This is a genomic window from Klebsiella sp. GB_Kp056 (assembly GCF_040064755.1).
Taxonomy (GTDB): domain Bacteria; phylum Pseudomonadota; class Gammaproteobacteria; order Enterobacterales; family Enterobacteriaceae; genus Klebsiella; species Klebsiella quasipneumoniae.
The window spans coordinates 1-56958 of record NZ_JBEAJA010000052.1 but is presented as its reverse complement, the minus strand read 5'-3'; the positions used below and the strand labels follow the sequence as shown (position 1 = coordinate 56958).

At 59.8% G+C, this 56958-nt stretch carries 53 protein-coding genes and 2 pseudogenes (1 of these 55 only partly in view); 26 read left to right on the top strand and 29 right to left on the bottom strand.

Annotation, left to right across the window (positions count from 1 at the left end; translation table 11 throughout):
- The 4 genes in view from ABLV52_RS13500 to ABLV52_RS13485 are tightly spaced (at most 26 nt apart) and all read left to right on the top strand, a layout consistent with a single transcriptional unit that may run on beyond the window.
- Positions 1-641 carry the 3' end of an amino acid ABC transporter permease/ATP-binding protein gene (locus ABLV52_RS13500; RefSeq protein WP_348890501.1) on the top strand. The gene continues 880 nt to the left of window position 1, outside the view, so the window shows 641 of its 1521 coding nt (coding positions 881-1521); the start codon falls outside the window, past its left edge; it ends in the stop codon at positions 639-641.
- A 26-nt stretch (positions 642-667) separates the two neighbouring features.
- The gene (locus ABLV52_RS13495) at positions 668-1540 is read left to right on the top strand and encodes a phytanoyl-CoA dioxygenase family protein (RefSeq protein WP_044522589.1); all 873 of its coding nucleotides are present in this window, start codon (positions 668-670) and stop codon (positions 1538-1540) included.
- A gap of 23 nt (positions 1541-1563) precedes the next feature.
- Positions 1564-2394: an ABC transporter substrate-binding protein gene (locus tag ABLV52_RS13490; protein WP_023289439.1), complete on the top strand. Its 831-nt coding sequence runs from the start codon at positions 1564-1566 to the stop codon at positions 2392-2394.
- A gap of 5 nt (positions 2395-2399) precedes the next feature.
- Positions 2400-3131, top strand: a complete 732-nt coding sequence (locus tag ABLV52_RS13485) for a class II aldolase and adducin N-terminal domain-containing protein (protein WP_032452631.1) — start codon at positions 2400-2402, stop codon at positions 3129-3131.
- A 17-nt stretch (positions 3132-3148) separates the two neighbouring features.
- Here the strand turns inward: ABLV52_RS13485 and ABLV52_RS13480 are convergent, their stop codons facing one another.
- Complete coding sequence (locus ABLV52_RS13480) at positions 3149-4039, bottom strand: oxidoreductase (protein WP_348890500.1); 891 nt, start codon at positions 4037-4039, stop codon at positions 3149-3151.
- A 124-nt stretch (positions 4040-4163) separates the two neighbouring features.
- Positions 4164-5663, bottom strand: a complete 1500-nt coding sequence (locus tag ABLV52_RS13475; protein WP_023289436.1) for an aldehyde dehydrogenase family protein — start codon at positions 5661-5663, stop codon at positions 4164-4166.
- Between the two features lie 235 nt (positions 5664-5898).
- Here ABLV52_RS13475 and feaR point away from each other — a divergent pair, with 235 nt between their 5' ends.
- The gene (gene feaR, locus ABLV52_RS13470) at positions 5899-6801 is read left to right on the top strand and encodes a transcriptional regulator FeaR (RefSeq protein ID WP_048334936.1); all 903 of its coding nucleotides are present in this window, start codon (positions 5899-5901) and stop codon (positions 6799-6801) included.
- On the opposite strand, the gene ABLV52_RS13465 is transcribed toward feaR, so the two are convergent.
- The 3 genes from ABLV52_RS13465 to ABLV52_RS13455 are packed head-to-tail and all read right to left on the bottom strand — an operon-like array spanning position 6802 to position 9954.
- Complete coding sequence (locus tag ABLV52_RS13465) at positions 6802-7125, bottom strand: YdbL family protein (RefSeq protein WP_023289434.1); 324 nt, start codon at positions 7123-7125, stop codon at positions 6802-6804. It abuts the gene before it with no gap.
- Positions 7126-7132: 7 nt separating this feature from the next.
- Complete coding sequence (locus ABLV52_RS13460; RefSeq protein ID WP_131096303.1) at positions 7133-7318, bottom strand: YnbE family lipoprotein; 186 nt, start codon at positions 7316-7318, stop codon at positions 7133-7135.
- Positions 7315-9954: a YdbH family protein gene (locus ABLV52_RS13455; RefSeq protein ID WP_348890499.1), complete on the bottom strand. Its 2640-nt coding sequence runs from the start codon at positions 9952-9954 to the stop codon at positions 7315-7317. Before ABLV52_RS13455 ends, ABLV52_RS13460 begins: the two co-directional genes overlap by 4 nt.
- Before the next feature lie 206 nt (positions 9955-10160).
- Here ABLV52_RS13455 and ABLV52_RS13450 point away from each other — a divergent pair, with 206 nt between their 5' ends.
- From ABLV52_RS13450 to hslJ, 3 genes are all read left to right on the top strand, one after another.
- A complete protein-coding gene (locus tag ABLV52_RS13450) occupies positions 10161-10661 on the top strand; it encodes a DedA family protein (protein WP_023289432.1) in 501 nt (166 codons plus the stop codon).
- A gap of 147 nt (positions 10662-10808) precedes the next feature.
- Positions 10809-11798 (top strand): 2-hydroxyacid dehydrogenase, encoded by a 990-nt coding sequence (locus tag ABLV52_RS13445; RefSeq protein WP_032452619.1) that lies wholly within the window; start codon positions 10809-10811, stop codon positions 11796-11798.
- A 122-nt stretch (positions 11799-11920) separates the two neighbouring features.
- The gene (hslJ, locus tag ABLV52_RS13440; protein WP_023289430.1) at positions 11921-12361 is read left to right on the top strand and encodes a heat shock protein HslJ; all 441 of its coding nucleotides are present in this window, start codon (positions 11921-11923) and stop codon (positions 12359-12361) included.
- A 31-nt stretch (positions 12362-12392) separates the two neighbouring features.
- On the opposite strand, the gene ABLV52_RS13435 is transcribed toward hslJ, so the two are convergent.
- Complete coding sequence (locus ABLV52_RS13435) at positions 12393-12656, bottom strand: DUF333 domain-containing protein (RefSeq protein WP_008805145.1); 264 nt, start codon at positions 12654-12656, stop codon at positions 12393-12395.
- 361 nt (positions 12657-13017) lie between these two features.
- On the opposite strand from ABLV52_RS13435, the gene nifJ reads away from it, so the two are divergent.
- The 5 genes and pseudogenes from nifJ to ABLV52_RS13410 all read left to right on the top strand — a co-directional run.
- Positions 13018-16545: a pyruvate:ferredoxin (flavodoxin) oxidoreductase gene (gene nifJ, locus ABLV52_RS13430; protein ID WP_348890498.1), complete on the top strand. Its 3528-nt coding sequence runs from the start codon at positions 13018-13020 to the stop codon at positions 16543-16545.
- Between the two features lie 357 nt (positions 16546-16902).
- Entirely contained in the window at positions 16903-18027 is a 1125-nt protein-coding gene (gene ompK37 / locus ABLV52_RS13425) for a porin OmpK37 (protein WP_348890497.1), read from the top strand.
- Positions 18028-18171: 144 nt separating this feature from the next.
- On the top strand, positions 18172-18384 hold the full coding sequence (locus tag ABLV52_RS13420; protein WP_023289427.1) for a KTSC domain-containing protein: 213 nt from the start codon (positions 18172-18174) through the stop codon (positions 18382-18384).
- Positions 18385-18465: 81 nt separating this feature from the next.
- Complete coding sequence (uspF, locus tag ABLV52_RS13415; RefSeq protein WP_023289426.1) at positions 18466-18900, top strand: universal stress protein UspF; 435 nt, start codon at positions 18466-18468, stop codon at positions 18898-18900.
- A 327-nt stretch (positions 18901-19227) separates the two neighbouring features.
- Positions 19228-19395 (top strand): annotated as a pseudogene (locus ABLV52_RS13410) (SOS response-associated peptidase); the annotation flags it as partial.
- Between the two features lie 291 nt (positions 19396-19686).
- Here ABLV52_RS13410 and ABLV52_RS13405 read toward each other — a convergent pair.
- Entirely contained in the window at positions 19687-19944 is a 258-nt protein-coding gene (locus ABLV52_RS13405) for a bacteriocin immunity protein (protein ID WP_025999099.1), read from the bottom strand.
- A 497-nt stretch (positions 19945-20441) separates the two neighbouring features.
- Positions 20442-20762, bottom strand: coding sequence for a TonB family protein (locus tag ABLV52_RS13400; RefSeq protein ID WP_348890496.1), 321 nt, complete (start codon positions 20760-20762; stop codon positions 20442-20444).
- A gap of 446 nt (positions 20763-21208) precedes the next feature.
- Here ABLV52_RS13400 and ABLV52_RS13395 point away from each other — a divergent pair.
- Both ABLV52_RS13395 and ttcA read left to right on the top strand, forming a co-directional pair.
- Positions 21209-21643 (top strand): annotated as a pseudogene (locus ABLV52_RS13395) (tyrosine-type recombinase/integrase); the annotation flags it as partial.
- Between the two features lie 48 nt (positions 21644-21691).
- On the top strand, positions 21692-22627 hold the full coding sequence (gene ttcA / locus ABLV52_RS13390) for a tRNA 2-thiocytidine(32) synthetase TtcA (protein WP_023289425.1): 936 nt from the start codon (positions 21692-21694) through the stop codon (positions 22625-22627).
- A 45-nt stretch (positions 22628-22672) separates the two neighbouring features.
- Here ttcA and dbpA read toward each other — a convergent pair whose 3' ends face one another.
- The 3 genes from dbpA to zntB form a co-directional block, all read right to left on the bottom strand.
- Positions 22673-24046: an ATP-dependent RNA helicase DbpA gene (gene dbpA, locus ABLV52_RS13385; protein WP_044522571.1), complete on the bottom strand. Its 1374-nt coding sequence runs from the start codon at positions 24044-24046 to the stop codon at positions 22673-22675.
- Positions 24047-24060: 14 nt separating this feature from the next.
- Positions 24061-24255 (bottom strand): hypothetical protein, encoded by a 195-nt coding sequence (locus ABLV52_RS13380; protein WP_071592553.1) that lies wholly within the window; start codon positions 24253-24255, stop codon positions 24061-24063.
- A gap of 316 nt (positions 24256-24571) precedes the next feature.
- A complete protein-coding gene (gene zntB / locus ABLV52_RS13375) occupies positions 24572-25555 on the bottom strand; it encodes a zinc transporter ZntB (RefSeq protein ID WP_032436262.1) in 984 nt (327 codons plus the stop codon).
- A 278-nt stretch (positions 25556-25833) separates the two neighbouring features.
- Between zntB and ABLV52_RS13370 the strand changes: the two genes are divergently transcribed.
- The 3 genes from ABLV52_RS13370 to ABLV52_RS13360 all read left to right on the top strand — a co-directional run bounded on the left by ABLV52_RS13370 (position 25834) and on the right by ABLV52_RS13360 (position 28089).
- Complete coding sequence (locus ABLV52_RS13370; RefSeq protein WP_023289422.1) at positions 25834-26577, top strand: DeoR/GlpR family DNA-binding transcription regulator; 744 nt, start codon at positions 25834-25836, stop codon at positions 26575-26577.
- On the top strand, positions 26540-27658 hold the full coding sequence (locus tag ABLV52_RS13365) for an oxidoreductase (RefSeq protein WP_348890495.1): 1119 nt from the start codon (positions 26540-26542) through the stop codon (positions 27656-27658). Before ABLV52_RS13370 ends, ABLV52_RS13365 begins: the two co-directional genes overlap by 38 nt.
- A gap of 236 nt (positions 27659-27894) precedes the next feature.
- Positions 27895-28089: a hypothetical protein gene (locus tag ABLV52_RS13360; protein WP_004203980.1), complete on the top strand. Its 195-nt coding sequence runs from the start codon at positions 27895-27897 to the stop codon at positions 28087-28089.
- A 274-nt stretch (positions 28090-28363) separates the two neighbouring features.
- On the opposite strand, the gene ABLV52_RS13355 is transcribed toward ABLV52_RS13360, so the two are convergent.
- On the bottom strand, positions 28364-29743 hold the full coding sequence (locus ABLV52_RS13355) for an amino acid permease (RefSeq protein ID WP_032452612.1): 1380 nt from the start codon (positions 29741-29743) through the stop codon (positions 28364-28366).
- A gap of 334 nt (positions 29744-30077) precedes the next feature.
- On the opposite strand from ABLV52_RS13355, the gene ABLV52_RS13350 reads away from it, so the two are divergent.
- From ABLV52_RS13350 to ABLV52_RS13340, 3 genes are all read left to right on the top strand, one after another.
- Positions 30078-30557 carry an Lrp/AsnC family transcriptional regulator gene (locus tag ABLV52_RS13350; protein WP_023289419.1) on the top strand — a complete coding sequence of 160 codons (480 nt, stop codon included), beginning with the start codon at positions 30078-30080 and terminating at the stop codon, positions 30555-30557.
- 251 nt (positions 30558-30808) lie between these two features.
- The gene (locus ABLV52_RS13345) at positions 30809-31423 is read left to right on the top strand and encodes a YitT family protein (protein WP_004176405.1); all 615 of its coding nucleotides are present in this window, start codon (positions 30809-30811) and stop codon (positions 31421-31423) included.
- 38 nt (positions 31424-31461) lie between these two features.
- Positions 31462-32661: an amino acid aminotransferase gene (locus tag ABLV52_RS13340; RefSeq protein ID WP_023289418.1), complete on the top strand. Its 1200-nt coding sequence runs from the start codon at positions 31462-31464 to the stop codon at positions 32659-32661.
- Positions 32662-32705: 44 nt separating this feature from the next.
- Here the strand turns inward: ABLV52_RS13340 and ABLV52_RS13335 are convergent, their stop codons facing one another.
- The 3 genes from ABLV52_RS13335 to ABLV52_RS13325 are packed head-to-tail and all read right to left on the bottom strand — an operon-like array spanning position 32706 to position 35192.
- Positions 32706-33374, bottom strand: coding sequence for a methionine ABC transporter permease (locus ABLV52_RS13335; protein ID WP_044522560.1), 669 nt, complete (start codon positions 33372-33374; stop codon positions 32706-32708).
- Positions 33367-34380, bottom strand: a complete 1014-nt coding sequence (locus tag ABLV52_RS13330) for an ATP-binding cassette domain-containing protein (protein ID WP_348890494.1) — start codon at positions 34378-34380, stop codon at positions 33367-33369. Before ABLV52_RS13330 ends, ABLV52_RS13335 begins: the two co-directional genes overlap by 8 nt.
- 8 nt (positions 34381-34388) lie before the next feature.
- Positions 34389-35192 carry a MetQ/NlpA family ABC transporter substrate-binding protein gene (locus ABLV52_RS13325; RefSeq protein WP_032452608.1) on the bottom strand — a complete coding sequence of 268 codons (804 nt, stop codon included), beginning with the start codon at positions 35190-35192 and terminating at the stop codon, positions 34389-34391.
- Between the two features lie 220 nt (positions 35193-35412).
- Between ABLV52_RS13325 and ABLV52_RS13320 the strand changes: the two genes are divergently transcribed.
- Entirely contained in the window at positions 35413-36588 is a 1176-nt protein-coding gene (locus ABLV52_RS13320) for an aminotransferase class I/II-fold pyridoxal phosphate-dependent enzyme (protein WP_065805951.1), read from the top strand.
- Between the two features lie 19 nt (positions 36589-36607).
- Here ABLV52_RS13320 and ABLV52_RS13315 read toward each other — a convergent pair whose 3' ends face one another.
- The 3 genes from ABLV52_RS13315 to ABLV52_RS13305 all read right to left on the bottom strand — a co-directional run bounded on the left by ABLV52_RS13315 (position 36608) and on the right by ABLV52_RS13305 (position 38948).
- Positions 36608-36967 carry a hypothetical protein gene (locus ABLV52_RS13315; RefSeq protein WP_023318077.1) on the bottom strand — a complete coding sequence of 120 codons (360 nt, stop codon included), beginning with the start codon at positions 36965-36967 and terminating at the stop codon, positions 36608-36610.
- A gap of 206 nt (positions 36968-37173) precedes the next feature.
- The gene (locus tag ABLV52_RS13310) at positions 37174-38085 is read right to left on the bottom strand and encodes an NmrA/HSCARG family protein (protein WP_348890493.1); all 912 of its coding nucleotides are present in this window, start codon (positions 38083-38085) and stop codon (positions 37174-37176) included.
- Positions 38085-38948 carry an MBL fold metallo-hydrolase gene (locus ABLV52_RS13305; protein WP_348890492.1) on the bottom strand — a complete coding sequence of 288 codons (864 nt, stop codon included), beginning with the start codon at positions 38946-38948 and terminating at the stop codon, positions 38085-38087. Before ABLV52_RS13305 ends, ABLV52_RS13310 begins: the two co-directional genes overlap by 1 nt.
- 87 nt (positions 38949-39035) lie before the next feature.
- Between ABLV52_RS13305 and ABLV52_RS13300 the strand changes: the two genes are divergently transcribed.
- The gene (locus ABLV52_RS13300; protein ID WP_348890491.1) at positions 39036-39959 is read left to right on the top strand and encodes a LysR substrate-binding domain-containing protein; all 924 of its coding nucleotides are present in this window, start codon (positions 39036-39038) and stop codon (positions 39957-39959) included.
- Positions 39960-39978: 19 nt separating this feature from the next.
- Here the strand turns inward: ABLV52_RS13300 and ABLV52_RS13295 are convergent, their stop codons facing one another.
- A complete protein-coding gene (locus ABLV52_RS13295; RefSeq protein WP_348890490.1) occupies positions 39979-40884 on the bottom strand; it encodes a LysR family transcriptional regulator in 906 nt (301 codons plus the stop codon).
- Positions 40885-41022: 138 nt separating this feature from the next.
- Here ABLV52_RS13295 and ABLV52_RS13290 point away from each other — a divergent pair, with 138 nt between their 5' ends.
- Together ABLV52_RS13290 and ABLV52_RS13285 are read left to right on the top strand one after the other, a co-directional pair.
- Positions 41023-41952 (top strand): aromatic alcohol reductase, encoded by a 930-nt coding sequence (locus ABLV52_RS13290; RefSeq protein WP_348890489.1) that lies wholly within the window; start codon positions 41023-41025, stop codon positions 41950-41952.
- A 25-nt stretch (positions 41953-41977) separates the two neighbouring features.
- On the top strand, positions 41978-42184 hold the full coding sequence (locus ABLV52_RS13285) for a DUF1471 domain-containing protein (protein WP_032452602.1): 207 nt from the start codon (positions 41978-41980) through the stop codon (positions 42182-42184).
- A gap of 50 nt (positions 42185-42234) precedes the next feature.
- Here ABLV52_RS13285 and ABLV52_RS13280 read toward each other — a convergent pair whose 3' ends face one another.
- Complete coding sequence (locus tag ABLV52_RS13280; protein ID WP_064154719.1) at positions 42235-43113, bottom strand: AraC family transcriptional regulator; 879 nt, start codon at positions 43111-43113, stop codon at positions 42235-42237.
- Between the two features lie 158 nt (positions 43114-43271).
- Here ABLV52_RS13280 and ABLV52_RS13275 point away from each other — a divergent pair, with 158 nt between their 5' ends.
- Complete coding sequence (locus ABLV52_RS13275) at positions 43272-44027, top strand: SDR family oxidoreductase (RefSeq protein WP_348890488.1); 756 nt, start codon at positions 43272-43274, stop codon at positions 44025-44027.
- Between the two features lie 4 nt (positions 44028-44031).
- Here the strand turns inward: ABLV52_RS13275 and ABLV52_RS13270 are convergent, their stop codons facing one another.
- From ABLV52_RS13270 to ABLV52_RS13230, 9 genes are all read right to left on the bottom strand, one after another.
- Positions 44032-44526, bottom strand: coding sequence for a hypothetical protein (locus tag ABLV52_RS13270; RefSeq protein ID WP_348890487.1), 495 nt, complete (start codon positions 44524-44526; stop codon positions 44032-44034).
- A gap of 126 nt (positions 44527-44652) precedes the next feature.
- Entirely contained in the window at positions 44653-45195 is a 543-nt protein-coding gene (gene tssJ / locus ABLV52_RS13265) for a type VI secretion system lipoprotein TssJ (protein ID WP_023289403.1), read from the bottom strand.
- Positions 45173-46258 carry a type VI secretion system baseplate subunit TssG gene (gene tssG, locus ABLV52_RS13260; protein WP_348890486.1) on the bottom strand — a complete coding sequence of 362 codons (1086 nt, stop codon included), beginning with the start codon at positions 46256-46258 and terminating at the stop codon, positions 45173-45175. Before tssG ends, tssJ begins: the two co-directional genes overlap by 23 nt.
- Positions 46222-47976 (bottom strand): type VI secretion system baseplate subunit TssF, encoded by a 1755-nt coding sequence (gene tssF, locus ABLV52_RS13255; RefSeq protein WP_237902070.1) that lies wholly within the window; start codon positions 47974-47976, stop codon positions 46222-46224. The genes tssG and tssF overlap by 37 nt, the downstream gene beginning before the upstream one ends.
- 79 nt (positions 47977-48055) lie before the next feature.
- The gene (tssA, locus tag ABLV52_RS13250; RefSeq protein ID WP_085550773.1) at positions 48056-49648 is read right to left on the bottom strand and encodes a type VI secretion system protein TssA; all 1593 of its coding nucleotides are present in this window, start codon (positions 49646-49648) and stop codon (positions 48056-48058) included.
- Positions 49645-53073 (bottom strand): ImcF-related family protein, encoded by a 3429-nt coding sequence (locus tag ABLV52_RS13245; protein WP_348890485.1) that lies wholly within the window; start codon positions 53071-53073, stop codon positions 49645-49647. The genes tssA and ABLV52_RS13245 overlap by 4 nt, the downstream gene beginning before the upstream one ends.
- A complete protein-coding gene (locus tag ABLV52_RS13240; RefSeq protein WP_348890484.1) occupies positions 53057-54196 on the bottom strand; it encodes a hypothetical protein in 1140 nt (379 codons plus the stop codon). The genes ABLV52_RS13245 and ABLV52_RS13240 overlap by 17 nt, the downstream gene beginning before the upstream one ends.
- A complete protein-coding gene (locus ABLV52_RS13235) occupies positions 54193-54450 on the bottom strand; it encodes a PAAR domain-containing protein (RefSeq protein WP_002902252.1) in 258 nt (85 codons plus the stop codon). The genes ABLV52_RS13240 and ABLV52_RS13235 overlap by 4 nt, the downstream gene beginning before the upstream one ends.
- Before the next feature lie 20 nt (positions 54451-54470).
- Complete coding sequence (locus ABLV52_RS13230; protein WP_348890483.1) at positions 54471-56912, bottom strand: DUF2235 domain-containing protein; 2442 nt, start codon at positions 56910-56912, stop codon at positions 54471-54473.
- Positions 56913-56958: the final 46 nt, after the last annotated feature.

The following is a 56958-nucleotide window of genomic DNA, read 5'->3' as shown; positions in this document are numbered from 1 at the left end:
CGGGAAAAACCACCCTCATTCGCCTGCTGAACGGTCTTGAGCAGATCGACAACGGCGAAATTCAGATTAACGGCCAGCCCTTTATTCATCTCGACCGCCAGGGGCAGCAGAAGCCGCGCTTTATGGAGAATGCCGAACACCGTCTGAATATCGGCATGGTGTTCCAGAGCTTCAACCTGTTCCCGCATCTGACCGTGTTCGGCAATCTGCTGCTGGCCCCGCGCTATCACCATCTCGCAAGCGACGCGGAGCTGCGCCAGCACGCCTGCGAGCTGCTGCACAAGGTGGGCATGCTGGAACACGCCTGGAAGTATCCGCACCAGCTCTCCGGCGGTCAGCAGCAGCGGGTGGCTATCGCCCGCGCCCTGATGATGCGTCCGCAGATCATGCTGTTCGATGAGCCCACCTCGGCGCTGGATCCGGAAAAAGTGAATGAGGTGCTGCAGGTTATCGAATCCCTGGCCCATGAAGGCATCACGATGGTCATCGTCACCCACGAGATGAACTTCGCCTTCAAAGTGTCTGACCGGATCGTGTTTATGGAGAAAGGCCGGGTGGTGTGCGATGACACGCCGCAGGCGATGCGCAGCGGGCAACACCCGCGGGTCGAGGCCTTTCTGAAAGATGTTTCTCTGGCTTAACTATCGGGACGTGAAGAGGAAAAACTATGATTGCGCAGTGGCAAATTGAGCAGTTTCATCAGCAGGGTTATCTGGTGGTCGAAGGGGTGCTTTCCGCCGCCGACATCGCCACTCTGCAGAGCGATTTTGACGGCTGGGTCGAGGAGAGCCGTCGCCACGCGTCGGCGTGGGGGGAAACCCTCGACGGGCGGCCGCGCTTCGATATCGAGCGCGACCATGCTCCCGACCATCCGTCGCTGCGCCGGGTCGCCTCCCCGACGGAGATCTCCGAAGCGTATCGCCATACTGCGCTCAACTCGCGGATGGCGACCATCGCCGCGCAGCTGATCGGCGGCAGCGGCACCCGCTTTCACCACAGCAAAATTAACTCCAAGCTGCCGCACACCGCCACCGAGGTGAAATGGCATCAGGATTTCCTCTTCACCCCGCACAGTAATGACGACATCATCACCGCCCTGCTGATGGTCAGCGAGGTGACGCCGGAGAATGGCCCGCTCAACGTGGTGCCGGGCAGCCATCAGGGGCCGCTGTGGTCCCACTGGCAGGAGGGGCGCTTCACCGGAGCGGTGGATGACGAGGTGGTGACGGCTCACTGCCAGCAGCCGCAGGCCTGTTTTGGCCCGGCGGGCTCAGTCTGCTTTATGCATACCCGCCTGCTGCACGCCTCCAGCCCCAACGAAACCGCCCTGCCTCGCACCCTGTTCATCAGCGTCTACGCCGCCGAGGATGCGCTGCCCTTCGGCGAAAACCCGCTGCCGAGCCGCCATGCCGGCCAGCTGGTGGCCGGGGAAGAGAGCGGTCTGGTGCGCAGCACCGATAACCAGCTTCGTCTGCCGCAGAAGCCGCGCGGCGCTTCGTTTTTTGTTCAGCAGGCCGGTGCCGATCGCGCCAGCATGTAATTCGCCCACACTCCGGAGGTTTTATGACACGCTTTTTCGCACCACGCCCGCTGGCTCTGCTGCTCTGCGCAGCGGGGGCTCTGACATCCCTGAACGCGCTGGCCTTCCAGCAAAGCGGCAAGATCACCGCCGGTTCGGACATGACCTTTTTCCCTTACGAGTATATGGAGAACAATAAGCCGGCGGGGTTTGATATTGAACTGCTCGACGGCCTGGCGAAGAGCATGGGCCGCGAGGCGGTGAATATCGATACCCGCTTCCCCAACCTGATCCCCGGACTGCAGGGCGGGCGCTTCGATATCACCAACTCGTCGATGTACATTACCGCCGAGCGCCTGAAGGTGATCGACATGGTGCCGTACCTGAAAAGCGGGGAAGCGATCCTCGCCCGTAAAGGGAGCGACTATCAGCCAAAGACCCCGGAAGACTTCTGCGGGCATAAAATCGGCTCGATGGGCGCCACCTCGTGGCTGGCGCAGTTGCAGAAGCTTTCCGCCGACTACTGCGTGAAGAAGGGGCTGAAGCCGATTGCGCTGAGCGTCTATACCACCGACCCGCAGACCACCCAGGCGCTGCTGTCGCGCGCAGTGGATGCGCAGATCACCGACGCCGCCGTGGCGCGCGGGGTGGTGGAAAAGCTGGGCGACCGGGTGGTGATCGCCTCTGACACCCTGATCTATCCGGTGCTGAACGGCTTTGGCGTTAAAAAAGGCAACACTGAGGTGAAAACCGCCCTTGAAGAGGCGCTGAAAAAATACAGCACCACGCCGGAATACGCCGCCCTGCTGAAGAAATATCACTTCCAGGCGCCGACGGCAGAGGATCTGCAGACCCTGATGCCAAAAGCGGAGTAATGCCCATGCGCGATACCGATGAAGAGCAGATCCGCATCGACCTGGCGGCCACCTTTCGCATCATTGCCCATCTTGGCATGCATGAGGCGGTGGCCAACCATTTCAGCGCCGCGCTCTCCGCCGACGGGAAGACGTTTTTACTGAACCCGAAGTGGAAACACTTTTCGCGCATCCGCGCCAGCGATCTGCTGGTGCTGAACGCCGATGATGAAAGCTGCGCCGCGCGCCCTGACGTCGATGCCACCGCGTGGGCTATTCACGGGCAGATCCATCAGCGGCTGCCGGACGTGCGGGTGGTGCTGCATCTGCACCCGGTATACACCACCAGCCTCGCCTGTCTGGCGACGCCGCAGATCCTGCCCATCGACCAGAACACGGCCCGCTATTTTAACCGGGTCGCCGTCGATACGCTGTACGGCGGGATGGCGGACACCGCGGCAGAAGGGGCCCGGCTGGCGGGGCTGCTGGCGGATAAACGCCGTCTGCTGATGGGCAACCACGGGGTGCTGGTGACCGCCCCGACCATCGGCGAAGCGTTCGACGATATCTGGACCCTGGAGCGCGCCTGTCAGATCCTGATCACCGCCTGGTCAACCGGCCAGCCGCTGAAGGTGCTGTCAGACGCGGTGGCGGAAAAAACCGCCCAGGACTGGGAGAAGATTGCCGATTTCTCCCGGCAGCACTTTGCCGAGATGAAGCAGTTGATGATCGACCTCGATCCCTCCCTGGTGGACTAACCCCGCGCCAGCCCGGGTCAGCCCGGGCCGTCGCTGGCCGCCGCCAGCAGCGGCACGATGATATCGCTGAGCGGCGTCGGTATGCCGTGCTGACGCCCGCGACGCTGCACCACCCCGTTACGAATATCCCACTCCAGCGGTCGGCCATGCAGCCGATCGATCAGAATAGAGGTGCTCAGGTCGGCAGGCGCCCGATGAAAACCGGCGATGATCTCCTCCGGCACGCTGTCGCTCAGGACGGCCCCTTCCGCCCGCGCCACCTGCAGGCATTCGCGCAAATAGGCCAGTCCGAGAGCGGTGAGCTCCTCCCGGGCGAACATCCCGGCGCGTCGTCCGGTCAGCACCATCAGTCCGGCGACGGCGTTCTGCAGCAGTTTACGCCAGGCCACGGTGGTAAAATCGGCCGCCAGCTCCACCGCGCAGCGGGTTCCCGCCAGCGCCTGCTGCACCCGCTCCGCCCCCGGCAGGTCCGGCAGCGTCAGTCGCGGCGCGGCGCGCAGCCAGACGGAAGCATCGGCGTCGCGCTGCGCCGGAAACCAGACCACCGACGGCAGCACCGTCGCGCCGCCGGTCAAAGGGGCAAACTGCTGGCGCTGCTCGACGCCGTTTTGCAGCACGCATACCACGGTGTCCGGCGAACACAGGGCCGTCAGCCAGGGGGCAATGGCCTCCGTCTGGGTGGCCTTCACCGCGACAAACACCAGGTCGAAGGGGGCGGCTATCGCCGTCGGGTCGGTAAGCACCGGGCCGGGCACCACGATCTCACCCTCATCAGTGCGCAGCACCAGCGACGAATGGGCTGTGCGCCCGCAAACCACCGGCGCCCTCCCCACCGCAAACAGGGCGGCGGCGATCGTCGTGCCGATGGCGCCGGGACCAATTAGTGCAACCTCAGGAAATGCTGTCATGCCGAAGACCTCCTCATCATTCACCGCCCTGCGCGGGCAAAGATTGCCCTCCACAGTAGCGAGAAAGCGCGGAGGTCGGCAAGCGGGATGTCGGGAAAAGCGATGCGCCTTCCCCGACGGAGGGCTAGTAACGCACGCAGACCGATTTGGTTTCGCACCAGCCGTCGAGCCAGTCCGGGCCGAAATCGCGACCGGTACCGGACTGCTTCATGCCGCCGAACGGCAGGTTGGCGTCAATCAGGGTATGGCTGTTGACCCATACCGTCCCGGCCTGCAGGCGGTCGGTATAGTTGAGAGCCTGGGTCAGGTCGCGGGTCCAGACGCTGGCGGTCAGGCCGAAATCGCTGTCGTTGGCCAGGCGCAGCGCCTCCTCGCCGTCAGCCACCCGCACCAGGTTCACCACCGGGCCAAACACCTCCTCGCGGGTAAGGCGCAGCCCGGCGTCCGGGTTGACCACCAGCGTCGGCGGAATATAGTACCCCCCGGCATCCGGCCCGGCGCTGCCGCTGATAAGCTCCGCCTTCTGCTGGCGGGCCTCTTCGAGGTAGGCCGCCACCTTGTCGCAGTGGGCCCGGGAGACCACCGGGTTGATCTGCGCCGTCTCCTGCATCCCCGGTCCCACCTGCAGCGATTTCACCGCCTGCTCGAAACCGCTGACCAGGGTGTCAAACAGCGGCGCTTCAATGTAGATCCGCGAACTGGCGGCGCAGACCTGTCCCTGGTTGAGGAAGCTGCCGGTCATCAGCCCCTCAATGACCCACTGGGGATCGGCGTCTTTGAGCACAATCGCCGGGTTCTTGCCGCCCAGCTCCAGCGTCACGCGGGTCAGTCGGTCGGCGGCCACCCGCGCAATCTGTTTCCCGGTGGCCGTCGAGCCGGTAAAGCTCACCTTCGCCACCTGCGGATGCGAGGTCAGCGCCGCGCCGCAGCCGGCGCCGCTGCCGGTGACCACGTTGAACACCCCGTCAGGAATGCCCGCCTGGGTCGCCAGCTCCGCCACCCGCAGCAGGGTCAGCGGGGTGGTTTCCGAGGGTTTGATGACGATCGAGCAGCCCGCCGCCAGCGCCGGCATCACCTTCCACATACCGATCATCAGCGGGAAATTCCACGGAACGATGCCCGCCACGACCCCCACCGGCTCTTTTTTGGTCCACGCCTGGTAACGGGCCCCTTGCGGGAACGGGATCGAGACGTCCAGCGTCCGGCCGCTGATTTTGGTGGTCAGCCCCGCCGTGTAGCGCATCCAGTTCAGGGTGCAGCCGACCTCGAAGGCGCGGGAGATGGCGATGGATTTACCCTGCTCAAGGGTCTCCAGCTGCGCCAGCTCCTCGCCGTGCGCCTCCACCAGATCGGCAAAGCGCAGCAGGATGCGCTCACGGTCGGCCGGGGTGCGACCGGCCCAGCGGCGATCGACGAAGGCGCGCCAGGCGGACATCACCGCCCGGTCGACATCCGCCGGGCTGGCGTCGGCGGTGGTGGCGATCGCCTGCCCGGTGGCCGGATCCCAGACGGTTAACCGGTTTTCGCTCTGCGCGGCGCAGGGAGCGCCGTCGATATACAGGCCATGCTGACGGTCTAAAAACTGCTGGACGCTGGCAAGCAGCGCTATCTGAGAGGTGGACATACCCTTTCCTTATTCTTCGCGGATAGTGCTTTCAGTCTATGTCCGGTTGGCGGCTGGCGCTTTTTTCTCTGTGACATTCGTTTGCGCCGCTGTGACAGTCGCCGCAATTCCGTCGCCTGCCCTGACAGAAATGTGCCGCAGGTAATAGTTCTTTCATATACCCGCCATCGCGCCCTTGCCTGAGGCGGCATAAATGCAACAATGCAGAAACATTATTATTACAGGAGAACGGCGAATGATGACCACGGCTGAGGGGGGGCTGGCCTACCAGCGCTGGCTGGCGACGATCAATCAGGTCTGCGGCCATTTCGCCGCCCGGCCGCTGGAGGGACGCTTTCACGGCGACATTGACGCCCGCTACGCCGGCAGTCTCAAAGTCAGCACGGTCACCGCCGCCGGCGTCAATCTCTACCGCACGCGCAATGAGATCAAACGCGATAACGACGCCTGGTTCTATACCGTGTTTCAGCTCGCCGGCGAAGCGGTGATCGAACAGGACGATCGCCAGGTGACCCTGGCGGCGGGGGATATCACGCTGATCGACGCCGCCCGCCCGTGCTCTATCGTCTGGCAGCAGACCTCGCGTCAGGCTTCGCTGCTGCTGCCGCGCCAGCGGGTGGCGCCGACGGGTGAGATCGCCACCGCCTGCCGGCTGGACAAGTCTCTGCCGATGGTGCAGCTCAGTCAGCGCCTGCTGCTGGAGAGTATGGGCGGCACGACGCTCTCCGCCAGCGAGAGTGAGGCGGCGCTGGACGCGATCGCCTGCCTGTTGCGCCCGGTGCTGCGCCAGCGCGAGCCGACCCCGTCCCGGCGGGACCAGCAGTTTCAGAAGATCATTGCGTTAATCGACGCGTCCATTCAGTCGGAACACCTGCGGCCGGAGTGGCTGGCCAGCGAGACGGGAATGTCGGTGCGCAGCCTCTACCGGCTGTTTGCCGACAAAGGGCTGGTAGTGGCGCAGTATATTAAGAACCGGCGGCTGGATCTGTGCGCCCGGGCGTTACAGAACGTCCATGACGACGAAAAGCTGGCGGGGATCGGCTACCGCTGGGGCTTCAGCGACCACAGCCATTTCTCCACCGCCTTTAAGCAGCGCTTCGGCGTCTCGCCGGGCGAATACCGTAAGCGCTGCCGCTAACTATTTGCGCAGCCACTGGCCGTTCAGCCCCTGAACGTACTCGCCGGGCTGAGCGCGGGCCACCAGCTTCTGTCCGGCCATTTTCGCTACCTCATCCACCGGCAGATTGTTGTCATCCGCCAGTTGCTGGTAGCTTTCACTGCGCGCGGCGTTAATCTGCTTCACCAGCGCCAGCGTCTCTTTATCCTGACGCAGCGGCGCCAGATAGCCGTTCAGCGTCTCCCCCACCCGCCCCTGCTGGCGCGCTTCGTTCAGGGTCAACGCCAGCGCGGGCGCGCTGAGCAGAGTCAGCGCCAGCGCCGCGGTTAACAGTCGTTTTCTCATCGTCGCCTCAGAACAAATCGCTGCGGGATTTCAGCAGGTTTTCCACATCCTTATCGACCTTGATATGGATCTCATGCTCAATTTTGACATTCATATTGATGGTGATGGGCTCTTTCGACGCCGCAATTTCGATACGCGGCGTACAGCCGGCGAGCAGCATCAACGCCACTATGGCCAGTAACAGCTTCTTCATTTAGGTTCCTTACATGTCTTACCGTCCGTACAGCGCCGCACGGGCAGCGTGGCATTTTGCTCAAGCCACGCCTGTAAATTGTCGCCGAAGCGTAAACTGCGCCACAGATCGAAAATATTCTCCTCATGAGCGTAGTTTAAATGCACGGTACTGCTTTTCCCGTCCACCCGGCTGGTGCCGTTGATGGCGGCCTTAAGCGTCAGCACGCCCAGATTGTTGAGGTTAATCTGCGTCGATGAACGGGAGATCTCCATATAGCGCAGCCAGTTGATCGCCGCCCCGGCGGAGACGTTGTCCGCCACCAGCGCATCGGCGGTGTCTTTGTCTAGCCGCAGCGTCATCGGTCCGTCATTACGCAACCAGCCGTCGTGGATAATCCATTGATTATTCTCCAGCCACAGCGGCAGCGCGCCGCTCACCGCCCCGGACATGGCGAACTGCTTCACCTTGACCGCGCTGGTCAGTTCGCTGCTGGAGATGTGCTGCAGACGGATCAGCGCCGGGTCGCGCTGCGGCATGCGCAGCTGCAGCAGGGTCAGCTTGCCGCCTAACAGGTCGACGCTGACGTCGCTAAGCTGCAGCGGATTGGCCTCGCTCCATGGCCAGGTGCCCTGCAGGTCCGCCGTCAGGTTGCGCGCGGTGACCTGGTTGACGATTTCGCCAATGCGCAGGGAGACCGGACGACGGGTGCCCAGCTGCCAGTGGCCATCGCTGAAGCGGAACGGCAGAACGAAGTCGACGCCATTGATCTGGTTATCCGGCATCCAGGCGCTGCCGCCCTTCAGGACGCCATGACCGCCCGCCTCAAATCCCTGCCCGGCTGCCGCCGAGAAGGCCACCTGCGCATAGAGACCGCCTTCGCGCAGGTTCATCTTCCAGTCCGGCGGCACCAGCGGCTGGAATACCGTCAGCGACTGTTTAGGCCACCAGGCCTGGCCGCGCAGCCGTTCGCCATCCCAGCGCCCGGTCAACCGCACCGGGCCAATGGTATCGGCGTGCAGCGCGCCGGTGAACTGGAACCACGTCGGGTCCCGGCCGTCGACAGCGAATTTCAGCGTCGACGCCGGGAGATAGCTGCCGCCGGAGAAGGTGGTTTTTGCCGCATCCAGCGACAGCGCGCCGGTCAGCCGCGGATGCTCAGCGTCGCGCAGCCAGCGAATCGGCTGCTCGAGGGTCAGACGCGGCGTGCTGACCCGCATCGTGCCGTACTCGAGCTTATCGAAGCCAGTGGAGAGGCTGCTCAGCGTAATGGCATTGTCCCGCCACTCACCGCTGCCCTTCACATCCCAGCGCGCCTGCATTGGCGTGAAATGCCCCTCGCCCCAGTAGCGCCACTGCCAGCGGCCGCTGTCGGGCTGAAAATCGTTCGCCAGCCCGTCCAGGTGCAACGTAAAGTCGCCCATCTGCTGCTCATGGGCGCGGAGGATCGCCTGCAGGCGGCCATCGACGCCCTGCTGGGTGACCTTCACCCCGGCCAGCGGCCAGCGGATTTCGTCAATGTTCAGCGCGTCGATCACCCGCCCGCGCGAACGCAGTAGCGCCCCGGGGTGAAACGCCAGCTGCGGGCTGACCAGCGGCCCGCTGAGCTGGGCCGGCAGCGCGGCGTAAAAGATCATCTCCCCCAGCTTGGCCTCGCCGGTGAGCCGCAGCGGCAGGTCGCTGTTATCCATGCTTAACTTGCCCGGACCGATATTCAGCACCGCGTTGCCTTTGCCGGCATGCCCCTCGGTGAGCACATTTAAGCGGCCGCTGACGATCATCTGTTCCGTGCCCTGCTGCCAGTTACCGACCGACAGCGCCACGCGGCCGCTCAGCGGATACGCCTCGTAGCGGGTGCGCCAGCGGCCGTCGCTGATGGTGATCCGTTCCGGGGTGATCTCCCACGGCAGGTCGAGAATGGGCTCCACCTCGCCGCGCGGGGTGACCAGCAGCTGGCCGCGATTTTGCTGCCACGCCAGCTCGGCATCGATCCATTCTGCGGTCTGCGGAAATTCGAAGGTACCCTGCATCTGGCCATCGACCGGCAGGCCATCCGGCACCAGCGGCAGATGGAAGGTCCCCACCAGCTTCACCGGCGGCTGATCGTCAGTCAGCCGGGCGCTGAACTGGCTGACAGTGAGCGCCTGGCCGCGCAGGCGCGCCTGCAGGCTCAAATCGTTCCCGGCGAAGCCGATATCCTGCTGCGCAGGCGTCAAGGACATCACCAGCCGCCCCTGCCATTTTTCCCACGGCGACAGCCGCAGGTTCTCAATGGTTAACCAGCTGTAGGGCAGCATTGATTGCCATTCGGCGAGGGTGCGCGGCGCCCCCGGCGCGGGATCGCTGGCCGGCAGTTTGCTCAGGCAGGCGCTGTTGATCTCCAGCTGGCCAATATGCAGCCGCCAGCGGCTGGGGCGCGAGAGACGGGCATCGGTCACCCGGGCGAGTTCACAGTCGCCCACCAGATAGCGTAGATCGGGGATCAGCAGGGCGGAGCGCGTAAGACGCGGGCTCTCCTGCAAAGCGATATGAGTCCCCACGGGCAGCCAGATGCCCGCCAGCGTCGGCACCCAGTGGGTCAGCGTCAACAGCAGGGTTAGCGGCAGTAACACCAGCGCTAACACCAGCGCGATGGCGGCTTTATATTTACCCTTCATGGGCAGTTAATATCCTGATTCAACATAAGTAAAAGCCGAAAGGCGCCCATTGTGACACGTTCGACCAGTGAGTGAAAGTTTGCGACCTGTTAAAGCATAGTTGCCAGCCGGTATCGCGGCGCGGCGATCGCTCGTCACTATTTAGCTTTTGTTTAAGCGCTCCCTGCCACACTCCAGCCAGTTCGGTTTTGCTTGCGGGAGAGACAGTGTCGTTAATTATCTCGCTCATTGAGAGCGCACAGGGCCACTATCCATTGGTATTACTGATGGTTTTCCTGCTCACTTTCACTAAATCCTGCGCGCTGGTGTCGCTGGCGATCCCGGGCACCTCCGGCCTGCTGCTGCTGGGGACATTTGCTTCCGCCAGCCTCGGTCATTTCCTGTTAATGTGGTCCAGCGCCAGCCTCGGCGCCATCGGCGGATTCTGGCTCTCGTGGTGGTTAGGCGTTCGCTATCGTCACCGCCTCACGCAGTTGCGCTGGCTGACCGCCGAGCGGCTGGCCCGCAGTCGACTCTTTTTTCAGCGCCGCGGGCTGTGGGCGGTCTTTTTCAGTCGCTTCCTCTCTCCCCTGCGCGCCACCCTGCCCCTGGTCAGCGGCGCCAGCGGCCTGCCGCTGTGGTCGTTTCAGCTGGCTAACGTCACCTCCGGTCTGCTGTGGCCGTTTCTGCTGCTCTCCCCCGGCGCTTTAAGCCTGAGTTTGTGGTGAAAAAACTTTGTCTTTCAAAGAGATTCCGCAAATCCGCGATATGCTCTAGAATTAGGATAAGCACCTGCTATTTAAACTATTTTTTAATAATTGTACGATTATTTTAAATATGCTACCGTGACGTTATAATCACTGGAGAAAAGTCTTATGAAAATCGCGGTTTACAGTACGAAGCAGTACGATAAAAAGTACCTGCAGCACGTTAATGATACCTACGGCTTTGAACTGGAATTCTTCGACTTCCTGCTGACAGAGAAAACCGCCAAAACCGCCCACGGTTGCGAAGCGGTATGCATCTTCGTCAATGACGACGGCAGCCGTCCGGTGCTGGAGGAGCTGAAGGCTCACGGCGTGAAGTATATCGCTCTGCGCTGCGCCGGGTTTAACAACGTCGACCTCGAGGCGGCGAAAGCGCTTGGCCTGCGCGTCGTGCGCGTCCCGGCCTACTCGCCGGAAGCGGTCGCTGAACATGCGATCGGCATGATGATGTCGCTTAACCGCCGCATCCACCGCGCCTACCAGCGTACCCGTGATGCCAATTTCTCCCTCGAAGGCCTCACTGGTTTCACCATGTACGGCAAAACCGCCGGGGTGATCGGCACCGGGAAAATTGGCGTGGCGATGCTACGGATCCTTAAAGGCTTCGGCATGCGTCTGCTGGCTTTTGACCCGTACCCAAGCGCCGCCGCGCTGGAGCTGGGGGTGGAATATGTTGACCTGGCCACGCTGTACAAGGAGTCGGACGTGATCTCCCTGCACTGCCCGCTCACCGACGAAAACTACCATCTGCTCAATCGCGAGGCCTTCGATCAGATGAAGGACGGGGTGATGGTGATTAACACCAGCCGCGGCGCGCTGATCGATTCCCAGGCGGCCATCGATGCCCTGAAGCACCAGAAAATCGGCGCGCTGGGGCTGGACGTTTATGAGAACGAACGCGATCTGTTCTTCGAAGACAAATCCAACGACGTGATCCAGGACGACGTCTTCCGTCGCCTCTCCGCCTGCCACAACGTGCTGTTTACCGGCCATCAGGCGTTCCTCACCGCCGAGGCGCTGATCAGCATTTCGGAGACCACCCTGGGCAATCTGCAGCAGGTCGCCAACGGTGAAACCTGCCCGAACGCTATCGTCTGATTCCTTTCCCTTTTGTGCTCCTCTCGCCAGGGGAGCACATTCAGATAATCCCCACAGATCCCCGCTGCGATACCGTTACACTGGCTTTGTTTTATTAGTAATGTGAATGTTTTGGAGTAAAAATGAACAAATTTGCGGCATTACTGGCGGCAGGGTTGCTGCTGTCCGGCTGTGTCTATAACAGTAAGGTGTCCACCGGCGCGGAACAGCTACAGCATCATCGTTTCGTGTTGACCAGCGTCAACGGCCAGGCGGTGAACGCGGGCGACCGGCCGCTGGAGCTGAGCTTCGGCGAGAAGACGGCTCTTACGGGCAATATGTATGTTTCGGGCAATATGTGCAACGGCTTCAGCGGGGAAGGTAAGGTGTCGGACGGCGAGCTGAAGGTTAAATCGCTGGCGATGACCCGGATGCTGTGCCACGATGCCCAGCTCAATACCCTTGACGCGACCATTGGTAAGATGCTGCGCGAGGGCGCGCAGGTCGATCTGACGGAAAACCAGTTGACGCTGGCGACCGCCGACCAGACGCTGGTCTATAAGCTCGCCGACCTGATGCACTAGCCGGCGTGGTGAACCCGCTGCGGGGCTGCCATTAATAGCCGCAGCTTCCGCCCGCCAGCGCCTGCTCGCTGCAGCGTTTACCGTTCGGCAACGCGCACATGCCAATCGCCGAACCATCGAGCTGACGAGCCACCGATAACGAGCCGCCTATCATGGCGCAGTTGGCCTGACCGGCGTCGCTCATCGCCGCCCGCATTCCTGGCGTGACGTGCGCCGCCGTGGCCTGCTGAACGGGTTCACTACTGCACGCCGACAGCAACAGCGCCGCACATCCCACTAATATCGCAGCTCGCATTTTCTCTCCCCTCGGAAACGTCTTAAAAAGCAAACCCAAGAATAATAGGCAGCGTGGCGCGCGGCGTCGAGAGGGGAAGTACGTATTTATGCGTCTCATTAACATTTTCTAGCAAATTTCTGCCTAAAGGTTGATCTCCCCCGGGTTCGCCACCGGACAATCGCTGGCCTTCACGCCCTGGAAAGCCACTTTCTCCGCGAACCGCGCAAAATATTGATCTGGTCACGGGTGGCCGCCGCATTGAGGACACAAATGCAAAAATGGCGGCATCAACGGTTTGCTAAACTACCTCTTATATAATTACAGGGCGCGTCGCGGTTTTACGCGTCCATTCTTTTGCGCAATGTAAGGGTGTCTTCCTATGATTACTATTGATGGTAATGGCGCGGTCGCTTCCGTCGCGTTTCGCACCAGTGAAGTTATCGCCATCTACCCGATCACGCCCAGTTCAACGATGGCGGAACAGGCCGACGCCTGGGCCGGCAATGGGCTGAAAAACGTCTGGGGCGATGTGCCCCGCGTGGTCGAAATGCAGTCGGAGGCAGGCGCCATTGGCGCCGTACATGGCGCGCTGCAGACCGGCGCCCTCTCCACCTCCTTTACCTCATCGCAGGGCCTGCTGCTGATGATCCCCACGCTGTACAAACTGGCCGGCCAGCTGATGCCGTTTGTCCTGCACGTCGCCGCCCGCACCGTCGCCACCCACGCGCTGTCGATCTTCGGCGACCATTCCGATGTGATGGCGGTCCGCCAGACCGGGTGCGCCATGCTGTGCGCCAGCAGCGTTCAGGAAGCGCAGGATTTCGCGCTGATCTCGCATATCGCCACTCTGCAAAGCCGGGTGCCGTTTATTCATTTCTTTGATGGTTTCCGCACCTCGCACGAAATCAACAAAATCGCCCCGCTGGCGGATGACACGATTCGCACCCTGCTGCCGCAGGAAAAAATCGCTGAGCATCGCCAGCGCGCGCTCAATCCGGAACACCCGGTGATCCGCGGGACCTCGGCCAACCCTGACACCTACTTCCAGTCGCGGGAGGCCACCAACCCGTGGTACGACGCGGTTTATGATCATGTCGAGAAAGCGATGGATGACTTCGCCGCCGCCACTGGCCGCCAGTACAAACCGTTTGAGTTTTACGGCCATCCGCAGGCGGAGCGCGTCATCGTCATTATGGGCTCGGCCATCGGCACCTGCGAAGAGGTGGTCGATGAATTGCTGAGCCGCGGCGAGAAAGTCGGCGTACTGAAGGTCCGCCTCTATCGTCCGTTCTCCGCCGCCCACCTGCTGGCAGCGCTGCCGGAGAGCGCCCGGGCGGTGGCGGTGCTGGATCGCACCAAAGAACCTGGCGCGCACGCGGAGCCGCTGTATCTCGACGTGATGACCGCCCTGGCGGAAGCCTTTAACCGCGGCGAGCGCGAGACGCTGCCGCGGACCATCGGCGGCCGCTACGGTCTCTCTTCCAAGGAGTTCGGTCCGGAATGCGTGCTGGCGATATTCCATGAGCTGCAGGCCGCCCAGCCGAAGCCGCGCTTTACCGTCGGCATCTATGACGACGTGACTAACCTGTCGCTACCGCTGGGCGAAAATACCCTGCCGGCAGAGGCCAAGCTCGAAGCGCTGTTCTACGGCCTCGGCAGCGACGGCAGCGTGTCGGCCACCAAAAACAATATCAAAATCATCGGCAACTCCACCCCGTGGTTCTCCCAGGGGTACTTTGTCTATGACTCGAAGAAGGCGGGCGGCCTGACCGTCTCCCATCTGCGGGTCAGCGAAAAGCCGATTCGTTCTTCGTATCTGATTTCGCAGGCCGATTTCGTTGGCTGCCACCAGCTGCAGTTTATCGATAAATACCAGATGGCCGAGCGGCTGAAGCCCGGCGGCATTTTCCTGCTCAACACGCCGTACAGCGCCGATGAAGTCTGGTCCCGCCTGCCGCAGGAAGTGCAGGCTACCCTGAATCAGAAAAAAGCGCGTTTTTACGTGGTCAACGCGGCGAAGATCGCCCGCGAATGTAGCCTCGGGGCGCGCATTAATACCGTGATGCAGATGGCCTTCTTCCATCTGACTCACATCCTGCCTGGCGACAGCGCGCTGGCGGAACTGCAGGCGGCCATCGCCAAAAGCTACAGCAGCAAAGGTCAGGAGCTGGTGGAACGCAACTGGCAGGCCCTGGCCCTGGCCCGCGAGTCCCTGGCGGAAGTGCCGCTGCAGCCGGTGAATGCCAGCAGTCCGAACCGCCCGCCGGTGGTCTCCGACGCCGCGCCGGATTTCGTCAAAACGGTTACTGCCGCGATGCTGGCCGGCCTCGGCGATGCGCTGCCGGTCTCCGCCCTGCCGCCGGACGGCACCTGGCCCATGGGCACCACCCGCTGGGAGAAACGCAACATCGCCGAAGAGATCCCGATCTGGAAGGAAGCGCTTTGCACCCAGTGTAACCACTGCGTTGCCGCCTGCCCGCACTCGGCAATTCGCGCCAAAGTGGTCGCGCCGGAGGACATGGAGAACGCCCCTGCCAGTCTGCACTCGCTGGACGTTAAATCCCGCGATATGCGCGGGCAGAAATACGTTCTGCAGGTCGCCCCGGAAGACTGCACCGGCTGCAACCTGTGCGTGGAAGTGTGCCCGGCAAAAGATCGCCAGAACCCGGAGATCAAGGCCATCAATATGATGTCGCGCCTGGAGCATGTTGAAGAGGAGAAAGTGAATTACGATTACTTCCTCAACCTGCCGGAAATCGACCGCAGCAAACTGGAGCGTATTGATATCCGCACTTCGCAGCTGATCAGCCCGCTGTTTGAATACTCCGGCGCCTGCTCCGGCTGTGGCGAAACGCCGTATATCAAACTGCTGACCCAGCTGTATGGCGACCGGATGCTGATTGCCAATGCCACCGGCTGCTCATCCATTTACGGCGGCAACCTGCCCTCGACCCCGTACACGACCGACGCCAACGGCCGCGGCCCGGCGTGGGCCAACTCGCTGTTTGAGGATAACGCTGAATTCGGGCTCGGCTTCCGCTTAACCGTCGACCAGCATCGCCAGCGCGTGATGCGCCTGCTGAGCGAATACGCCGACCAGCTGCCGACAGAGCTGAACGCGGCGCTGCATGCCGAGGCGACGCCGGAAGCGCGCCGCGAACAGGTGGCAGCCCTGCGTCAGGCGCTGGCCGGCGTGCAAGGCGCTGAAGAGCTGCTGACCGATGCCGACGCGCTGGTGGAGAAATCCGTCTGGCTGATCGGCGGCGACGGCTGGGCCTACGATATCGGCTTCGGCGGTCTGGACCATGTGCTGAGCCTGACGGAAAATGTCAACATTCTGGTGCTGGATACCCAGTGTTACTCCAACACCGGCGGCCAGGCGTCAAAAGCCACCCCGCTGGGGGCGGTCACTAAGTTTGGCGAGCACGGTAAACGCAAGGCGCGCAAAGATCTTGGCGTCAGCATGATGATGTACGGTCATGTCTATGTGGCGCAGATTTCGCTGGGCGCGCAGCTGAACCAGACGGTGAAAGCGATTCAGGAAGCGGAAGCCTATCCGGGGCCGTCGCTGATCATCGCCTACAGTCCTTGCGAAGAGCATGGCTACGATCTGGCGCTCAGCCACGATCAGATGCGTCAGCTGACCGCTACCGGCTTCTGGCCGCTCTACCGCTTCGACCCGCGTCGGGCGGAAGAAGGCAAGATCCCGCTGGCGCTGGACTCCCGCCCACCGTCAGACGCCCTGGCTGAGACGCTGCTCAATGAGCAACGCTTCCGTCGCCTGAATGCGCAGCAGCCGGAAGTGGCGGAGCAACTGTGGAAAGACGCTGCCGCCGACCTGCAGAAGCGCTACGACTTCCTCGCCCAGTTGGCGGGCAAAGCGGAGAAATCACCGAGCGAGAGCTAAGGTTATTATCCTCCCGCAGCCATAAAAAAAGCCCGAACATAAAGTTCGGGCTTGTCGTTTTACCGATAAACAAAATCATTCCGCAGAATGAGACGGCAAATAAAAATGCTTGGCATGACAATAAAGGCATATAACGCGCGAATAATACGCGATCAAAGTGAATATGTATAATTTTTATTTTGTATATTATTTGTAGATATATTCACCATAATTATCACCATTACTTCAGACGTATTTTATTTAGATTTTACTTATATCGTAACAATTGAGTCTTACCATATCTTAGACCGCTCCTTTAGCATGAGTTCACTTCCTTCCCGGAAGCTAGAACATAAAAACAGTTAAAGGAATTTCTTCATGAAAAGAAAAGTACTGGCCCTCGTTATTCCGGCTTTATTAGCCGCTGGCGCTGCGCACGCGGCGGAAATTTATAATAAAGACGGAAATAAATTAGATGTCTATGGCAAGGTAGACGGTCTGCACTATTTCTCCAGCGACTCGAAAAAAGACGGCGACCAAACTTACGTTCGCTTTGGCTTTAAAGGCGAAACCCAGATCAACGATATGCTCACCGGTTACGGCCAGTGGGAATACAACGTTCAGGCCAACAATACCGAAAGCGCCGGCGATCAGGCGTGGACCCGTCTGGCCTTCGCCGGTATCAAAGTGGGCGATTACGGTTCTTTCGACTACGGTCGTAACTACGGCGTGCTGTACGACGTCGAAGGCTGGACCGATATGCTGCCGGAGTTCGGCGGCGACTCTTACACCTATGCGGATAACTTTATGGCAGGCCGCGCCAACGGCGTCGCGACCTACCGCAACAGCGATTTCTTCGGTCTGGTGGATGGTCTGAACTTCGCCCTGCAGTATCAGGGTAAAAACGAAGGCCAGAACGCCCAGGATATCAACGTCGGCACCAACAACCGCAGCATCGACAGCGATGTTCGCTTTGACAACGGCGACGGTTTCGGTCTCTCCACCTCCTATAACTTCGGCATGGGCATCAGCGCGGCTGCGGCCTATACCTCTTCTGACCGTACCAACGACCAGATGACCCGGACCAACGCCCGCGGCGATAAAGCCGAAGCCTGGACTGCCGGTCTGAAGTACGACGCCAACGATATCTACCTGGCGACCATGTACTCTGAAACCCGCAACATGACCCCGTACGGCAATGACGGCGTGGCCAACAAGACGCAAAACTTCGAAGTCACCGCTCAGTATCAGTTCGACTTCGGTCTGCGTCCGGCTATCTCCTACCTGCAGTCCAAAGGCAAAGATCTCTATAATACCGGCAGCTACGCCGATAAAGATCTGGTCAAATATATGGACGTCGGCGCCACCTATTACTTCAACCGTAATATGTCCACCTACGTTGATTACAAAATCAACCTGCTGGATGACAACGACAGCTTCTACAAAGACAACGGTATTTCTACCGACAACATCGTCGCGCTGGGCCTGGTTTACCAGTTCTGATGCGCCAGCCCGCCGGTTCCGGCGGGCTTTCTCTCTCTTTGCATCTTAGCAGCTAAAACAAAACAATATATCCCACAGCTTAAAATAGCCGTCCGTTTAGTGATATAGTCGTGCTCAGTCAGTGCCTGCCCGAGGACGTCCATCATGCATCATCACCCGGTAAAATCTTCCCGAATTATCTCTGTCGCCTATGATGACGCCTCCGCCACGCTGGAAATCTGTTTTTATCACCAGCCGCCGTTGCAATATACCGGGGTTCCACCGCGTATTTTTCGTGACTTTTTACAGGTGGTGTCAAAAGGCCGATTTTATGACGGCGTGATAAAGGGAAAATTCCCCGAACGCAAGCCACGTTAATGTCAAAGTGTGACTGCGGTCATGATACAAAACGTGCCATAATGCCGTACAATATGAGGGGATACTTAAACAGGAGGTTTTATGAGCAGAATGATTCTTGTCCCCATCGATATCTCTGATAAAGAATTTACTGAACGCATTATCAGTCACGTTGAATCGGAAGCGCGGATTGACGACGCTGAGGTCCATTTCCTCTCCGTTATCCCTTCCCTGCCTTATTATGCCTCACTGGGAATGGCCTATACCGCCGAACTGCCTGGTATGGATGAGCTGCGCGAAGGGACGGAAACGCAGCTTAAAGAGCTCGCGAAGCAGTTCTCTATCCCGGAAGATCGGAAACATTTTCACGTTGCCGAAGGATCGCCAAAAGATAAGATCCTGGCCCTCGCCAGGTCGCTACCCGCCGACCTGGTGATCATCGCTTCGCACCGGCCGGATATTACCACCTATCTGCTGGGCTCCAACGCCGCCGCGGTAGTCCGCCACGCCGAGTGCTCAGTGCTGGTCGTTCGCTAACGCCTCAGCCCGCCGCCCGGCGGGCTTTTTATTTTTACTTCTGCCCCTGCCCGCAGCGGAAAGTGCCGGAAAGATGCTGACATTCCGCCCCTGAATCCGTACCATACACGCCACGGTTGTCTGTCAGACCTCATTAATTGCTACGCGCCAGCGCCACGTTGTCCAGCGGCTGGCAGAACGCGTGCTCTTCTGATGCCACACTATGAATTGAGCCACTATTACATGCTGCAAAATCAAGAAATCAGTAAAAATGTACAACACCAATAAGTTGTGCCCCCTCCAACCAACTGAATTTATTTTATATTTCCATACAGCCAGCCCCCACAGCGCCGGCCGCTGGTCCTGGTACCTGAATCCACCCGGGAATGGATGAGGCAGGCTATTCGAGGAAAAGAGGTGAATGAGATAATTGCAGATGGTGCGGTACCTGCTGATCATTTCACATGGCACCCCGTTTTCCGAGCGGTGGACAACGTTAGGAATCAGGGGGCGTAATTGATTGAGGCTATTAAAATCCAATAACCTGATAATACCCGCACTATGCTGAAAGCAGACCTTGGTGTTCTGATTGCCTTTTGCATCGGGAATGCCCTCAAAGCGCATAAGTTAAGGAAGTTGCTCAGACTCCGACGGCATCTTTAGGGCTGGTTGATAAAAAATCAAAATTGTGAACTACTTTCACCGATAATAAATTCAACGTAATAAAAAACCGCCGGCGCGAGTTTCAATCAGAAGTCATCTATTATCACGTTAAGATAGGTAAGATAACGCAACTGTACCGATCAGCTACTCTTTGAAACCAGGCTTGCCATTCCTGGCCCGCCATTCTTTCACTTCCTTAACAACCCTTTCCGGACTATCCTCTCGGCCCTTTGGAGGATAGAAAATTACATCAGAACCATCAGGGTGTTCAGTGATACGTTCAAACTCTAAAACATTTTGCACATCTTCATCTTCGGTTGTATTATCCGGATTAAATATCTTTTTCACAAAAGCTAAAAACTCAGATTCGGTGTAATCAGAAATGCTTTTTTTATTGTCCATCATTAACCACCATTGCTTAGTGAACTTCGACATGGCTTTTTGTGCATCATAACTCGCCAGTTCTCAATACCATACACATCACCGGTATTTTAATAGCTTTTGCGTGTTCTAATTCATGTTTAAGCCTTCCCCCGACATGCTCATTTTACGAATGAACGACCATGTTTCTAACTTGATACTCCCTAAGCTAGCTTGTCAAACCGCTCAGTTAGCTCAGTGGTATCAGAAACCGCCTTCCTGAAAGCTCTCCGAATGAATGAAAGTTCGAAAACTCACAGCCACGAAATTTTTCAGCAATCACACTGGGAACAGGAGAGCCTAACTCGTCTCCAGTTTTTTTTCAGCCAACCATGACTAACCTGCTCCCCTTAACCAGTGATTTTGCCAGGTAAATCTCTAGAGCTTGCCAACATAACATCACTTGGCTCGACTCCCATTGCAAGAGCATCAGGCTGCTAGATCTCTCAGTACACAAAATCCAGGTAGGCTAGCAGTATTTACGGTTGAGATGGACGAAATCTTATTGTTCCACGCGCAATGCCTGGCTTTCCGGTCTCATACTTGCATTTTCTCATTGCTGATCTTGTTTCTCTAAAAAAGATCTCAGCACCAGTTGTCTCAACAGAAGTTACTTCCCCTTTTTCATTTACTGAGGCAGCGTAATTTACAGTGCCACTAATCCGATTAGCCATGGCAGAAACTGGATAATAAGGATTAGGGCAACTTATCCGCACAGGCACCACTTCTTCTTTATTTCCTGCAGCAAGTGCCAAGTTTGATATAAGAACAGCGCAAACCAGAAGTAATGTTTTTTTCATAACCGATACCAATTGTTGTTTTCCTTATGTCTATAGATCCCTAATACGCCTTTTTCATGCAACGCCGGAGGATGCGGCTCCACTTCTACATCCCCGCGGGTATGGAGGGGATTATATATCACAGCCGGGTTAGCTGCGCGCTTTGCGTTCTGCGGGGGATTGAGGCATCGCCATTCTTCCGCGGGGCTACTCCTTCCCTATAACGCTTCCATTCACCTATATTCCATTAAAAAATGAGGAGTTTCGACTTATCATTTAGGGCCAAGTAAAGTAAGCACCTCTCTTACAGCCAGATTTCCAATCTTATGTGAGCCCCAAAACCCGGCACTGATTACCGGGTATTTTATTGTTTCCCAGGTGCTTTTACGGTCTCTCACGCCCGGCACATCTCCGGCGAGTTACCTCTCACCAGCGCCTCAGCAAAAGGCCTCGGTATGGCATTAGCAGCAGGAAACCGGACGATACAATTGCTCGGCCCTGCCCTGGACGCGCTCAAAGCGCAGCATGAACTGACAGCTGGACATCCGGTCGCCACTATCACGTTTCACCACAGGGAATACGGCTCAAGCGAGGAACAGAATTTGCGACTTGTTTTCATGCCGCGGAGACGGAAAGGCGAGCAAAAACCCTGCTACTCGCACAGCAGTATAGGCAGCAGATGGGAAGCTGCAGTAAAACGCGCTGGCATTCGCCGCAGGAATCCGTACCATACGCGGCATACTTTTGCCTGCTGGCTCCTGACGGCTGGCGCAAACCCGTCTTTTATAGCCAATCAGATGGGGCATGAAAACGCGCAAATGGTGTACGACGTTTATAGTACATGGATAGAAGAAATGAACGGCGACCAGGTTTCTATGTTGAATTCCCGGCTTGGGCTTTAACACGTTTTGCCCCCTATATGCCCCTTTTAGATTTTGAGAATGTTAACAATGCAAGAAAATCAAGAACTTACAAAGAAAGAGAAATACAACATCGACAAGCTGCAGAAACGTCTGCGCCGCAACGTCGGTGAGGCGATCGCCGACTTCAATATGATTGAAGAAGGCGACCGCATTATGGTTTGTCTGTCAGGCGGCAAGGACAGCTATACCATGCTGGAGATCCTGCGTAACCTGCAGAAAAGCGCGCCCATCTCCTTCTCGCTGGTGGCGGTGAACCTCGACCAGAAACAGCCCGGGTTCCCGGAGCATATTCTGCCGGCTTATCTTGAGCAGCTGGGCGTTGAATACAAGATTGTCGAAGAGAATACCTACGGCATCGTCAAAGAGAAGATCCCGGAAGGGAAAACCACCTGCTCGCTCTGCTCTCGCCTGCGTCGCGGCATTCTCTACCGTACCGCCAGCGAACTCGGCGCCACCAAGATTGCCCTCGGCCATCATCGCGACGACATCCTGCAGACGCTGTTCCTGAATATGTTCTACGGCGGCAAAATGAAAGGAATGCCGCCGAAGCTGATGAGCGATGACGGCAAACACATCGTCATCCGCCCGCTGGCCTACTGCCGCGAAAAGGACATCGAGCGTTTCTCCCAGGCCAAGGGCTTCCCGATTATTCCATGCAACCTGTGCGGGTCGCAGCCTAACCTGCAGCGCCAGGTGATCGCCGATATGCTTCGCGACTGGGATAAGCGTTATCCGGGACGCATTGAAACCATGTTTAGCGCGATGCAGAACGTGGTGCCTTCGCACCTGAGCGACGTTAATCTGTTTGATTTTAAAGGCATCACCCACGGTTCTGAGGTGGTGGACGGCGGCGATCTGGCGTTTGACCGGGAAGAGATTCCCCTGCAGCCTGCCGGCTGGCAGCCGGAGGAAGAGGACGCCCGGTTAGATGAGCTGCGTCTGAACGTAGTGGAAGTGAAGTAACCCGAAAGCGTCTCAGGCCGCCGCCTGAGACGCGCTATTCTGCCCTTACTTCAGCAGTCGTACGCGGCAGGCTTTGCCTTTGATCTTACCGTTTTGTAACTGCTTATACGCTTTCTGCGCCATATTCTGGCGGATCGCTACATAGACGTGGGCCGGGTGGACGGTAATTTTGCCGATATCGGCGCCATCAAACCCCATATCTCCGGTCAACGCCCCCAGCACATCCCCCGGGCGCATTTTCGCCTTTTTTCCGCCGTCGATGCACAGCGTCGCCATCTCCGCCGTCAGCGGCGTGATAGCGTTGCCCGTCGGCGCCGGCAGCCAGTTAAGGGATAATTGCAGCATGTCGGCCAGAATGGTGGCGCGCTGCGCCTCTTCCGGCGCGCAGAAGCTGATAGCCAGGCCTTGTTCGCCGGCGCGGGCGGTGCGGCCGATGCGGTGAACATGCACCTCCGGATCCCAGGCCAGCTCGAAGTTCACCACCAGCGCGAGAGATTTGATGTCCAGGCCGCGGGCGGCGACGTCGGTCGCCACCAGAACCCGAACGCTGCCGTTCGCGAAGCGCACCAGCGTTTGATCGCGGTCGCGCTGCTCGAGGTCACCGTGCAGCGATAATGCGCTCTGCCCGGCGGCGTTGAGCGCATCGCAGACCGCCTGGCAATCGCGCTTGGTATTGCAGAACACCACGCAGGACGCCGGCTGATGCTGGCTGAGCAGACGCTGGAGCAGCGCAATCTTGCCGTGACGGGAAACTTCAAAGAACTGCTGTTCGATAGCCGGTAACGCATCGACGCTGTCAATCTCAATCGTTTCCGGATGACGCTGCACCCGACCGCTGATCGCCGCGATCGCCGCAGGCCAGGTGGCGGAAAACAGCAGCGTCTGCCGGTCAGCCGGCGCGAAGCGGATCACCTCGTCGATGGCGTCGCTGAAGCCCATATCGAGCATGCGGTCCGCTTCATCCATCACCAGGGTCTGCAGCGCGTCGAGAGAGACCGTCCCCTTCTGCAGATGATCGAGCAGACGGCCCGGGGTGGCGACGATAATATGCGGGGCGTGCTGCAGTGAATCGCGCTGAGCGCCAAACGGCTGCCCGCCGCAGAGCATCAAAATCTTGATGTTCGGCAGGCAGCGCGCCAGACGGCGCAGCTCGCCGGCAACCTGATCGGCCAGTTCGCGGGTCGGACACAGCACCAGCGACTGGGTCTCAAAGCGCGACGGATCGATATGCTGCAGCAGGCCCAGCCCGAAGGCGGCCGTTTTTCCGCTGCCGGTTTTTGCCTGCACGCGCACATCTTTCCCCGCGAGGATCGCCGGCAGGGCGGCGGCCTGAACCGGCGTCATCGACAGATAACCCAGCTCGTTAAGGTTGGCTAATTGGGCGGCAGGTAAAACAGTCAGGGTAGAAAAAGCGGTCACAATGTATTCTCGTATTAAAGGACAGACGATCTGCAGGCGCGTATCCTCGCAGATCTCCGCGCCTGATGCGACAATTTAATCGGCTCTTCATCAGGCGGCGGATCGGGCTGCGGCTGCGGGCGCGGTCGCGGATCGGGTAAAGGAACCGGATCGTTCGGCTCGGGCGAGATGGGGATGGACTGGGCTGTCAGCCCTGAAGCGTAATGCATAGTGGCCTCCCGGAAAGTGATACGGGCGTACCCGCAGGCGTAAACGGCCTGAAGACCGTCGGGTGTCTTAGTAAGCGTAGAAGCTGGTCAGGAGAGCGCAAAAAAAAGCCGACTCAACAAAGTCGGCGTCGTACGAATCAATTGTGCTATGCAGTAATTCAAAAAAGGAAGTAAGACAATATGGAGCGCAACGCCCATCGCTTGACGTTGCATTCACCTGCGAGAGAGATATTGCCCTGAATGGGTAGAGGGTTTATTGATTTCGCTCAAACATTGCCGGGTTTTCCCGGCATCGTCGCCGCCAAAAGGCGATTCTTTACAACCATTTACTGCGATGTAACCACCACGCAACACCACCGATGACAACGACTAACATCAGGCAAAAGAGGCTAAAGCCCAGATGCCAGCTGTTACCTGGGATCCCCCCGAGGTTGACGCCGAACAGGCCGGTTAAAAAGGTGCTGGGCAGAAACACCATCGCCATCAACGACATCGTATAGGTCCGCCGCGCCAGCGACTCCTGCATAATCTGGGCGATCTCATCGCTCATGATCGCCGTCCGGGCAATGCAGCTGTCGATCTCGTCCAGCCCACGCCCCAGCCGCTCGGCGATATCCTGCATCCGCCGCCGCTGATCGTCGCTCATCCACGGCAGGCGTTCGCTGGCCAGCCGGGCGTAAACATCGCGCTGCGGCGCCATATACCGGCGCATCACAATCAGCTGCTTACGCAGTAGCGCGAGAAAACCGCGCGGCGGCACCTGCTGATCGAGCAGGTCGTCTTCGAGGTCGATAATTCGGTCATGCAGTTGTTCAATAAACTCACTGGCATGATCGGTCAGCGCGTCGCAGACTTCCACCAGCCAGCTGCCGCCATCCGTCGGCCCATTGCCCTCCTTCAGGTCGCCCAGCACATCGTCCAGCGCCAGCACTTTGCGCTGACGAGTGGAGACGATCAGCCGCTCATCCATATACAGACGCATCGCCACCAGCTGGTCTGGCCGTTCATCGGTGCTGCCGTTGATGCAGCGCAGGGTAATCAACGCCCCGTCGCCGATCCGCGTCACCCGCGGTCGGGTGCTCTCGCCCGCCAGGGCATCGCGCACGTTATTGGGCAGCAACGGGGTGGCCGCCAGCCAGTCGGCGCTGTCGCTATGGGTATAGTTGAGATGCAGCCAGCAGGGTTTCTCTTTGTCGATAATATCGTCATCGGCGAGCGGCTTCACGCCCCCCTGCCCGTCGAGCACCCACGCGAAGATCGCGTCCGGTATCTGCAACTCCGAGCCTTTAATCGCGTCCACTCAACCTCCGTTAATCCATGCCTGTCGCATTGCGCGCGCTCTGTATAAGGTACGCGAAAGCGCGCTTTTTCGCTGTTTATTGCCCGGTGAAAGAGGCTAATCGCTTCATTAAAAAGCGCTTTCCCCCGGGCCGCGCCCGCTTTCCTCATTTAACGTTAAAGTGTAGTGAAATCAAGTTCTTCAGGTTTTCCACGGTTCATTGCGACCTTTTGCGGTTTATTTTGCGGTTTTTTGCTGTATTATGCCGTTTATTGCGTCAATTTGCGGAGTCTCTCGTCATGCATAAGCTCGCGCGACAAAAACACATCCTTGACCGGCTGAGTGAAACCGGTCAGCTGAGCATCAGCGAACTGGTTGATGCGCTGCAGGTGTCGGCCGATACCATACGCCGGGATCTCAGTGAGCTGGAAAACCAGGGGGTACTGCAGAAAAGCCACGGCGGCGCCATCGCGCTTAACGTCCCGGCGATGACGCGCCAGGGAAGAAACGCCCTGCTCCCCGGAACGAAACAGCGTCTGGGCCAGCAGGTCGCCGCGCGCATCCCCTCCGGCTCGACGCTGTTTCTCGACGCCGGCAGCACACTGCTGGCCGTCGCTACCCAGCTGAAAGGCCCCATGACCGTGATCACCGCTTCGCTGGATATCGCCCAGCTGTTCAGCGACCGCGCCGATATCCAGCTTATCCTGCTTGGCGGCCAGTGGGACAGTGAACAGCGGCTGTTCGCCGGCAGCGCCACGCTGTCGCTGGTGGCGCGCTACCGCGCCGATATCGCGATTCTCGGCGCCTGCGCGTTGCATGCCGAACTGGGCCTGAGCGCCAGCCAGGAGGCCGATGCGGACGTAAAACGCGCCATGCTCGCCGCCAGCGCGGAACACTGGCTGGTGGCGGACCATACCAAAGTCAACCATTGCGAACCCTGGCTGGTGGCCGGTCTCAGCGACATTCACCATCTTTTCCTCGATCGTCCCTGGCCTGAGCTGGGGGATGACCCTGTCCTCTCTGTACATATTGCTGACGCTTAACAACGTGGAGAACCTGATGAGTAACAACACGATAAATATCGCCCTGATTGGCTATGGCTTCGTCGGTAAGACTTTCCACGCGCCGCTTATCCGTTCGGTGCCGGGCCTGAACCTGGCCTTCGTCGCCTCGCGCGATGAAGAGAAAGTCAAACGCGACCTGCCGGACGTCACAGTGATCGCTTCCCCGGAAGAGGCGGTCCAGCACCCGGATGTCGATCTGGTGGTTATCGCCTCCCCCAACGCCACGCACGCGCCGCTGGCCCGCCTGGCGCTGAACGCCGGCAAGCATGTGGTGGTGGACAAACCCTTTACCCTTGATATGCAGGAGGCCCGGGAGCTGATCGCCCTGGCGCAGGTGAAACAGCGGCTGCTTTCCGTCTTCCATAACCGCCGCTGGGACAGCGACTATCTCGGTATCCGTCAGGTTATTGAGCAGGGCGCCATCGGCACGGTGAAACATTTTGAGTCCCATTTCGACCGGTTCCGCCCGGAAGTCCGCGTCCGCTGGCGCGAGCAGAACGTCCCCGGCAGCGGCTTATGGTTCGATCTGGGGCCGCACCTGATCGATCAGGCGCTGCAGCTGTTTGGTCTGCCGCAGTCGGTACAGGGCAACATCGCCACCCTGCGCGACGGCGCGGAGATCAACGACTGGGCGCATGTGGTCTTAAACTACCCGGCGCATAAAGCGATCCTCCACTGCAGCATGCTGGTCGCGGGGGGCTCCTCGCGCTTCACGGTGCATGGCGATAAAGGCAGCGTTGTCAAAGCCCGGGCCGACCAGCAGGAGAGCCAGCTGCTGGCGGGTGTGGTGCCGGGAAGCGCCGGCTGGGGCGAGGATGAGGATGGGCTGGTTATCTATGACGCCTCGCTGCAGACCCAAACCCAGCCTACCCCGCCGGGCGATCAGCGCCAGTACTATATGCAGATCCGCGACGCGCTGAAGGGCCTGATCGCCAATCCGGTGCCGCCGGTGCAGGCGCTGGCGGTGATGGCCGTCCTGGAAGCGGCGGCGCGCTCTGCAGAAAGCGGCGTGGCGCAGACCCTCGACCTGACCGACGACGAGCGCAACGCGCTGCGCTAAGCCTGTCGTTACTCCGGTTATCTGCGCAGCCTGCAGGTAACCGGATCGCCACCCCGACTGCAGAAATAATCACTGCCTGTCAGCAGATTATCCTTTCTTTATCCTGCCTTTTTGCCTAAAGCACCGCTGGAAATTTCAGCCAATTGGGAGGAGGATAGAGAACAGATCGATCGTGATGAGAACAAGGTTGCTGACGCTGTGGACGCGGTGACCGCAATACCGGACAGGAGAAGCTCATGTACTACACGTTAGGAGATACCACTCTCCATTTTTATCGCTATCAGTGCAAATTCTACGTCGCCCACTGGGAAGGAGGGAACGTGATGGACGAAAAATTTAAACCGTTTATCGAGCAGATCACTGAGAAGACCGGGCTGGACGCGAAGCGCGTCGAGACCGCCGCGCGCGATTATTTTACTAACGTGGATTAACAGGCAGCCTGTTGCGGTATACCGAAGGCCAGGCCGACTCGCCTGTCGTTGATCTTCCCCCTTCCGCCGCCACGGCCCTCGTTCCCGCTGGCGGCTCTCTTTCCCCACCGGCGATAAACAGGATAACGACCAGCCAGAACCCCAGGCTGTCTGCCCCACGCTTTTGTCAATTTCCAGACCGATAACGTGAGATGTCATTTATCGTAATTATCTATTTCCCCGTGATTTTTTAGTCGACACAATATCGCCCTGCCGCCAGGCAGGGCGTCGGCGACTACCGCTCCTCCAGCGCCGCCACCGGCTCCGGCGCGCTTTTCCTGCGCAGCAGATAGCCTGCGGCAAGGATCAGCAGCCATACCGGGATCAGGCAGACGGAGATGCGGATGTCCGGGGTCAGATACATCACCCCGAGGATCCCGGCGAGAAACAGCAGACACAGCCAGTTTGTCAGGGGATAGGCGAAACTCTGGAAAGCCGTTACCTTCCCGGCCTGCTGCATGGCGCGACGGAACTTAAGATGAGTGATGCAGATCATCGCCCAGTTGATGACCAGGGCGGCCACCACCAGGGCCATCAGCAGGGCAAAGGCTTTCCCGGGCATCACATAGTTAATCACCACGCAAAGCGCCGTGGCGACGGCGGACACCGCCAGGGCAGTCAACGGGATCCCGCGGTGGTTCACCCGCAGCAGCGCGCGCGGGGCGTTGCCCTGCTGAGCCAGGCCGAACAGCATCCGGCTGTTGCAGTAGACGCAGCTGTTGTAGACCGACAGCGCGGCGGTGAGCACCACCAGATTGAGGGCGTTGGCCACAATATTGCTGTCAATGGCGTGAAAGATCAGCACAAAGGGGCTTCCCCCTTCCACGACGTTCCGCCACGGGTAGAGTGACAGCAAGACCGCCAGCGACCCCACATAAAAAAGCAGAATACGGTAGATCACCTGGTTGGTGGCTTTGGGAATGGTTTTATGCGGTTCGTCGGCTTCCGCCGCGGTGATCCCCACCAGCTCAAGCCCGCCGAAGGAGAACATGATCACCGCCATGGCCATCACTAAGCCCGTGATACCGTTAGGGAAAAATCCCCCGTCCTGCCACAGGTTGGCCACCGTCGCCGCCGGCCCGCCGTGACCGCTAAATAACAGGTAGCAGCCAAAGGCGATCATGCTGATGATGGCGGCCACTTTGACAATCGAGAACCAGAACTCCAGCTCGCCATACACTTTGACGTGCGTCAGGTTGATGGCGTTGATCGCCACGAAGAAGATTGCCGCCGACAGCCAGGTGGGTACCTCCGGCCACCAGTATTGAATATAGATGCCCACCGCCGTCAGCTCCGCCATGCTTACCAGCACGTACAACACCCAGTAATTCCAGCCGGACATAAACCCGGCGAAGGGCCCCCAGTAGCGGTTGGCGAAATGGCTGAACGACCCCGCCACCGGCTCCTCTACCACCATTTCGCCAAGCTGACGCATGATAAAGAAGGCGATAACCCCGGCGATGGCGTACCCCAGCAGGACCGAGGGGCCTGCCATACGGATCGTTTGCGCGATACCTAAAAACAGTCCGGTGCCGACCGCCCCCCCGAGGGCGATCAACTGGATATGGCGGTTTTTTAACCCGCGCTTTAACTGATGCTCTTGCTGCGTTGTCATCTCTGACCTGCCCCTGTCTGTAAAAAGTCACTTTCGCCGGTAGCAACTTTCAGGCCAGTGGATCGTCGCGGAGCGTCAGACCAAAATTAATCCATTGAATGATATTGAAATATTCTTTTCCAGTTCGTTCTGAAAGCTGGTCATCGCGGCGCTGACCTGGCGCATAACGCGCGAAAATTGGCCGGATGACGCACAGATCATGAGAAAACAAGTGGCTTAATGCATGAAGCTGACCCGTTTTGGTGCATCCGGTTTGCCGCCGTCGGGTCAGGCTTCACGCCAGGCAAAAAACTGTTAGGCTGGTAGCCACTTTTACGTTCCGCTAGTGGCCACTATGTACAACATCGACGACTATGATCTGAAAATTCTTACCCTGCTGCAGGCCAATGGCCGTTTGACCAATCAGGAGCTTAGCGAGCTTATCGGCCTGTCCGCTTCCCAGTGTTCGCGCCGCCGTATCGCCCTTGAACAGGCGCAGCTTATCCTCGGCTACCATGCGCGTCTGGCGCCGGATGCCGCCGGGCAGGAGATGCTTGGCCTGATTGAGGTGCGCCTGCTGAATCACACCCCGCAATGCGTGGAGAGCTTTCATCAGATGCTCAGTGAAGTGGACGCCATTCTGGACGCCTGGAAAACCACCGGCGACGCCGATTATCTGCTGCGGGTAACGGTCCCGGACCTGCCCGGACTGAGCCATTTGATCAGCCATATTCTGGCGCAAAACAAAGGGGTGGCTCATCTGAAAACCGCCGTCGTGCTCAACCGCCTGAAGGAGAACGGCCAGCTGATGCCGGGCACGCCCTCGCTGCGCTGAACCGGAGCATAGTGCCCTGCGCTGGTGCAGATGCGGGGCCAGTCAATGCGTGATAAGCAGTAAATTCGCACAACTTACGCATTTCATAACCATTATGCGCACGACCCGTGCGATTTTCTCTTTCCAACAGAACAACAGGTTAGGCTAAACCACGGCTATTTTTTCCGCAACCAATCGCCCGGGCACGCTCCTCTGGTGCGATTTTTGCAAACAAGAGCTTATCCTTGTTAACGAAAAGATAGTGCTTATTTATGGATAACGTCCTTTCCCCTGAAAAACTGACCCACACCTGGCTGGAGGATGCCCTGGCGCTGCTGTTCGGCACGCTGATGATCTCCTTTGGCATTATCCTGTTTCGCCAGGCCGGCGCCCTGACCGGCGGGACGGCAGGCATGGCCTTTCTAATCCACTACGCCACCCACCTGCCGTTCGGCGTGGTTTTCTTCGCCATTAACCTGCCCTTCTACTGGCTCTCCGTCCGGCGGATGGGCGCCGCCTTCACGCTGAAAACCTTCTGCGCGGTCGGACTGGTGTCGCTGTTCTCCGACCTGCACGGCTACTTTATCCATGTCGATCGCCTGAACCCCTATTACGCCACCCTCTTCGGCAACATCATGGTCGGTATCGGCTTTGTGGTGCTGTTCCGCCATAAAGCAAGCCTCGGCGGCGTCAATATTCTGGCCCTCTATCTGCAGGATAAAAGCGGCATCCGCGCCGGTAAATTCCAGATGGTGGTGGACGCCTGCATCGTCACCGCCTCGCTGTGGGTGGTTAGCCTGCCGATGCTGCTGGTCTCTGTCCTCGGCGCCGTGATTTTGAATTCGATTATCGCCATGAACCACCGCCCAGGACGCTACGCGGTGTAATGGCTTCACCTTTAACGGTCATTTCAGGAGTAACCACTGTGTTCCAGAACGTTGACGCCTACGCGGGCGATCCTATCCTGTCGCTGATGGAGGCCTTTCAACAGGATCCCCGGGCAGACAAAGTTAACCTTAGCATCGGGTTGTACTATAACGAGCAGGCCATCATTCCTCAGCTGGAGGCGGTCCGTCAGGCCGCTGACCGGCTGCAGAGCCAGTTGCACAAGGCCAGCCTCTATCTGCCGATGGAGGGACTGGCTCCCTATCGCCGCGCGGTCCAGACGCTGCTGTTTGGCGAACACCATCCGGCGTTGCGTGCCGGACGCATCGCCACCATCCAGACGCTGGGCGGCTCCGGCGCGCTGAAGGTGGGCGCTGATTTCCTCAAGCGCTACTTCCCCGACTCCGCGGTCTGGGTCAGCGATCCAACCTGGGAGAACCATGTGGCCATCTTTGCCGGGGCGGGTTTCGAGGTGCATACCTATCCCTGGTTCGACAGCGCCACCCGTGGGGTCAATTTCCCCGCGATGCTTGCCGCCCTCCAGCAGCTCCCGCCGCGCAGCATCGTGCTGCTCCATCCTTGCTGCCATAATCCGACGGGGGCCGATCTCGCCCCCGAGCAGTGGGATCGGGTGATTGAGGTGTTGATCGCCCGGGAGCTGATCCCGTTCCTCGATATTGCCTACCAGGGTTTTGGCCGCGGGCTGGATGAAGATGCCTATGCCATACGCGCCATCGCCAGCGCCGGACTGACGGCGCTGGTTAGCAACTCGTTCTCGAAGATTTTTTCACTGTACGGCGAGCGTGTCGGCGGCCTGTCGGTGGTCTGTGACAACGCCGATGCCGCCGGGCGCGTGCTGGGCCAGTTGAAAGCTACCGTACGCCGCAACTACTCCAGCCCGCCGGGGTTTGGCGCCCAGGTGGTGTCGCAGGTGCTCAACGATCCCGAGCTGAATGCCCTGTGGCAGGGGGAAGTGGAGGCCATGCGCACCCGCATCAGCGCCATGCGCGTCGCGCTGGTGAAGGCCCTGCAGGCAGCCCTGCCGGCGGCGGATTTTTCCTATCTGCTGACCCAGCGCGGCATGTTCAGTTACACCGGCTTTAGCGCCGATCAGGTAGACGTTCTGCGTGAAGAGCATGGCATCTATCTGATTGCCAGCGGTCGCGTCTGCGTGGCCGGGCTCAACCACGGCAATATTGCGCGGGTAGCCAGCGCCTTCGCCGCGGTCTGCGCACGCTGATCCGCTTTCCCGCTGGCCGGGGCAACCCCGGCGCGGTATAGCAGTTATTCGCGACGCAGTCGGCGAGCCAGGCGGGTGCCCAGCGTCTGAATAAGCTGGACAATAACAATCAACACCAGGGCGGTGGTGAGGGTGGCAAAGGCGTCGAAACGCTGATAGCCGTAGGTGATCGCCAGGTCGCCGATCCCGCCGCCGCCCACCGTTCCCGCCATGGCGGTCGCGCCAAGCAGACCGATGGTCGCGGTGGTAAGGGCCAGAATCAACGACGCCGCCGCCTCCGGCAGCATGAAATGCCAGACGGTCTGCAGAGGGGTAGCGCCCATGGCGTCTGCGGCCTCAAGGATCCCCTCATCCACCTCCAGCAGCGAGCTCTCCACCAGCCGGGCAATATAGGGGGCGACAAAAACGATCAGCGGCACGATGGCCCCCGCGGTGCCGATAGTCGTGCCCACCAGCAGCCTGGTGAAGGGCAGGATCACAATCAGCAAAATGATAAACGGCAGCGAGCGCAGCACGTTAATCAGCGGATTCAGCGCCTGATGCACCACCGGGTTGGCCACGATGCCGCCAGGACGGCAAACCACCAGCACAATTCCCAGCGGGACGCCAAGCAGCGCGCCAAAGCCTAGTGAGATGGCGACCATAATCAGGGTATCATGCAGCGCCAGCAGAAACTGCTCGCCGGTAATGGCGGTATCAATTAGATCAAACATGGATGATTTTCACTCCTGCGTCGGCCAGATGGGTGATGGCGCGTTCGGTTTCGTCAGGCTCGCCGAGGAGTTGCACAATCATAAATCCCAGTATCCGGCCCTGAACTTCGGACATGCTGGCAAACAGGATATTCACCTCGACAGCATACTCGCGGATCAGGCGGTTAATGATCGGCTGCCGGGCCGTCGCGCCGATAAATTCGAGGCGTAAAGCCCGGGCGCCGTTGTCGCGCTGCAGGAGCGACGCCACCCGCTGCGGCAGACGATCGTGCACCACCGACTGCACGAAACTGGCGGTGACCGGATGCTGCGGCTGGGCAAAGAGACCGAAAACCGTCCCCTGCTCAACAATGCGCCCGGCCTGCATCACCGCCACCTTGTGACAGATTGTCTGGATCACTGACATTTCATGCGTAATCAGCACAATGGTGATGCCATAGCGGCGATTAATCTCCTGCAGCAGCAATAAGATCTGTACCGTGGTATGGGGGTCGAGCGCCGAGGTGGCTTCATCGCACAGCAGCACCGACGGGTTGGTGGCCAGCGCCCGTGCGATACCGACCCGCTGCTTTTGCCCTCCCGACAGCTCATTCGGGTAACTGTGCATTTTGTCGCTCAGGTCGACAAACGCCAGCAGCTCCGCAACCCGCGCCTGGATAAAGGCCTTGTCGCGTCCCTGCAAAATAAGCGGGATAGCGATGTTATGAAATACCGTTTTCGAATTCAGCAGATTAAAATTCTGAAAGATCATGCCGATATCTTTTTTGATCGCCTGCAGGCGCTGGCCGCTGCAGTCCTGGAGCGACTCACCGTTCAACACCACCTCGCCCTCACCCGGCGTTTCCAGACGATTAATCAGCCGCAATAAGGTGCTTTTCCCTGCGCCGCTGTAGCCAATAATGCCGAAAATATCGCCCCGGTCGATACTGAGATTAATATCCTGCAGGGCCAGAACCGGATGTCCTTTTCTGTTAAAGGTTTTACTGACATGGCGAAATTCTATCATCGCGTTATTCATTTTAAATAATCAGGCAGCAGGTAACCATCATACTGCGGATGGCTGAGAATATATTTTTTGAAATCGGCAGAGTGATAGCCGTCGATGATATCTTTGGCAAACTGCGCCTTCTGATTTTTACCGGCAACGGTCACAACGTTAATAAAATGGCTGGTGGCGGCCTCCAGCTTTAATGCCGAGGTAAGCGCCATGCCGCTGGAGACGGCGAAATTACCCTGAATCAGGCCATAGTCGACGTCCGGCAGCGCGCGAACCTGCTGGGCATTGTCCATCTCCTTAAGCACGATGTTATAGGGGTTGGCAACGATATTGCGCTGCGAAAAGGTGGCGGGATCGCTGTCCGGTTTAATCTTCACCCAGCCGAGGCTTTCCAGCACCAGAACCGCGCGATATTCGTTCGACGGCTGGTTTGGCACCGACACCACCGTGCCGGCTGCCGGGGTGCCTAGGGTCGTCAGCTTGCCGCCGTACAGACCCATCGGCGGCGTGGGTACCTGCACAATGCCGACGTTATCGGTCCCCAGTCGCTCATTGATCGCTTTCAGGTATACCGGATGCTGCATAATATTCGCTTCGATATCGCCGCGAGCTACCGCGTCATTGACCTGAATACCGTCGCTGAAATCTTTATATTCGATTTTATATCCTTTACTCAATAAATAGGGGGCGACCCCTTTTTCAAATTGCTCTTTATACGGCCCGGGGTTAAAGCCGATGCGAATAATTTGATCGGCGGTGGCGTAAAAGGAGGTGGCGGATAACAGGGCGAGCGTCATTCCGAGCGCAACTGACTTGTTCATAAGGTATTTTCCTGGAAGGTTGGCGATATTGAGCGATTAAATCACAGCCGAAAGCGGGTTGTAAGCCAGAACGCCGGATTTCCTTTTGCTTATTCCTCATAAACTTTTGCCATCCCGACATATCCTAAAAACAATAATCCTTTGCATATATTGTTATTTAGCCAGGCGCAATAAATCCCTTAAAGATGGCAGATTATTGATAACGTAAACCGGGAAAATTATGCCTGATTTCGCTGCTTCACCGCTGGTGGACGCCCTGGAAGAGAATCTGTTCAGCCTGCTGGAAAAACTGGCCGCGGAGGTCAACACCGACGCGCTGCCGTTGATCGACCTCTCCAGCGGCAGTCCGGATCAGCCCACTCCGCCGGAAGTGATTGACTCGCTGCAGAGCGCCATTCATCGTCGTGAAAACCATGGCTACCCGTCGTTCTGGGGCAAGCCGCAGGTCCGCGAAGCGATCGCCCATTTTTATCGCCGCCAGTATGATGTGGAACTCGATCCGCACAGCGAAGTCGCGGTATTTCAGGGCTCGCATATTGGTATTGGCGGCATCCCGCGGGCGCTGCTCCGTCCCGGGCAATACCTCATCTCCACCGATCCCTGCTATCCCATTTACCGCTCAGCGGCGCTGCAGTCCCAGGCGGCGTTTTATGGCCTGCCGCTCAGGGCTGAGAATCACTTCCTGCCGGATTTTAACGACCTCCCCCGGGAGGTGGCTGACCAGGCCGGGCTGGTGGTGCTTAACTATCCGCATAACCCCACCGGCGCCCTCGCCACGCCGGCGCTGTTCGCCAGCGCCCTGCAGTTTGCCCGCCGTCACCAGGTGCCGATCCTGCACGATTTTGCCTATGCGGCCATCGGCAGCGCGGCCAGCGATGCGCCGCTGAGCCTTTTCTCTCAGCCCGGCGCGAAAGCGTGGGGAGTGGAGACCTACACCTTCTCCAAGACCTTTAATATGGCCGGCTGGCGCTTCGGCTTCGCGGTCGGCAACGCCTCGATTATCCGGGCGTTTAAAAAACTGCACACCCACAGCTACAGCACGGTGTTTGGCGCCATTCAGGATGCAGCAATCGCCGCGCTCAGCCTGCCGGCAGAACGGATTGCGCAGCTGACGGCGGTGTATCATCAGCGCCGGGAGTGGGTTCTGCGTCGACTGGCCGCACTGCGCTGGCCGGTTCGTGCCGCACAAGGCACTTTCTTCCTCTGGCTGAGCGTGCCGCCCGGGTACCGTTCACAAGAGTTTGCCCGCCTGCTGCTGCAGGAGGCGCATATTCTGGTGGCGCCAGGCACTGGTTTTGGCGATGGGGGTGAAGGGTTTATTCGCATCAGTCTGACGGCTGGGGATGACGCGCTGAGCAAGGCGCTGGACCGTCTCGCCCGGCTGGCGCTGTTTTAGCGCCCGCCTCGCGGAGTCGTTACACCTTCAGGTAGCCCGCCATGCGTTGAATACGCGCGGCGGAATAGTCATAGCAGGCGCTGGCGGGTTTACCCAGTACGCGATATTTGGCGCCATTGTAAAAGGCGGTCTTATTCTCCTCTTCCAGAAAGCGCCGGGAGACGGTGTCGCTGAAAATACGGTCGCCATCCGACTGCGGCTGATAGCGGCTGGATTTGACGCTCTCCCACGCCACGCCGATCGGCTTATGGTCATAGCCGGTCATACAGAACAGCCGGTTGGAGGCCAGCAGATCGGCCTCGATGGTTTTAAATTCCGCCGCCGTAGCGGCACAGGTCATGCTTAACAGGCAGGCCGAAGCCCATCGGTAAATTGTCATTATTCAGGCGATCCCAGAGAGTTTCCTCCATTCTAAGCGGCTGAAAATTCTGGACGTTCACTTTCACCTATCGTTGCCAGCAAAATCCGCAAAATAATTTACACTCAGACTCCTCGTGCGTTGTCTTAACGACCTGCAGGCCTTCCCTGCGCAGCTCATCCGCCGGGCCAGATACCGAGACGCCGGCGGGAAGGATATAGTCGTCTTTAACGATTAAACGCCCAGCGGGTCCCGCTGGTCAGCGCCCGCTCGAAGGCGGGACGGCCGGGGCCCGCCAGCCAGCCGGCGAAGGTGTGCAGCTGCGGGTGCAGCTGGCGCAGGGCGTCGAGGTCGGCGTGCCCCGCCAGCCGCCCGTCGTCCACCAGCCCGGTCAGCTTGTGCAGAAAAGGGCTGGCAGCCAGCACCTCGTCGGAAAATCGCGAATAGGGGATCGGCCGTCCCGCCGCCGCGGAGAATAACGCCTCCAGCTGACGACCGGTCACGCTGTCGCTGGCGATCTCGAACGTCTTGCCGGCAAACCGCGCCGGCGCGGCAAAAATCGCTGCGACAAGCTGGCCGATATCCTCCACCGCCAGCACCTGCATCCTCCCCTCCGGCAGCATAAAAAAGTGAAAATGACCTTCATCAAGGCCAAAACCGGGCATCACCAGCAGCTCCATAAAGGTGGCGGGCCGCACGATGGTCGCCGCCAGCGGCAGGCGGCGGATATGCCGCTCAATCGCCGCTTTGGTGTCATAATGCGCTACGCCAGTCGGCGTCTCCCCCGCCGCGCTGCCGGAGCTGTACACCAGATGCTTCACCCCGCACTCGACGGCAAGGTCGGCGATGGTTATCCCGTAGCGCACCTCCTGCTCATCGGTTACCGTCCCGCCCGGCGAGCTGGGCTGCACGCTGAAGACGCCGTCGACCCCGGCCATCGCCGCCCGCATTGCCGCCCGGTCTTCAAAGGCGCCCACGATCAGCTCGGCTCCCCGCGCCGCCAGCGCAGCGGCCCCGGCGGAGAAAGGATCCCTGACCAGCGCCCGCACTCGCCAGCCGCGGTGCAGCAGCGCCCGCGCCACCGAGCCGCCCTGCTGGCCGGTGGCGCCAAAAACCAATACGCTCTGGGCATTATTCATCACCGTTCCCCCTCGTCAGCAGATCGTTCTCCGGCGTCTCGCCAGCGATACTCCCCTGGCCTGTCCTCCTCCAGCCAACCGCAGGAGGGTCCGGCGAAATGGCCGGTGAACCATTGGGCATGATGGCTTGCGCACCACGCCATCATCTCGCGTCGCGAGCGTTCCGCCTGCCGGGGATCGCCGCAGAACGCCGAGCTCCAGTGCGGATGGGTAAACTGGCGCGGGGAATGCAAAAGATCGCCTGAGAAACAGGCGTAGTCATCGCCAGAGGAGAGGATCAGCGCGGCATGGTCCGGACTGTGGCCGGGGGTAGGGATAAAGGCGATCCGTCCGCCGACCAGCGGCCTGGCCGCGACATCCACGGTCTCCAGCTGGCCAGCCTCGATCACCGGCAGCAGGCTGTCGAGCCACAGCGCCCGGTAGCGTTCGCTGTTCTTCACCCGCGTGAGCTCTTTTGCCGAACACAGGTAGCGCGCGTTGGGAAACAGCGGCGCCCAGCGATCGTCCCGCCAGACGGTATTCCACCCGACATGGTCGGTGTGCAGGTGGGTCAGTAGCACAAGGGTCACCGCCTCCGGGTTCACTCCCGCGGCGCGGAGATTCTCCAGATAGGGCGTGTTAAGTTGATGATAGAGCGGATTGCCGCCGCGCTCCCGACCGTTGCCGGTGGCGGTATCGATAACGATCAGATCGTGGGGAGTCTGTACCACCCAGCTGTGGATTGACAGCGCGATTGGCTGATTATCGGCGTCCGCCTCCGTCACAGGGAACGCCGCGGGATAGAGCGCCGCCGGCTGCAGGCTAATCTCGCGCTCCGGCACTTTGAATATCAGGCTGTCGCCTGTCTGGTAAGTTTGCATCACTCCCTCCGCGCGCATTGCGCTGGTTGATTTACCGGGGTGATATTCACTATGCTGCCGGGATAACCCACATTCAAATTGATTATCATAATGAAGAAAATCATTGAAAATGATTTTAGTCGTATCGATCTGAATTTGTTGACGGTCTTGATGGTGCTGTACCGCGAAGCCAGCGTTACCCGCACCGCAGAGGCGCTGCATCTTGGCCAACCGGCCATCAGCGGGGCGCTGAAACGGCTGCGCGAGATGTTTGACGATCCGCTGTTCGTGCGCAGCGCCAGAGGCATGCTGCCGACCCCGCGGGCGCAAGCGCTGATGACCGAGCTGCAGCCGCTGATGGAACACCTGCATTCGGCAATGTTTGGCGCCGGGGATTTTTCCCCCGCCAGCGCGCAGCAGCTTTTCCGCGTCGGCCTCAGCGACTGGAGCGAACACTGGCTGATGCCCCTGCTGTTACCCGGACTGATGCAGGAGGCGCCCGGGGTGTCGCTCCAGACACTCGCCGCCGACCCCTTCCAGGTACGCCAGCTGCTGGAGGCGGATCGCATTGATGTCGCGGTGTCCCTCAACAAGCAGAGCCGCGGGGAGATCGTCAGCGAACCGGTGATGAGCATGGGGGTGACCACCCTGTGGTCGCCGCAGCAGATCCCCTGCCGCGGGCCGTTGTCAGTGGGCGATTTCGTCGCCTGGGAACATGTGATGGTGGCCTATCGCGAAACCGGCCACGGGGAAATAGATCGCCAGCTCGCCAGTCAGGGACTCGCGCGGCGCGTGCGCTTCGCCACGCAGAATTTCTCCACCTTTCCCCTCCTGCTGACCACCCTGCCGCTCTTCGCCACCGTCCCCCAGGGGCTGGCGCAACGCTGGCAGGCGCAGTATGCGCTGCGCGCGGACGCCCCGCCGGTGGCCTACCCGGAATTTACCCTGTGTATACTGCGCCACAAACGCCGGGCGCAGGATCCGGCGCTGAACTGGCTGATAGCGAGGATAAAACAGGCCATGCGCGGCCAATAACCGGGCCGATGCCCCGTCATCAGGCCTCGCTGAGCGGGGGTTGCAGAACGCGCCTGCTCCAGTCGTAAAACGCGCGCACCGCCGGCGGCAGATAGCGGTTTTGCGGATAGACCAGCGACAGGGGAAGATCAGACGCGGCCTGCTCCAGACAGGCGACCAGCGCGCCGCTCTGCAGCCAGGGTTGCGCCAGATAGCTGGCGACGCGGATCAGGCCCAGCCCCTGAACGCCGGCCTGGATATAGGCATCGGTATCGTCGACCACCAGCGTCTCCTGCATGCGGATCGCGCAGTCGCCGTCATCGAGGGAGAAAAGCCAGTCGATGGTCCGCCCGGTACGGTGGTTCAGGTATCCCACCGCCCGGTGCTGGTGCAGATCGTCGATGCTCTGCGGCCGGCCGTGGGCCACTATCCAGGCCGGCGAGGCGAGGACCATCCAGCGGTAGCGGGCCAGAGGGCGCGCCACCAGGGTGGTGGAATCTTCGATTTGCCCGGTACGGATCACGCAGTCGAATCCCTCCTGGATGATATCTTCCACGTTGTCGCTTGAGCAGAGGATCAGCTCCAGGTCGGGATACTGCTGCAGAAACTCGCCGATCCTCGGCAAAACGCAGTGCCGGGCGAGAGATTGCGGCATCCCCACCTTGAACCGCCCGGCGGGCTGCGCCGAGCGGCCGGGAAAGGAGGCTTCCATCGCCGTCATTTCGGCCAGCAGCCGTTTACACTCCTCGTAATACCGACGCCCCTCCGCCGTCACGCTGAGCTTGCGGGTGGTGCGCTGAAGAAGCTGCGCCCCAAGCCAGGCTTCCAGCTCCTTCACTACCCGAGACACCGTTGAGCGCGGCTGCCCCAGCGCCTCCGCCGCCCGGGCGAAGCTGTGGGCATCCACAACCGCAACATACAACTGCATGGCATCCAGTCTGTCCATTTGGTGCTCCCCCGACGGTTATTATCCCATTATGACGAACAGTCTAACCCGAAATCCTGTTCTTATCGAATGATGCCCTCCCCCCTACACTGAGCCTGGAGCCAGTGAATACAAGGCTTAACTGAGCAAGGAGTTAAAATGAAAACTGATGATATTAATCTTGAGGAAAAAGTATTAGTTCTGGGAGCGGGACAACTGGGGGCCGCCGTACTGGATGCGCTGGTGCCAGCGGTGATCCAGCGCCAGGGCGCGGTCTCGGTGATCGTCTCGCCGGCGGCCTGGGATGAAACCGGCCAGCTGCGTTCGGCAAGCCACCGGGCGCTGGCCGACGCCGGGGCCGCCTTTCTCGCCGTCGACATCGCCGGTAGTTCACTGGAGACCCTGACCGGGGCGTTTCACGGGTACAGCACCGTGATTAACTGCATGGGCTTTGTCGCCGGTCCGGGGACGCAGCTGAAAATTACCCGCGCGGTGCTGGCCGCCGGAGTGCCTCGCTATTTTCCCTGGCAGTTTGGCGTCAATTACGATGTGGTCGGCAAAGGCAGCGGCCAGCCGGTCTGGGACGAGCAGTATGATGTCCGGACCCTGCTGCGCGCGCAGCAGGCCACGGAGTGGGTCATTATCTCCACCGGCATGTTTACCAGCTTTCTCTTCGAGCCAGACTTCGATGTGGTGAATTTATCCGCCCGAACCCTTCACGCCCTTGGCAGCTGGGACACCCAGGTGACCGTCACCTCGCCGGCGGATATTGGCCGCCTGACCACCGCGATTTATCTGCATCAGCCGCGGATCGTCAACGAGGTGACGTTTGTTGCCGGCGAAACGACCTCTTACCGGCAGCTGGCGGACACCGTGGAGCGCGTGACGCAGCAGACGTTCAGCAAAGCCGTTCACACCCTGCCCGCCCTGCTGGACCAGCTGCGGACAGACCCGGATAACGCCATGCTGCGCTATCGCGCCGCCTTCGCCCGGGGGGATGGCGTGTGGTGGCCGATGGGCGACACCTGGAATACCCGCCACCATCTGCCGACCCAGGACATTGCCGGCTGGCTGCAGGCCGCGCGCTGATTTTCTCTCACAGGACAGAATGACGATGAACAAGCTGATTCCACTGATCGTATTGAGTTGCCTGCTGCCGCTGGCGGTCAACGCCAGGACCCTCACCGCCACCGGCGATACCCTGGACCACGCGGAAAGCAAAATTCGCCAGCAGGCCGCCCGCGAGGGCGCAACCGCCTATCGGATCATTGAGGCGCGAATGGGTAACAAAGTGCACATCACGGCGACACTCGATAACTGAACCACCGCTATCCGGCTCAGGGAGGAGCCGCCGCCAGCCCGCGCGCCAGATCAGGCGCTCATTCTTTCCCGTCGACGGTCGCGGCCCGGCGGCGCGCCGTACAGGCGAGCGTATTCCCGGGTGAACTGCGACACGCTGATATAGCCCACTTCGCCGGCCGCCTGCGCAATGCTCATCCCTTCCGCCAGCATCAGGCGGCGGGCGTGGATCAGGCGCAACTGCTTCTGAAACTGCAGCGGCGACAAGGTGGTCATGGCGCGGAAATGACGGTGAAAGACCGAAACGCTCATCCCGGCGGCGTCGGCCAGCGCGTCGACGCTGACTGGCTGCATAAAATCCCGGCGCAGCACCGCCACCGCCCGGCGGATCCGCGCCGAATGGCTGTCTGCGACGCCCAGCGCCCGGATGGCCGCCCCGTGAACACTCTGCAACAGCCAGTAATGCAGCTCCCGCCGCAGCCCTTCGCCTAACACCGCCAGCGCCCCCGGTTGATCAAACAGTCTTGCCAGCCGGTAAGCGGCGTCCGTCACGTCGGCATTCATCGGTTCGATACCGACGCGGGGCGCCTCATCCGCCCCTGACGGTCCCACCTCCTGCAGCTCGCGCAGGATAGCCAGATCCAGCTCCAGCACCAGCGCGTAATAGGGAAAACGCTGACTGGCCTCGGTGATCTGGCTGGTGGTGGGGACATCCGCGGCGATCACCATCGCCTCCCCCGGACCATAGTCGAAACTTGCCAGACCGGTGGTCACGCTTTTGCGCCCCTGCAGCAGCATGGCCACCAGCGGCCTGGCGATGGCCGCCTGCAGATCGCCGGGGTGCAGGGCCCGCACCAGAGTGATGCCGGGAACCGGGGTAACCGCCACCCCGCTGCTATCGACATGAGCATCGGCATACCGGCGGCAGAGAGCGAAGAGTTCGTCGCGCATAAGATCCTTTCAGGCAAGTTTTAAAGCCTCAGTATGCGCTATTTCCCACCAGAAGAGAGGGTATTGAGAGGAATGGGCAAAAAATAACAAGGATTGGGCAACCCGGTCTGGTAGCCACCACCTATTGTAAGGACTCCACACACCAGAGAGGATCGAACATGACTAAGATTGCACTTATCACCGGCGCCAACCGCGGCCTTGGCCGTCAGACCGCACTGGATATCGCCCGCCAGGGTGGGGACGTCATCGTCACCTGCCGCGGCAATATTGAACAGGCGGAAGCGGTGGTGGCCGACATTCACGCCCTCGGCCGCAAGGCCATCGCCCTGCCGCTGGATATGGCGCAGACCGCCAGCTTTCCGGCCTTCGCAGACAGCCTGCGCGCTGCGCTGGGCAGCGTCTGGGGACGGGACACCTTCGACCATCTGATCAATAACGCGGGACACGGCGAATTTGCCCCGCTGGCCGAAACGCGCGAGGCGCAGTTCGACGGGCTGTTTAACGTCCACGTTAAGGGGGTGTTTTTCCTGGTTCAAACCCTGCTGCCGCTGCTGGCTGACGGCGGACGGATCGTTAACTTCTCCTCCGGACTGACCCGCGTCTCTTATCCTGGCTTCTCCGCCTACGCCGCGGCCAAAGCGGCTGTGGAGATGCTGAGCGTATACATGGCCCGCGAGCTGGGCGGGCGCGGCATCACCGTCAATACCATCGCCCCCGGCGCTATCGCCACCGACTTTGGCGGCGGACTGGTGCGGGACGACGCGGGGGTTAACACGCAGTTTGCCGCGATGACGGCGCTGGGACGGGTGGGCGTTCCCGAGGATATTGGGCCGATGATCGCCAGCCTGCTGCGCGACGATAACCGCTGGGTGACCGCCCAGCGGATCGAGGTATCGGGCGGACAAACCATCTGACCAGTCAGGCCAGGCTGTCGATCGCCATAAAAAAGCGGTCTTCGGTGAGAATCTGTCGCGCCTCCGGGGGCTGGCGCGACTGACGGATCAACCAGCCGCCGTCCGGGGCCAGGCTCAGATAAAACACCTCCCGGGAGCCCGCCCCGCCAGGTGTCTCAAGGCTCAGGGTCACGACCCCCTTTTCCACGCCATCCCACAGCTGCTGCGGCACGATATTGACGCTGCGCTCGCCGTTTTGCAGGCGGAGAGTGGGGATATCGTAGCGGCAGATGCCGCTATTGAGGCTGTAGCCAAGGGTGCTCAGATCGTGGACGTGGCGGGTCGAAACCACCACCTCGATGCCCGTTCCGTCAAACCACTGATTCACCTGCCGGGCGAGTGCCGCCATCTGCTGGCGAAACATGGCGATATCCGCGGCCGCCGCCCCATCGAAGGTGGTTGTCCGCGGCGGATTTTGCTGGTGCTGTAGTTTCTTAAAAAAACGCTCCCTCGCTGTCACGTTATCTCCCTGTGCTGTGATGAAACCGGTGAGGCTGGATGAGGATGGTTACCGCCAGTTCGCTGGTTAACGAAGATTACGGGCCAATCGCCACGATGGACCCGCCGCAGACATTTGTTTTCGACGTTACTTCGCCGCTTCAGGCCTGAGCCTTAGCTGGTTAGTTTCGGCGGTAAAAATACGTGGCTTGTCAGGATCCAATTCCTCACGCGCCAGCACCTGCTTCCAGGTATTTCTTTCTGTATCCGGATGGCGGAACAGGCCGACAACCGCCACGAACTTCGCCTGCGTTTCCAGCGGCATATTGAGACTGGCGTCCCCTCCGGGGTTGATCACTACGTCGCGACTGGCGAGGAGATCGGCGGCGAGCAGAATATCCCCCTCCTCCAGCAGCTGCTGGTAAACCAGCCGGTCAAAGGTCCGGCGATCTTTAAGCTGATAGATGCGCACCACCACTGGTTCGGAGAGCGAGTGATTCTCTCTGGCATCGGTGTTGAGCGCTTCGCGCGCCGTAAAATCCAGATGCAGCGTATTAATTTGCTTATAAAAAACGGCGTTGAAGGCGGATTTTGTTCCCTCCGAGACGCGCTGGGTGAGCCCGCATCCGCTCAGGCAAAGCGCTAGCAGGGACAGCAGGCAGGCGGTTTTAATTAAACTTATACGTAACACGTTGGTTTCCTTGCGGTGAGGTGGCAGGCTGCAGGCCGGTATAGGTGCCCAGTTCGGTGGTAAATGTCTGTGGGATATCATCCTGACTCTCACCCTCTCCAGCGCCCAGCACGCCGTTCATACCGAGCCAGAACGGTCCGTCCCCCAGCGGCGGGACAGCCAGCAGTCGGGTCGGCGCGGTCAGGGTGATTCTGGCCCGGAATCGCCAGCCCAGATACACCCGCAGCAGGATGAGAAAGTCCCGAAACAGCGGGCCATCAGGCTTCCAGCCCTGCGCCTCCTCGGGATTATCGGTGATAAGGGCGACGAGGAGCTGGCTACTGCTGTCCATCGCTTGGTCACCCAGCGGGGTATTTCCGTCCAGTAAGAAGTCGTCATCGCCGTAAAAGCCCAGCGGCTGGCTGACCGCCACCGGACGCAGGCAGTAAGGGCTCACCCTGACGGTGGTCTTCGGGGCCAGCAGCGTGATCAGCGCCTGGATCCCCTGCTGAGTTTTGCCCGGCTGAAGCAGCACGCCAGTCAGCGCCAGAAAGCGCGACGCTGGCGAGGCGATATGCCGCGTCGTGCCGGGGATGCCCAGCCCCGCCAGACCCAGCAGCGACTGTGACAGGCGGTCGGTACCGCCGGGCTCAAAGGTGGCGGGCCAGCAGTATTTCCGCCAGATGCGGTAATACTGCGTGATAATCCGGTGACTGAAGATATCCAGCACCCCCTGCAGCGCTTCATGCCCTTCCCTGCGCTGGGCGATATCATCGAGCCAGGCCGTCGGGAGCGGCGAATCGACACCGTACAAGCCCATAAAGGTGGTGCGAATGACCGGCGGCCCGCTGTCATTGGCCTCATCGTATTCCACGGCTCTGAGTTCGCTGGCGGGGAATCCCATCCCCGGATGCGGATGAAAACGTACCGGATCGTCAGCCGGATGGCTGGTCTCCCCCAGCAGCGGTTTATCGGGTTGCTGTCGCTCCAGAAGCTGACAAAAGCGGTAAAAATTGATCCGCGGCAGGTCGGCCTCCAGACGCGGCATCAGCCGGGAATGCGTCGGCTGTGCTTCTCTTCCCATTCCAGTCGTTCTCCGGTTGGTTGCAGAATGATAATCAGGCGGTTGAACAAGTAGATATCGGTGTAGAGCGCAAAGAAGCGGCTGAGCATCTCGCCAAACAGGCATATATCGCCTCGTCCGGCAAAGCCGTGGCTGTCGAGGGTGACTTCAATTTGCACGCCGCGCACCAGATGGCCCTGTGCAAAGCGCTCTGTTGCGCGGTGCTTCACCTCGAGGATGGCTTCCAGACGCCGACGATTCATCTCGCTGTCGGTCCATTCATACAGCGCCAGGGTGCCTCGCAGGACTTCAGCGTTGTCCATCAGGGAAAGAAAACTGCTGCCCAGATGGCTCAGCACCCGCCAGTGAAAACGATCCTGGGCAGGGGGATAGCACGGGAGCGTCGGCGCGCAGAGGTTACGAACCGCGACGCTGGCCGAGGTGGTTTTCATCACCGTATCGAGCACGGTGCTCTGCAGCGCACGACGCGGAAGCTGGCCGTTGGTTCCGGTGAGGGTGAGCGACAGGCTTTCATCTTCCGGTACGGTATGCTTGTCAAAGGCTTCCCCGCCGACGATAAGCCAGGTGTTATGCAACCCGGAGGGGCCACGGCGAACCCGGGTATGATAGTAATAATCAGGCGCGTCATGACGCATCATGCCGCCTTTGTGACGAAAGCTTGAGAACGGCGCGTAAGCCTGTTGGCTCGAGGAGATCACGGAATCGACGGTGTAAATTTCAGTGTGGCCGTCCTGCACGCGCAGTGGGCGCAGCAGGTATTCTGTCTGCAGGGAATTGATGGTCAGCGGATCGGACTCCAGCGGGAACAGGTTGATCGCCGGTACGCAGTGCAGGCGCAGCTGCTTTTCGCTGAAGCGGAAGTCATGTTCCCAGCGTTCCGCCAGCACGACGTCGATCTCAAACCACGCCATCCCGGCCGGGAAAGCCACCGTCTCCAGCCCGCGCAGGTCGATGAACATGAACTTTTCGCGGAAGGTAAAATACTCCAGCAGCAGCTGGTAGCCGCGAAAACTGCGGCCATCTTCGGGCCAGAGGCCGTCATCCTCGCCAAACCCCAGCGCGCTGAAATACCCGTCCAGCGGCTTTCTGTCCTCCTCACCGGGTACGCGCAGCCACATCCTGGCCACATTGAGGGTAAAGGCCTCGTGCATGGCGCAGGCCAGCGGCGCATCGGCGTTGCAGTACAGCGGGATATGGCTGAGATCGATCCGGCGCCAGTCCGTCAGGCTGCTGCAGTTAAAGCGCAGCGTGATCACCGACCGGCCATCCGTATCGGTGGTCAGCTGAGCGCGCTCCAGGGACAACGGCTGCAGAGCGATCGCTTTGGTGGTGGTGTACCGACAGCGCGTGCCCTTTTCACCGATCGGCCGGGAAAGCACTTCAAAGCCTTTAGCCATCGTCATCGGCTCTTTCATCTCCTGCCAGTCGGGGGTGAATTCCACGACCGACAGGGAAGGAATGGTACGTAAATAATGTGGCCACAGCAGGCTGACCACGCCTTCGGTGAGTTCGGGCAGATCGTCATCGAGCTTCTGGCGCATGCGGCCCATCAGGAAGGCAAAACCTTCAAACAGACGCTCGACAAAGGGGTCGCGGGCGCCCGCTTTGTCAAGATTGAGCATTGCCGCCTGCTCAGGATGAGCGCGGGCAAACTCTTCACCCGCTTCCAGCAGGTAGCGCATTTCAGCGTCGTAATAACGCAGGGTTAAATCGTCCATAAGTCACCAGAAGAAGTAATAGCTTTCAGATATGCAGAAGACAGCAGATGCAAGTAATGAGGTGCGGTTGACGCGTCAATTATGCGCACAGCACCGCAGCGCGAGCGGGATCCAGAGCGATAAGCCCGGCAAGCAAAGACTCCATCTCTGGCTGCAAGCGATTTTTTTCTGCCTCACTGCGCCCGGCCTTGCCTCTTAGTAGCCGGAGTCGGCGGGCTTTGATCTCAAAGATAAGCTCCGGCGTCCATTGTTCGAGCGTCATCTCCCGGGCACGGCTGTCGAGTTCCGCCAGCAGATGCAGCGCTATTTCATTTTTTCCGTACTGCTCGCTGACCCGCGCCATCAATAAGCGCATCAGCCACCGATTGCGGCTGGTGGTATAGCCCGGTTGCGCCTGTAACCAGTTCAGCGCCGACTCAATACCTTCATCGTCCGCGCGGGCGAGCACTTCTGACTCCAGCGACAGCACCTCATCAGTGCTGGTCGCCGCCATCACCGGCTCACCTTGCCATCCGGCCATCTCATCCAGAACATGTTCGTTAAGCCAGTTGAGCGTCACTTCATCGGCGAATGGCGTACCATCGTTAAACGCCAGGGTTTCCAGCCCCGGTAGACGAGCCAGTAGCCCTTTCATATCCCGGCACAGGATATCGGCCCGTACAGTGTCAGCATCCAGTTTCAGCAGCGCCTGCCAGGCGTACCACTGCACGTCCAGCCACAGATGATTGACGCCTTGCGCCAACAGCGTGTCCGTATGCTCCAGCAGTTCTGACCAGCTTTTCTGTAAATACAACCGCTTAAGATGGGCTTTACTCTCCGGCTTTGGAGGCAATAGCCGGGTCCGGCCGGAGGCATCCAGCGGCGGTAATTCCGTTAAAGTATCCCAACGCACACTCTTCATCAGATGATGACCTGCCAGCCATCCGCCGGGACACTCACGCAGATATTTCGCCAGCACTTTAACCTGGTCGAGCAAATCACGTCCTGACGTGACGGTATGCATTACCGGTGCGGTGTCTGCATGTTGGGGCAGCAGATCGTGTTCTTCGCGGCTGGTCTGCGGCACCAGGCTGCGGGCGCCGCCGCTTTGCACCAGTCGGTTCTCCAGGAGCTGATATAGCCCGGAAAGATCGGGGCGAGAGGCCTCAGCCAATACGGCAAAAGAGGCTTCCGTCAGCAATAACGCCCCGATAATGACCTGCATAGTGGTCATGTCGACTTCCGGATAAAGAGACAGACTGTCCGACATCCGGCGACTGCCAAGCCATTCCAGCGCCGATTTGCAGCTACGTTCACGTTGGGGATGGAGCATATCCCCAAACCGCTCAAGCATTGCCGCAAGCAGCGTAACGCCCTCGGCCAGACCGGTTTCGCCATCCTGCTGCAGACGCGCCCACACGTAAAAGGTGATCACGCGCAGATCCTTGCAGGTATGAGTCAGCAGTTTTTCTGCCAGCTGGCAAATCAGTTCGGTATCGACGCCGGAGATCTTATTGACCTCCTCGCGGATACGCTGAAAATCATCGTCATAGCCCGGATCGCTGCCGGTGGGCTGGCTATCACTGATTGGCGCAAGCCATGACTGCCAGTTTTCCTGGCGTGACCGGGCCTGCTGGCGCAGTACGCTTTCATCCAACTGACTGGCGGCAACCAGATTTTGTAAAATACTCATTTTTCCATCTCATCCATGTCACTATTCCCTACCCCCGCCGTCAGGGCCTGTGCGCTCTCAGCCGCATCGACAGTGAAAATCTGATCCGGCAGGGTCAATCCGCGCAGCGCCAGAAGCACCAGCGGGCCGCTCGCAAGCTGGGAGCGCAGTACCCACTGCAGGGTGCGGCCATCCGGAGCGGTGAAGCTCATCATCCACTGGCTGCGTTCGAGCTGCTGGCGTTTACCCTGCTCCAGCCAGCGAATAAAACCCCAGGTTCCGCTGTAGTCACCAAACAGACGCGTGCCCGCATTGACGGTGGTCCAGGTCAGCAGAGCGCCGGGTTTATACGTTTCCCCCGGCCAGCGGAAAGTCTGCCAGTCGGCCATCTGATTGAAATAGCGCAGCTTTTGGCCGTCTATCGTCAGCTGTGTCTCCACGACCTGTGCAACAGGCCTGGCCTGCAATTCGAAGCTGATGCCCTGGCTGCCATCGGTGAAAAGAATGTCGGACAGCTGGCTTAGCTGGTTGATGGCGCGCAGAAAGGCTGGATTAAAGACCAGGCCGTGACTGTTGACCTTATCCGGCACCCACTGACTACCTTCTTTATGCAGAACACCGTTCAGCTCCGTCGTAAGAAAACGTTCGATTCGCCCGCTGTCTTTGCGCACAAACTCAGCCAGCATCGGCAGAGAGGCGTCGCTTTTGCTGGCGGCAAACGGAAAGCGGCCGTCAAAAGCGGTGTGCCAGCTGGCGACTACCGATCGGCGCCATTTATCATTCAGACTGGCCGCCGACGGCAGAAGCACGGTTTCCCAGGCCTGAGTCAGCGGCTGCACAAACAGAGTGTTACCGAAGCCACTCCACTCTTCGCCAAGGCTTGCCGAAATCAGACTGCCATATTGTTGCGTGTCGGTCAGGTCGACGCTTTTCCCCTGGAAGACGGTCTGCGCCAGGGTCTGCATCATCTCCTGCGGATCGGAGGTATTCGCAACCTGCTGCAGACGCAGGCGCACGCGGGTGATACGGGTCAGATAGGTTTGCAGGCTCAGGGTGCTGTCGGCCGACATGACGTTGCTGCCCGTGTTTTTCCCCATTAACTGGAGCAGTGGGCCGAACGTGTCATCCAGAGGCCCCTGCGGCCCGGCTGCCGACTGGTCGATGACCGGCTTGTCTTTTCCGCCCACCAGATCTTTGGCCGATTTAATAAGGCTGTCCGACAGCCCCTCCCTTTGTTGCCCCGCCTGCCCCTGCCAGGCAAGGGTATTCATCAGGGCAATCAGCGGCGACTGGCGGACATCGCTTATCAGCGTGAGCTGGTCGGTAACATCGGCGATATTGGTCGCCGGATTAAGTCGTAGACTGTTGAGAAAATTCAGCCAGCTGCCAGCGAAATCGGTGAAGTAGCGTCGGGTCAAACGCGCTTTCAGCGCCTCCGGCGACAGGTCTGTCGACACCGTTTTGCGCGAATCGCTCAGCACCCAGTCGATTTCCTCCCGGCGCGAGCTGGCTGCCTTATCAATGGCCTGCTGAATGCCGCCTTCCCATGCCTGGCGGGTAAACATCCCCGGGACCACTTCATCGGTGGTAAACAGGCGGCGCGCATCGGTGCCACTGGTCATGTCTTCCAGCGATACATCGGCAAAATTACGACGCACGGATTTGAGCATGTTCTCATACAAGGTGCTTTCGGCATTGCGGCGACCTATCTGCTGCAACAGAACCTGACGGCTCTGACTGACACGTTGTGCATCCGGGATGATCTTCCACTCTGGCCGCTCGGGCAGCAGGGAGAGATAAAAGGCCCACAGATCCGGCGCCAGACTTTGCCACAGTCCGGTCGAGATCCCCTTTCGCGTTGGCTGGACCGTTTTCATGGTCTGCGCGAAAAAGGTGCCATCGGCTTTATCCGGACGAGCCATCATCAGCCAGGCTTTCAGCTGGTCATAGCCCGGTTTCGCCAGCCGGGCTCGCTGGTCGCTATTGGGTGCGGAGTTGACCAGCGCGCTGAGCGCCTGCTGCAGCGCGACATTGGCCGGGTCACGTATCAGGCGGTTGTTTGCCACGCCGTACCAGGGCAGGACGGCGTCTAATAGTTGCTGATGATGGTCCAGACCAAAGCGCCGATACCAGGGCGCTCCCTTCTGGCCATCGTGCACGAGACGGCCGGCCTCATTGCGCAGGGCATGGAGGGCCGTCAGTTGATAGTCAGAAACAGAGGGGTGGGTCACCAGGTCACGGGCTTTTCCCGCTACCGAAACAATCTGGCTGTAATTAAGGGTAAAGGAGAGCAGCAGTCCCGCCGCCCACAGGCCGAGGATGGCCATCAGACCGCACGCCAGGCCCCGCTCCCACGCCATTCCCACGTGATGCCCGCGTAAACGGCGGCAGTCATCGACGATTCCCTGCCAGGTGGCGGGCAGCGTCAGGAGATGAGGCTGGCCCGCAGGCGAGGCATCAGCCTCCTGATAAGGATCTACGGTACGAGGCGCCGGCAGGCTAAACATTAGGCCTCGCAGCGCAAACCGCTGCCGCGAGGCGGTCAGCCATGGCGCCAGCTGCCAGCGCCATTGCGCGATCCCCCCGTCGAGAAGCTGCTGCCCCAGACGCAGCAGGAAGTCGTGGCGGGTCTCCTCCGCGATCTGGCGCATCCCCTGCTCCCGCAGCGTGGGCAGCATCTGCGCAAGCTGACGGGCGACATCGTCCTCGGTAGCGCGTAACGGGAAGCTAACCCCTACCGCCTGCACCGCGCGGTCAGCCTGCGACCACTCACTGCCGCACAGTTTCCACAGCCAAACCGGAGCGGCATAGCCCAGCAGTTCGCTAATTTTTTCCAGCCCGCGCAGGTCGTTTTCGCTTATCTGCGGCGTCAGGGTGAGAGACGATGGCATCACCCGCACAATCCCGTCCAGAGGACGGCCGCGGCGCAGCTTGCGTAGCGCGATGTATTTTTTTCGGTCAGGCTCCGATGCAAGGCTGCCGCCGTAAATCAGCACGGTGCGGTTGCCTTCAAGCCAGTGCTGCCGTTGTAGGCCGGGAACCAGTTGTTCTATTTCCTCATCGTCGCCGGTGACTAAAAGCAGGCGGGCTTTGCGGTGCCAGCGCAGGCGGTAACGTGCGTGAAGGTGCTTTTTCAGCGGGGCATAAAGGGCTTCGCGCCCATCGGGCCTGGCGGGTTGCCGCACAGGCGCTGCTGAAGGCTTAACCTTATCTTTTATCAGCAGTCGAAAGGCCATAAACCCCAGTACCAGCAGGCTGAGCGCCATCCCCCAGATAATAAAGCCCATGGCGATAAACGGGCGCAGCGTTTCCCACTGCGTGGCATGATCCATCGCCCACAGCCACCATGCCAGCCCGCCCAGGAGCACCAGAAGCGTGACCGCAGCAATACTGACGATAACCGTAGCCGCCACAGAGATAGCTGCAGGTTTATTGACGTTGTCCATCAGGTTTTACAATTCCAATTGCGAGGGTATTCAAGGGATCGCGGGCTATCCAGCCACACGGTTGTTGGTAGTGCGCGGCGTAGATCGCCGCCAGCGACAGAACGGTCAAGCCTTCCATCTCGCCGATGTCTCCCCAACAGGCATCCTGGCGATACAGGTTGATATCCCAACCGCTGTGCGCCAGCGCTTCCAGTCCCGGCTGAAAAAACAGCGCACAGGCTTCCGGGGGGCCGCTCAGTTCGTTCTGCTCCAGCACACGAGCGGCTACAGCAGTCAGGGCCTCCCCTTTTTCTGCGCAATAGGTTTCCCCCCTGGTCAGGTGCACCGGACCGTCCCGTCCGGCGAGCCACAGTACCGCAGACTCTCCGGCGGGTTGCACTGCCCCCGTCTGGGCGACAACCACCTGACATCCGGCGATAAGCACAGTGTCGTGGGGGTCAGCTTCGGCCAGAGTGTGTGCTATCTCCGCGAGGCTGGCCTCCCCACACCAGGTATGCGGGCGGGATGGTAGTGTCATCTGCGCAACAGTGAGGGTCATCTGTGCACGAAACGCCTGCCAGGCGAGTTCCGTTCCCTGCCAGTAGCAACGCAGCGGCGGAGTAAGCGTTCTTTCACTGCGCTGTCGTTGCCATTCCATCACCAGTAGTTCCGCCAGCCGTTTTTCGCGGGCGATAGCCTCAGAAACTGAAAGGTATGGTGCTCGCAGCGCCCTGCCGCCGCCCTCGTTCTCTTCCTCTGGCGGACGCTCGTGACGGCTTAGCACCCGCAGCCAGTCAGTGGTCGTTTTGCCCGCGGGGCCCAGCAGCAGACCGTCCTGTAACCCGATCGGCTGCCGATGCTCCGCCCACCATTGCTGTTGTTCGTATGCCACCAGTTGGTCATAGAACCTGGCGTTATGCACGCTCATGCGGTAGTACAGCAGCCGGATCAACCAGCCGGTACCTGCCAGCGCCAGGGCCAACAGGATCCCGGTGCCGGCCAGGGCGCTTTTTCCTTCTGACGAGGGAAGTAAAGCGCTGATCCCGCCGCTAAGCAGAACCAGCAGGGCCGAAACCGATAGCCACCTGGCCGTACCAGGCGGTCGCGCGTATTTGTACGGGGGATACTCCGGTACCGGCCTCACTGATCAACCCCGCAGTCTGGGTTAGAGCTGACCAGCGTGCAGCCGCAGGCGCAGCGATGACCGTGGAGCGCAACCGGCTGGCCATCAATAGTGGTTCGCGCGCTGCCTTCAGCGATGGTCGTCATACCGTGTTTGTTACACTTGACCGGGTCGCCCTTGCAGGCGAATCCCAGACCAAAACACTGATAATGCCCCATCAGCACCCTGCCACCATACTCCCGCAGGGTATCTCCTTTGCGGATGACTTTATTCATCGGATCCTCCTTATCCGCGTTCAGACCGTTGTCGTCAGAACGTCCTCAAGCCAGCTGGCCGGCAGCGCGGCTTGCCCCCGCGCCATCTGCTGTTCCGCTTTCCGCGCCTTTTGCTGTGCGACAACGGTCCCCGGCTCGTGGGTAAAGGCCCGCAACTGCTCCCCTCCGGGCAGCTCTGGGAGCGCTTCCCCGGTTATCTTGTCCAGCACCGCCACCTCCAGCGAGCGCACGGCGCCTGTAGCGGCCAGCCCGGCCAGCTTGCCGGTCAGGGACTTTTGCCGGAAACTGAGCACGACGCCCGCAGTCACGGTCGCAAAACCCACCAGGTCTCCGGCGAGCACCAGCGGCGAGAGCGGCTTACTGCAGCGCTCGCCGAAGTAAATCATCCGGTAGCGGAAGTAGCCGGTCCACATCTCGCGCGTGCCGAGCACGGCATACATAAACCAGGCGCGTGAGTCATGCACCTGGTCATCAAACAGCGCCCTCACCAGCCCGGCAGGCTGCTCCGCGTTGCTGGCCTCCCCGGCCGCGGGGAACAGGACGGCCACCCGGGCCTCTCCGTCACGCTTCATGCGCCGGTATTCCTGCGCTTCATCATCGGTATTCAGAATGAAAATCACCGGCTGCAGCACGGTATCCAGCACCAGCTGCGCCAGGTTCTCCGGGATACGGTAACCGTCGTGGTAATCCTTTCCGAACTCCTTCGCCGCGTCGAACAGCTGGGTTTGATCCATCTTTGGGTCAAAATCCTTCACGCCCGGCTGCAGAACCAGCTCATCCATCCTGTCAGGAGGCTGGTTTGCTATCTGGTTCTGGCGAGCCCTGAGCACCGCCGCCTGTTTTTCATCACGAATCTCTTCTGCCGCCTTCCGCGCGGCAGGCAGCGCTTCGGTATTCGTGGCGCGCTGATAGAATGGCGTTTTCAGCATCGAGCCTCTGGCATAGCGGTCGATGCGCCAGGCGGTGATCCAGGCCATCTGCTCAGCAATGACGGTTTCCAGGCTGCCGCCGGCGGCAAGTGGTTCGTAGTGAGAGGCTGCTTCGGGATCGAACGTTTTCGGCGTGGTTTGGCCCAGAGTGAGTTCGCGCCAGGCGTTGAAGCGGTTGACTAGTGGTGTATCAATTACAAATTCTTCCTGCAAATCTGGCGACATGGCTCGCCAAAGCTGCCGGTTTAGATCTCGCGGTAATGTGGTCGGTGGGACTTTAAGTGGCGCACCAAAAGCAAATGCCGAAGCATATAAGTCATGCAAAACTACCTGTGAGAGTAACAGTGCATCATCCTCACCATTCGCTTTCCCCTGCTCCCCCGGCGGATACCCTCCCCCGATATCCGAGTGCATCCCCGGGTAAACCACCTCAGTGGCACAGGGCGGGTATTTACCGTTTGCCCGTCGCACCGAGTCCAGCGGAAAGCAGAGACGCTGCTCATGCCCGGAGACCAGGTGAACACATTTTTTTATCAGCCCGCCATAGGTTTCATCATCCGGCAGCTCCATCGTGCCGTCTGCCCAGGACATATGCCCGTCGGCAACCGGCACAACATGCGCCACCCCGACGGAGGCCACCGTATCCAGCAGCCCGAGAAACTCCACGCTGAGGGGCAACTGCATCCCGCCTGTCTGCAGGCACTGCGGCGGTTTTTCACCCTCCGCCGCCGGCGGGGGCAGCAGTTCGCTCAGCCAGCGCACAAAGGTGCGCGCCGCGGCCGCGCCGCGGGAAAAACCATAGACATACAGTTTGATGCCTGTCAGTTTCGGCTTGCCCGGCTCAGGCTGAATCAGCATCGGCATCAGTTTCGGGGCAAGACCATTCAGCAAACGAGTGAACTCTTCATAGCGGTTATGGCTGCCACCAAACCCCAGCAGGTTCCAGTTGGTGCTCATTTCTTTCAGTGAACGACGACTCTCTGTGGTGGTCAGCCATTTTTCGGTGGCACTAAACATCAGCACATCGATTATGCGCAGCAGCGCCCAGTTAATCCGGTCCTCCCCCTTAACTGCCCCCACCAGACCCATGGTGGAATAGTCGGGATCATTCACTTCCGGGAAGGGGGTGCCCACGCCGGGCATATAGAATTTAAAATATTTCCCGTCTCCCTCGCCGTCTCCATCAAACAGCTTGCTCTGATCATCAGACGGCACCCCGCCAGCCGTACCCGTTCCAATAGTCGCCCGAAACAGCCGGGCGATATTGGTCGGATGTTTCGGGTTCGCGATAAAAAAGTCATGATTTAAGTTATTGCCGGTACCGTCGAAAAACAGGCTGATATGTAGCGTCTTGCAGCACGGCGGCTCCACGCGCCGTCCGGCAGCCAGGCACAGTTCCTGATGATAGCGCCGCTCGTCGCTGTTCTGTTGATAGTAGTTCTGACCAACCTCCAGCGCCCGGCCCGGCAGACGTCCCTGCGGTGGAAACGACGGCGGGACCCAGGCGGCATGGGTTTCGGTTATTTCGGACATACGGGGGGCTCCTTCATCCTGACGGGCTCTTTTATCGGGTAGTTCG

Coding starts and splice junctions, on each gene's coding strand:
- ABLV52_RS13495 (WP_044522589.1), top strand. CDS start 668: ATGATTGCGCAGTGGCAAATTGAGCAGTTTCATCAGCAGGGTTATCTG.
- ABLV52_RS13490 (WP_023289439.1), top strand. CDS start 1,564: ATGACACGCTTTTTCGCACCACGCCCGCTGGCTCTGCTGCTCTGCGCA.
- ABLV52_RS13485 (WP_032452631.1), top strand. CDS start 2,400: ATGCGCGATACCGATGAAGAGCAGATCCGCATCGACCTGGCGGCCACC.
- ABLV52_RS13480 (WP_348890500.1), bottom strand. CDS start 4,039: ATGACAGCATTTCCTGAGGTTGCACTAATTGGTCCCGGCGCCATCGGC.
- ABLV52_RS13475 (WP_023289436.1), bottom strand. CDS start 5,663: ATGTCCACCTCTCAGATAGCGCTGCTTGCCAGCGTCCAGCAGTTTTTA.
- feaR (WP_048334936.1), top strand. CDS start 5,899: ATGATGACCACGGCTGAGGGGGGGCTGGCCTACCAGCGCTGGCTGGCG.
- ABLV52_RS13465 (WP_023289434.1), bottom strand. CDS start 7,125: ATGAGAAAACGACTGTTAACCGCGGCGCTGGCGCTGACTCTGCTCAGC.
- ABLV52_RS13460 (WP_131096303.1), bottom strand. CDS start 7,318: ATGAAGAAGCTGTTACTGGCCATAGTGGCGTTGATGCTGCTCGCCGGC.
- ABLV52_RS13455 (WP_348890499.1), bottom strand. CDS start 9,954: ATGAAGGGTAAATATAAAGCCGCCATCGCGCTGGTGTTAGCGCTGGTG.
- ABLV52_RS13445 (WP_032452619.1), top strand. CDS start 10,809: ATGAAAATCGCGGTTTACAGTACGAAGCAGTACGATAAAAAGTACCTG.
- hslJ (WP_023289430.1), top strand. CDS start 11,921: ATGAACAAATTTGCGGCATTACTGGCGGCAGGGTTGCTGCTGTCCGGC.
- ABLV52_RS13435 (WP_008805145.1), bottom strand. CDS start 12,656: ATGCGAGCTGCGATATTAGTGGGATGTGCGGCGCTGTTGCTGTCGGCG.
- nifJ (WP_348890498.1), top strand. CDS start 13,018: ATGATTACTATTGATGGTAATGGCGCGGTCGCTTCCGTCGCGTTTCGC.
- ompK37 (WP_348890497.1), top strand. CDS start 16,903: ATGAAAAGAAAAGTACTGGCCCTCGTTATTCCGGCTTTATTAGCCGCT.
- ABLV52_RS13420 (WP_023289427.1), top strand. CDS start 18,172: ATGCATCATCACCCGGTAAAATCTTCCCGAATTATCTCTGTCGCCTAT.
- uspF (WP_023289426.1), top strand. CDS start 18,466: ATGAGCAGAATGATTCTTGTCCCCATCGATATCTCTGATAAAGAATTT.
- ABLV52_RS13405 (WP_025999099.1), bottom strand. CDS start 19,944: ATGGACAATAAAAAAAGCATTTCTGATTACACCGAATCTGAGTTTTTA.
- ABLV52_RS13400 (WP_348890496.1), bottom strand. CDS start 20,762: ATGAAAAAAACATTACTTCTGGTTTGCGCTGTTCTTATATCAAACTTG.
- ttcA (WP_023289425.1), top strand. CDS start 21,692: ATGCAAGAAAATCAAGAACTTACAAAGAAAGAGAAATACAACATCGAC.
- ABLV52_RS13380 (WP_071592553.1), bottom strand. CDS start 24,255: ATGCATTACGCTTCAGGGCTGACAGCCCAGTCCATCCCCATCTCGCCC.
- ABLV52_RS13370 (WP_023289422.1), top strand. CDS start 25,834: ATGCATAAGCTCGCGCGACAAAAACACATCCTTGACCGGCTGAGTGAA.
- ABLV52_RS13365 (WP_348890495.1), top strand. CDS start 26,540: ATGACCCTGTCCTCTCTGTACATATTGCTGACGCTTAACAACGTGGAG.
- ABLV52_RS13360 (WP_004203980.1), top strand. CDS start 27,895: ATGTACTACACGTTAGGAGATACCACTCTCCATTTTTATCGCTATCAG.
- ABLV52_RS13355 (WP_032452612.1), bottom strand. CDS start 29,743: ATGACAACGCAGCAAGAGCATCAGTTAAAGCGCGGGTTAAAAAACCGC.
- ABLV52_RS13350 (WP_023289419.1), top strand. CDS start 30,078: ATGTACAACATCGACGACTATGATCTGAAAATTCTTACCCTGCTGCAG.
- ABLV52_RS13345 (WP_004176405.1), top strand. CDS start 30,809: ATGGATAACGTCCTTTCCCCTGAAAAACTGACCCACACCTGGCTGGAG.
- ABLV52_RS13335 (WP_044522560.1), bottom strand. CDS start 33,374: ATGTTTGATCTAATTGATACCGCCATTACCGGCGAGCAGTTTCTGCTG.
- ABLV52_RS13330 (WP_348890494.1), bottom strand. CDS start 34,380: ATGATAGAATTTCGCCATGTCAGTAAAACCTTTAACAGAAAAGGACAT.
- ABLV52_RS13325 (WP_032452608.1), bottom strand. CDS start 35,192: ATGAACAAGTCAGTTGCGCTCGGAATGACGCTCGCCCTGTTATCCGCC.
- ABLV52_RS13320 (WP_065805951.1), top strand. CDS start 35,413: ATGCCTGATTTCGCTGCTTCACCGCTGGTGGACGCCCTGGAAGAGAAT.
- ABLV52_RS13315 (WP_023318077.1), bottom strand. CDS start 36,967: ATGACAATTTACCGATGGGCTTCGGCCTGCCTGTTAAGCATGACCTGT.
- ABLV52_RS13310 (WP_348890493.1), bottom strand. CDS start 38,085: ATGAATAATGCCCAGAGCGTATTGGTTTTTGGCGCCACCGGCCAGCAG.
- ABLV52_RS13300 (WP_348890491.1), top strand. CDS start 39,036: ATGAAGAAAATCATTGAAAATGATTTTAGTCGTATCGATCTGAATTTG.
- ABLV52_RS13295 (WP_348890490.1), bottom strand. CDS start 40,884: ATGGACAGACTGGATGCCATGCAGTTGTATGTTGCGGTTGTGGATGCC.
- ABLV52_RS13290 (WP_348890489.1), top strand. CDS start 41,023: ATGAAAACTGATGATATTAATCTTGAGGAAAAAGTATTAGTTCTGGGA.
- ABLV52_RS13285 (WP_032452602.1), top strand. CDS start 41,978: ATGAACAAGCTGATTCCACTGATCGTATTGAGTTGCCTGCTGCCGCTG.
- ABLV52_RS13280 (WP_064154719.1), bottom strand. CDS start 43,113: ATGCGCGACGAACTCTTCGCTCTCTGCCGCCGGTATGCCGATGCTCAT.
- ABLV52_RS13275 (WP_348890488.1), top strand. CDS start 43,272: ATGACTAAGATTGCACTTATCACCGGCGCCAACCGCGGCCTTGGCCGT.
- tssG (WP_348890486.1), bottom strand. CDS start 46,258: ATGGGAAGAGAAGCACAGCCGACGCATTCCCGGCTGATGCCGCGTCTG.
- tssF (WP_237902070.1), bottom strand. CDS start 47,976: ATGGACGATTTAACCCTGCGTTATTACGACGCTGAAATGCGCTACCTG.
- tssA (WP_085550773.1), bottom strand. CDS start 49,648: ATGAGTATTTTACAAAATCTGGTTGCCGCCAGTCAGTTGGATGAAAGC.
- ABLV52_RS13245 (WP_348890485.1), bottom strand. CDS start 53,073: ATGGACAACGTCAATAAACCTGCAGCTATCTCTGTGGCGGCTACGGTT.
- ABLV52_RS13235 (WP_002902252.1), bottom strand. CDS start 54,450: ATGAATAAAGTCATCCGCAAAGGAGATACCCTGCGGGAGTATGGTGGC.
- ABLV52_RS13230 (WP_348890483.1), bottom strand. CDS start 56,912: ATGTCCGAAATAACCGAAACCCATGCCGCCTGGGTCCCGCCGTCGTTT.